Consider the following 56,228-nt stretch of genomic DNA (forward strand, 5'->3'; position numbering starts at 1 on the left):
CGTCCGGGCCTGATGATGGCGGCCATCTACCGCACCCTGCTCGACGAGATCGCACGCGACAACTTCCAGGTGCTGAACCAGCGTATTTCGCTGACGCCGCTGCGCAAGCTGTGGCTGGCGTGGAAGACCTATGTCCGCACCTGAGCGCGGCCGCCTTCGGGTGGCTGTCGCGGGTGGTGGTTGGGCGGGCTGTGCCGCAGCCGTCGAGCTGGCCGCCGGCGGCGCCGAGGTCACCCTGCTCGAAGCCTCGCGCTCGCTCGGCGGTCGGGCGCGCGGCGTGGAAGTGCAGGGAAAACTGCTCGACAACGGCCAGCACATCCTGCTGGGCGCCTATGGCGAGACCCTGCGCAAGCTTGAACAGGTCGGCATCGATCCCGCCACCGCCCTGCTGCGCCTGCCCGTACAGATGCGCTATCCGGAGGCCAGCGGCGGCATGGATTTCGTCGCCCCGCGCTGGCCGGCGCCCCTGCACCTGTTGGCCGCCCTCGTGCGTGCGAAGGGCCTGGCGCGCGCCGACAAGCTGGCCCTGGCGCGCTTCACCACCGCCGCCCGCTCGATGGGCTGGGTGCTCTATCAGGACTGCACGGTCGCCGAATTGCTGGCGCGTTTCGGCCAGACCCCGCGCCTGAACCGCCTGCTGTGGCACCCGCTGTGCATCGCCGCGCTGAACACGCCGCCAGCGCGCGCCTCGGCCAAGGTGTTCCTGGCCGTGCTGCGCGACAGCCTGGGCGCGAGGCGGCGGGCCGCGTCGGACATGCTGCTGCCGCGCATGGACATGGGCGCGCTGTTTCCCCAGGCCGCGGCGCGCTTCGTCGAGCGGCATGGCGGGCGGGTGCGCACCGGGGTCAAGCTCGGCGCTGCCAACCCGGCCGAAGGGGGCTGGCGCCTCGCCCTGAATGGTGAGGAAGCGGACTTCGACGCCCTGGTGCTGGCCACGCCCGCCACCCAGTCCGCCGCGCTGCTGGCGGCGCAGGCGCCGGAACTGGCCGCGCAGCTGGGCGCACTGGCTTACGAACCGATCGCCACCTGCTACCTGCAATACGCGCCTTCGGTACGCCTGCCCCTGCCCTTCTACGCCCTGCTCGACGATCCGGCGCAGGGCCGCTGGGGCCAGTTCGCCTTCGACCGCGGCCAGCTCGACGCCACCCAGCCTGGCCTGCTGGCAGTGGTGGTCAGCGCCGCCGGCGATGCGGCCGCGCTCGGCCAGGATGCCCTCGCCGGCCAGATCGCGTCCCAGCTGGCCCGGGACCTAAGACGGCCGGAACTGGCCGCGCCGCACTGGTCGCGGGTGATCACGGAGAAGCGCGCCACCTTTTCCTGCACCCCGGGCCTGCAACGGCCCGGCAACGAGACACCCCTGCCCGGCCTGGTGCTGGCGGGCGACTACACGGCCAGCGACTACCCGGCGACGCTGGAAGCCGCCGTACAGAGCGGCGTGGCGGCCGCCACGCTTATCCTCGCCTACGGCGCCCTGCCCCGCGAAAAGCGCAGACTGTCGCATGCCGGTAGCATGGATGCGCCCCCTTCCGTAAGCTAGCAGCATCGAAACATGTCTTACGGATTGAACAACAACATGAGCAACATGAACAAGTTCCAGCTCGGTTTGCGTACCCTGGCCCTCGTGGCGCTGGTGCTGTCCAGCACCGCCGTGCTGGTCCAGCCCGAACTCATCGGCGGCTCGTCGCCGGCCACGGCCCTTGCGATCGGTGCGATTCCGGTCGTCGGTCTTCATTAAAGCGCAACGCACATGGGCAAACTCGACTATCTCGACGCGCTGAAGCGGGCCCTGGCGGGTCTGCCGCCGGAAACCCAGGCCAAGACCCTGGCCTGGTACGAGCAGCGCTTCGTGGACGGCGTGGCCGCCGGGCGCAGCGAGGCGAGCATCGCCGAGGAACTCGGCGACCCGCGCAAGATCGCCGTGACGCTGCGCGCCAGCGCCCACATGGCGGCGTTCAACGAAAAAAAGTCGCCCGCCAACGCCGCGCGCATGATCGTGGCCGGCGCCGGCCTGCTGGTCTTCAACCTGTTCATGGCGATTCCGGCGGCCGTGGTCGCCTCGTTGCTGATCGCGGTCTATGGCACCGCGCTGGGTTTCTACGTGTCCGGCATCGCCATCACCGCCAGCGGCCTGGCCGGGGCCAATGAGCTGGTCCTGAACAATCCGCTGCACCGGGTCGAGATCATGGCGGACGGCGAGCGCCGCGAATCGCGTGAAAACGTACGGACCCGGGTCTTGATCGGCAAGCAGGGCATCCACATCAACGAAGACGAGGTGCCGGAACCGACGGCCGGCGACGACGACACGACCGGCGAGACCAGGTCCGCCATGGTGATCCGGCGCGCCGAGAAGGTGGCCGACGCCGGCATCCAGATCAGCACCGACATGGATGGCGAATCGCGCACCACCCAGACCGTCGTCGGCCTGTCCATGGTGATCGGCGGGATCGTCCTGTTCCTGCTGTCGCTGGTCATCACCAAGTACACGTTCATCGGCCTCAAGCGCTACCTCAAGATGAACCTGTCGCTGTTGAAGGGAGCCTGAGCATGCGGGCCTTGCTGAAAACCGGCTTCAGCCTGCTGCTGCTGGCCTTCGTCCTGATCGGCATGAGCTACGCCGCGCTGCGCGCCAACGGCGTCGCGTCGGCCAGCGAAGGCCGCCAGGTGGCGAGCGAGAAGCGCGACCTGCCGGCCGGCGTGAATGCCATCGACCTGGACGGACCGATCGACCTGACCGTCCGCTACGGCTCGGCACCGATGCTGGTGGTGCGCGGCGAAGCGCGCCTGCTGGACAACATCGACATCAGCAATGACGGCGCGGTGCTGCACATCGGCATCCGCGGCATGGTGCTGGGCCACCGTCGCCCGCTGCAGGTCGACCTGGTGCTCCCGAGCCTGGCCAGCGTGAAGATCGACGGCAGCGGCGACAGCACGGTCAACGGTTTCTCGGGCGAGCGCATCGAAGTGCGCATGGAAGGCTCGGGCAGCCTGCATTTCAACGGGCGCTTCCGCCAGGTCGACGCAGCGCTGAGCGGCAGCGGCGAACTGGACCTGAATGCGGGATCCGGCATCGAGCGCTTCGATGCGGTGCTCACCGGCTCGGGTCACATGACCATCGTCGGCACTACCCGCGAACTGCATGCGAACGCCAGCGGATCGGGCGAACTCGATGCGCGCCACCTGCGCGCCGAGAAAGTCGAGGTCGGCCAGACCGGTTCCGGCGAAAGCACCGTGCATGCGCGCCAGAGCGTCGCCGCGTCGATCTCGGGCAGCGGCGACATCGAAGTCATCGGCAACCCGGGCGAACGCAGTGTCAGCCGCACCGGCAGTGGTGCGGTGACATTTACCGACTAATCACCGCTGATAAAACGTCTCGACGGACGCAAAGATGCGGGGGGCGGCACGAGCAAAGGAGGCTTGGTGCAAGCTTACCTGATCTGGTCTTGCTCACTGAGCCCAAACGGAACGGGCTCTTGGATGCTCTGGCAACATCTGCCCGCATCGCATCCTGGAGGCGAGGCGTGCGGGTCATGCGGCTGCCAATCCCGCCAGGCCGGTGCACCCGAGGTCTGCCGGCTCTGAGCACGAACACAGTTTCGCCGCGGCCGCACCATCGCGGATGCGTCCGCCGTCCTCGGCGCTTGATGTTGGGCCGGAAGATGCGCTTCAATAAACGACCCGAGGTTTTCGCAGAGCCTGGTCAGGCTGCCAACGACCCAGAGCGGTCGGACGAGGCTTAGACTTTGTCGTGGGATCAACGGGCTAAATAATTTCATAGCTCGTAGAATCGTCCACGTTGTTGATAAACACTTTACGGCCATTTTCGAACTCAAAAACTATGTTTGCTCCACGTTCAGTAACCAACGTCTCATAGGATTTGAGCCGCACGCCAATCAAATCAGCAGCAAGCCCTACATTGACATGAGGATAGTTCAACCCTTCCCCTTCAACGGCCCAAGGCTCTGGCTCGGATGGCCATGTCCGCCAATGCACGACACCGATATCAAAGCATAGGTGGTGCCATATACCACCGAATTTTAGATATGTGACGCTTGCTGTATTCACCAGTTTTCCTTTGAATTCGAAACCTTGGCAGATCAGACCATCACATACCTTCCCTTCAATTGAAGGAGGCCTACCGTTAAACTCCAGTTCCATTGGGCTTCTCCTCCGTGATGTCGTAAAGCACACGATATCGAGAACAGACTCTCGGGCGAATGACTGCGCGGCCGATTGCAGTCATTCGGAATGGCTCAGTATACGGCGTCGCTGTCAGGACAAGCTGAGGAGCTTTCCAGGTGCCCTCAGTGACTGTTCACGCGCCAACCACTCCAATGCAGCACGCCCGGCCGCGCGCCCGCTACCGAAGCAGGCAGTCAACAGGTAGCCGCCGGTCGGCGCCTCCCAGTCGATCATCTCTCCCGCCACGAACACGCCGGGCAGCGCCCGCAGCATGGCACCGCCCTCCAGCGCCTCGAAACGTACCCCGCCCGCGCTGCTGATGGCTTCGTCGATCGGACGCGGGCGCCGCAGGGTGAGCGGCAGCCCCTTGAGCGCGGCCGCCAGCTTGTCGGTGTCGGCATAGTCCTCCCTTGAAAGGCACTCGTGCAGCAGCCCGGCCTTGACGCCCTTGATGCCGAGCCGGCTTTGCAGGTGGCTGGACAGCGAGCGCGAGCCGCGCGGACGCGCCACCTCGAGCGCGACGCGCGCAGCATCGAGGTCCGGCAGCAGGTCGAGCCAGATGGTGGTGCTGCCCTGCTCCGCGATCTGGTCGCGCAGCAGCGCCGAGATGGCATACACCAGGCTGCCTTCGATGCCGCTATGCGTCACGACAAACTGGCCCTGGCGCTTTTCCAGCGCGCCGTCGCGGCCGCGCCAAGCGACCGCCACGGTGGTCAGGGGCGCCCCCGCGTGCCTGTCGGCGAAGTGGGCGCTCCAGTCGACATCGAAGCCGCAGTTGGCCGGGGCCAGCGGCGCCACCTCGACTCCACGCCCGGCCAGCAGCGGCACCCAGGCCCCGTCGGACCCGAGCCGCGCCCAGCTGGCGCCGCCCAGGGCCAGCACGACGGCGTCGGCCTCGACCAGGATGTCGCCCTCCGGCGTCGCCATGCGCAGCCGGCCCTCCTCCCATCCCATCCAGCGGTGCCGCATGTGGAAACGCACGCCGGCCTCGCGCAGCCGGTGCAGCCAGGCGCGCAGCAGCGGCGCGGCCTTCATCTCGAGCGGGAATACGCGGCCGGAACTACCCACGAAGGTATCGATGCCGAGCGCGTGGATCCAGTCGCGCAGCGCCTGCGGCGTGAAGTCCGCGATCCAGTGCGCCACCTCTTCCTCGCGCTCCCGATAACGACCCAGGAAGGCCGGCAAGGATTCGGAGTGGGTGATGTTCATGCCGCCCTTCCCCGCCAGCAGGAACTTGCGCCCCACGGAGGCCATGGCGTCGTACAAGTCGACCTGCGCGCCGCCGGCGGCCAGGGTTTCGGCGGCCATCAGGCCGGCGGGGCCGCCGCCGATCACGGCGACGCGTTTGCTTCGGTTGGGCTGCTGGCTCATCGGGATATCGGGGAGGCGAAGGAGCGGCATTGTAGTCGAGTTTGCGCCATGCATAAAATGACGGCGCCGATGTAAAGTAAGCTTGACATGTCAGGTTTGCTTGACTACGATGTCAAGCATACTTTACTTCACGGAGGATGTCATGCATGAAAAGCGGGTCGGGAAAATGTATATGCGCGAACTGGTGGCATCGCTGGCGCTGTACATGGTGCTGCTGTTCGCCGCCATTCGCTGGGGCCGGCCGATGGAGGACGGCGTCGCACGCACGCTGGTGCTGCTCTCGCCGATGATCGGCTTCGGCGCCGCGCTATGGGTGATCGCACGCCACTTCGGGCGCATCGACGAATACATGCGCATGCGCCTGCTGGAAAACGTGGCGCTGGGCGCGGCCATCACGGCCGGCCTGACCTTCAGCTACGGCTTCCTCGAGACGGCCGGTTATCCAAAGCTGTCGATGTTCACGGTCTGGTGCGTCCTGTGCGGGGCGGTCGTGCTGGTCCAAGTGCTGCGCAAGTTCCTTGACCGCTGAATAAGCGATGAACAACCATATCAGAGCGCTGCGCGCCGAGCGCGGCTGGAGCCAGGCTGCGCTGGCCGACATGCTTGACGTCTCGCGCCAGAGCGTGAACGCGATCGAGACCGGCCGCTACGACCCCAGCTTGCCACTGGCCTTCGCCATCGCCAAATTATTCCAGTTACCGATCGAATCGATCTTCATCCCAGACCAGGAGTCAGCATGAAAGCATCCCTGTTGTTCGCAGCCCTGCTCGGCCTCGCCGGCAGCGCAGTCCTTCCCTCGGCTGCCGCCCAGGCCCCGCTCGACGCACCGAACCGCTTCGCCGCGCAACCCGTCGCTGTCGAACGCTTCGAGATCAAGGGCATGCTGGTCGAGCGCCACGGCAGCGGTCCGCGCCCCCTGGTACTGATCCCCGGCCTGTCCAGCGGCGGCTGGGTCTGGGGGCAAACTGTGCGCGATCTCGCGCCCTCGCACACCGTCTACGTGGTGACCCTGCCCGGCTTCGACGGCCGGCCGGCGGTAAGCGGCGACCCGTTCAATAACGCCAGGGCGGCGCTGGCTGAACTGATCGCCTCGCGCAAGCTGGCCAAGCCGGTGCTGGTCGGCCACAGCATCGGCGCGACCCTGGCGCTGGCCCTGGCGCAGGATCTGCCGCAGGCGATCGGCGGCGTGGTGGCGATCGACGGCCTGCCGGTGTTCCCGCGCACCGAAGACATGCCGCTGGAAGCGCGCGCGGCGATGGCCGAAGGGATGCGCAAGCAAATGGCAGCCCTCAGCGGGCCGGCCTTCGTCGCGCAGCAGCACCAGTATATGCGCGGCATCGGCATGGTCGACATGGGCAAGGCCGACGATGCGGCGCGCTTGAGCTCGCGAAGCGATCCGGCTGCAGTGGCCGCCTACATGGCCGCGGTGCTGTCGCGCGACCTGCGCCCCGGCCTGGCCGGCATCAAGGCGCCGGTGTTGCTGCTGGTGCCCTACTACGCCCCGGATGCGGTGGTCCTGAATAACATCACCTTGGACGACAAGCTCGCGTATTATCGGGAGCTGATGTCGGGAACGCCGCAGTTGCAGGTCGAGGCCATCGACAAGGCGCGCCACTTCGCCATGATCGACCAGCCCGAGGCCGTGGCCGACGCGATCCGCCGTTTCATCAAATAAGGCCACATACAAAGGGAGAAAAGAGATGCAAAAGCTGATCTACTGGAGCGGGCAATACCTGCTGGCGGCGGGCTCGATGTTTGCCCTGCTGGTCGCCATCGACGTGCTCCTGCGCGGCGAGGCCTTCGAGACCGGCTGGCGTGAGTCGCTGGCCTGGTCGGTGCTGGCGTCGGCCATCTTCATCGGCTCGCGCTACTACCGCGCCGACCGCGGCGCCCAGTGCGCGATGTGCAGCCATCCGGACACGAAACGCTGATCCGACTTCCTTCAAGATGCATCAAGACGGACCGGGGGCGCCGACGCAAGAATGCTGCACTGCGTCGTGCCCCTGCGACTGCATGCATTTGTCATCGCTATAAGATTCCGCTTGACAATAGATGTAGCAGGAATATTCTTGTATCCGCTACAACGAACGATGGCGCCCGCTAAATACTTGGACGAGGTCAGCCACGATTCGGGAAAGCAGTCCGTTTCAACATCTTGGAGGATGTGTATGTCGGTAACAACAAGGGCAGCAATGTCCCGTAGGACAATGCTGGGCGCAATCGCGTCCAGTCCACTCTGGATGCAGTCCGCCTGGGCGCAGCCAAACAAGCTGAAGATCTCCCACCAGTTCCCGCGCGGCAGTATCGCCGAAGGCGATTTCCGTGACCGCTTGTGCCGCATGTTCGCGGCCGACGTCGAGCGGCGCACCCGTGGCGGATTGAAATTCTCGATCTATCCGGCCGCCAGCCTGATGGCCCCCAACGCCCAGATCGGCGCGCTGCGCAGCGGCGGCCTGGACATGGCACTGGTGCCGCTGTCCTATGCGGGCGCCGAGGCGCCGGAAGCCAATATCGGCCTGATGCCCGGCCTGGTCACCTCGTACGAGCAAGGCTATGCCTGGAAGAATGCGCCGGTCGGGCGCGAGCTGACCCGCATCCTGAACGAACAGGGCCTGGTGGTGATCAGCTGGATCTGGCAGGCCGGCGGCGTGGCCTCGCGCGGCAAGCCGATCCTGCATCCGGAAGACGTGGCCGGCCTGAAGGTACGCGGCGGCTCGCACGAGATGGACCGCTTGCTGCTCGACGCCGGCGCGACGATCGTCAACCTGCCGTCCAACGAGATCCCGGCCGCCATGCGCGACGGCAGGCTCGACGCGGCGCTGACCTCCTCGACCTCGCTGATCTCGTTCAAGCTGCAGGAATCGAGCCGTGCCCTGACCACCGCACGCGGCGGCGCCTACTGGTTCATGTTCGAGCCCTTGATGATGTCGCGCACCGTGTTCGACCGCCTCACCAAGGAGCAGCAGGCCGCGGTGATGGCCGTGGGCGCCGGGCTGGAAAGCTTCGCACTCAAGGCCGCGCGCGCCGACGACGCGCGGGTGGCGACGGTGTACCGGTCTTCGGGGGCGCACGTGGTGGACATGGATGCGGAAGCGCTGCGCAAGTGGCAGGCGGTCGCACGCACCAACGCATGGCGCGAATTCGGCGAGCGCAGTGCCAACTGCGCCAAGCTGCTGGAACTGGCCGAGCAGTCTATCGCGATGATTTGAGCCGTGACGTGGTCGGCTTTGCCGACCACCTTATCTGGCCACCTCATCCGCCTGTCACCGGCGGAAAAAAGGCCACCTCGGCGCCATCGGCCACCGCAGTGTCGGGCCCGCACATCACCTGGTTGTACGCCATCCGCACGGCACGGTCCGGGCCGAGCGCCTCGGCCCATACGCCGCCACGCGACACCAGCGCCTCGCGCACCCCGCCCACCGTCGTTGCGCTTCCTGGCAACTCCAGGCGTTCATTGGCCATGCCGAGCGTCTCGCGCACCGACGCAAAATACCGCAATGTGATGTCCATGTGATCCTTAATGCTGCACTCAGTGCTGTAATTCCGCGAACGGGATGAAGCGCACCAGGTCGCCTTCCAGGATCGCCTGGCCCGGCGGATTGTCCACCAACCCGTCGCCCCAGACCGTGGAGGTCAGCACGCCCGAGCCCTGGTTCGGGAACAGGTCGAGCCCGCCGGCCGCATTTACGCGCACGCGCAGGAATTCGTTGCGGCGATCGCCCTTCGGCAGTGCGAAGTCGGCGCGCACGAAATAGCCGCGCGGCTCCACCGGGCCGCACACGCCCTGCAGGCGCAGCAGGAACGGCCGCACGAACAGCAGGAAGGTAATGAAGCTCGACACCGGATTACCCGGCAGGCCGATGAAGTACGAAAAACCGCCTTCCCGGCGCACTTCGCCGAAGGCCAGCGGCTTGCCGGGCTTGACCGCGATCTGCCACATGTTCAGCTGACCCTCGGCCTCGACCGCGGGCTTGATGTGGTCTTCTTCGCCCACCGACACGCCGCCCGAGGTGATGATCAGGTCGTGCTGCCGGGCCGCCTCGTGCAGGGTGGCGCGGGTGGCCTCCAGCGAGTCGGGCACGATGCCGTAGTCGGTGAAGTCGCAGCCGAAGTTCTCCAGCAGGGCGCGCAGCGTGAAACGGTTGGAATTGTAGATCGCGCCCGGCTGCAGGGGCTCACCCGGCATCGCCAGCTCGTCGCCGGTGAAGAACACCGCGACGCGTACGCGCCGCAGCACCGGCAGTTCGGCCAGGCCCACCGAGGCGGCCAGGCCCAGTTCCTGGCTACGCAGGCGGGTGCCGGCCGGCAGGATGACCGAGCCGGCGGCCACGTCCTCGCCGGTGCGGCGAATCCATTCGCCCGCGCGCGGCGCGTGGCGCACGGTGACACTGTCGCCCACCGCCTCGCACTGCTCCTGCATCACGACGGCATCGGCGCCGGGCGGAATCAGGGCGCCCGTGAAGATGCGCGCTGCGGTGCCCGGCTCGAGCGGCTGGCCGACACTGCCGGCGGGAATGCGCTGGGCAACGCGCAGGGTGGCGCTGCCGCTCGCGCAATCCGCCGCGCGCACCGCATAGCCGTCCATCTGGGTATTGTCGTGCGAGGGCACGTTGATGGTGGCGTGCCGGTCTTCGGCCAGCACGCGGCCGTTCGCATTTAGGGTTGGCACAGTCTCGGTGTCAAGCACCGGACGCGCCGCGTCGAGCAGCTGGCCCAAGGCCTCGCGCACGGACTGCATTGGGGGCTTCATTCTACAGCCCCGTGTGCTGCGCGATGTAGGCCTTCATGGCATCCACGTCGGTGCCCATCACGACGAAGCGCTGCGGCAGCGCCTCGATATCCTCGAAGCCGGCTGGGCGATCGGCATCCGTGCCCAGCGCTTCCAGGATGGTCTCGTTGAATTTCGCGGCTAGCGCGGTTTCCAGCACGATCATCGGTACGCCCGGCTGCATGTGCTCGCGTGCGACCTTGATGCCGTCCGCGGTGTGGGTGTCGATGGTGATGCCGTAGTCGTCGGCCACGTCGCGGATGGTCGCGAGGCGATCGAGGTGGGTCGATTTGCCGGAAGCGAAGCCGTACTGGCCAACCAGCTTCCACTCGTCGCCATCGCTGCCGGGCGCGCCCGACAGGTCGAAGCCGCCATGGGTGTCGACCTTGCGGAACAGCAGATGGGTGCGCTCCGCATCGCGGCCCACCAGTTCGTACACGAAACGCTCGAAGTTCGAGGCCTTCGAGATGTCCATCGACGGGCTGCTGGTGTGGTAGGTCTCGCTCGGCTTGCGCACGCGGTACACGCCGGTGCGGAAGAACTCGTCGAGCACGTCGTTCTCGTTGGTGGCCGCCACCAGCTGGTCGATCGGCAGGCCCATCATGCGGGCGATGTGGCCGGCGCAGATGTTGCCGAAGTTCCCCGACGGGACGGTGAACGAGACCTTCTGGTCGTTACTCGTGGTCGCGGCCAGGTAGCCGCGGAAGTAGTACACCACCTGGGCCACGACGCGCGCCCAGTTGATCGAGTTGACGGTGCCGATCTTGTGGCGGGCCTTGAACGACAGGTCGTTGGACACCGCCTTGACCATGTCCTGGCAGTCGTCGAACACGCCCTCGACCGCGATATTGTAGATGTTCGGGTCCTGCAGGCTGAACATCTGCGCGGTCTGGAAGGCGCTCATCTTCTGGTGCGGGGACAGCATGAACACGCGCACGCCGCGCTTGCCGCGCATCGCGTATTCGGCCGCGCTGCCGGTGTCGCCGGAGGTGGCCCCAAAAATGTTCAGTTCGTCGTTGTTCTTGTCCAACGCATATTCGAACAGGTTGCCGAGCAGTTGCATGGCCATGTCCTTGAAGGCCAGGGTCGGGCCGTTCGACAGCGCCTGCAACACAAGCTTGCCCTGCGCGCCGTCTTCGAGCACGCGCAGCGGAGTAATGTCGGCGGCGGATTCGCCTTCACGCGCGTTGCGGTAGACATCGGCGGTATAGGTCTTGGCGGTCAATGCGCGCAGGTCGGCATCGGGGATGTCGGTGGCGAATTTGCGCAGGATCTCGTAGGCGAGATCGGCATAGGACAGTCGGCGCCAGGCGTCGAGTTCCGCGCCCGTTACCTGCGGATACTCTTCGGGAAGGTACAAGCCGCCGTCCGGGGCCAGGCCCGCTAGCAGGATGTCGGAAAAACGCTGGGGATTGCGTGCTGCGGACGCGCTGGTCGCGCGGGTGGAGACGTAATGCATACGGTAGGAGATCCGGTTGGGGCCAAAGTTGAACTTTTATTATAGCGCCCGAATGGATCGTATGCTGTGGTGCAAAAAAAGTGAGTGGCTGCGGAGCGGAATTGGGTTCCCGCTGCGCGGGAACCCAACTTGAACTTGGCTCAGCAAGCCGCGTGATTCACCGTCACCACGTGCACCGCCAGTCCGCCCAGCGAAGTCTCCTTGTACTTTACCTGCATGTCCGCCCCGGTCTGGCGCATGGTCTCGATCACGTTGTCCAGGCTGACGAAGTGGGTGCCGTCGCCCTTGATCGCCAGGGAGGCGGCCGTGATGGCCTTGATCGCGCCCATGCCGTTGCGCTCGATACAGGGAATCTGCACCAGGCCGCCGATCGGGTCGCAGGTCATGCCGAGGTGGTGTTCGATGCCGATTTCGGCAGCGTTCTCGATACGCTCGTTGGAGCCGCCGAGCGCCGCCACCAGGCCGGCCGCCGCCATGGCGCAGGCCACCCCGACCTCGCCCTGGCACCCGACTTCGGCGCCCGAGATCGAGGCGTTCTTCTTGCACAGCATGCCGATCGCGCTCGCTGTGAGCAGGAACTCGCGGATGCCCTTGGCCGCATCGCTCGGACGGCAATCCTCGGCGTAGTAGCGCAGCACCGCCGGGATGATGCCGGCCGCGCCGTTGGTGGGCGCCGTCACCACCCGGCCGCCGGCGGCGTTTTCTTCGTTCACGGCCATCGCGTACAGCGTCACGTGGTGCGTCGCATCATGCGGCAGCTCGTTAACGCGCTTGCCCTCGACGCAGTGGGCCTGCTGCCACAGCCTGGCCGCACGGCGCTTGACGTTCAGGCCGCCCGGCAGCTGGCCTTCGGTGACCAGTCCGTGGGCGATACAGTCGCGCATGGTCTCCCAGATCCGGTCCAGGCCCGCATCCAGCTCGGCCTCGGTCATGCGCGCCAGCTCGTTTGCGCGCAGCATGTGCGGGATCGACAAGCCGTGCTCTTTGCCCAGCGCCAGCAAATCGCTCATGGTGCTGAAGGGGTAAGGCACCTGGACTGCCGAGGCGTCAGGGGCGCGGTTCTGGCTCTCGCCCGCGGCGTTGATGAAGCCGCCGCCGACAGAGTAATAGATGCGTTCGATGATGCTGCCATCAAGCAGCTGCAGCACGAACTTCATGCCGTTCGGGTGCTCCGGCAGGGTCGACTGCTTGTGCCATACGAGACCGGTACGGTACTGGAACGGCACTTCCTTCTCGCCGAGCAGCCGCAGCACGCCGTCCATCTCGGCTTCGGCCAGCTTGTCCTCGACCGACTCCGGATCGACGCCCTGCGGGGTCTCGCCCATCAGGCCCAGGATCACGGCCTTGTCGGTGGCGTGGCCGACGCCGGTCAGCGCAAGCGACCCGTACAGGTGGGCCTCGACGCCTACCGCGTTGTCCAGCGACCCGCACTCCAGCAAGAAGCGGCGCGCGGCCACCATCGGCCCCACCGTGTGGGAGCTCGACGGCCCGATACCGATCTTGAACAGATCAAAAACGCTCATATCCATCGTTGTCTCGACTCTTCAGTTTTTTATTATTGCGTTGATGCAGTGAAGTTAAGCGGTAAGCTCAAGCAGTGACGCCGACGTCGACGTTCTTCAGCATGCTGGCCACCATCTCGTCCACGCCGATGCGTACCTTCCATCCCCAGTCGCTGGTGGCGCGGCTGTCGTCCAGGCTCTTCGGCCAGGAATCGGCGATTTGCTGGCGGCTGTCCGGCTTGTAGGCGATCTCGAATTCCGGCAGCGCTTTCTTGATGGCGGCAGCCAGCTCGCGCGGGTTGAAGGACACGCCGGCCACGTTGTACGAGGAACGGATCACGACCTTCTCGGCTGGCGCGTCCATCAGCTCGATGGTGGCGCGGATCGCGTCCGGCATGTAGATCATCGGCAGCGTGGTTTCCGGACCCAGGAAGCATTCGTAGGTCTCGCCCTTGAGTGCGCTGTGGAAGATGGCGATCGCGTAATCGGTGGTGCCGCCGCCCGGAGGCGACTTGTAGCTGATGATGCCCGGGTAGCGGATCGAGCGCACATCGACGCCGTACTTGCTATGGTAGTACTCGCACAGGCGCTCGCCGGCCAGCTTGCTGATGCCGTAGATCGAGGTCGGGTCCATCACCGCGTACTGCGGGGTCGACTCCGCCGGCGTGTTCGGACCGAAGGCGGCGATCGACGAAGGCCAGAACAGCTTCAGCGGCTTGGCGGCCGGGTCTTCCGATTGACTACGCTCGCGCGCCACTTCGAGGATGTTGAGCAGGCCGTCCATGTTCAGCGTCCACGCCTTGAGCGGCGCCTTCTCGCCCGTGGCCGACAGCAGCGCCGCCAGCTGGTAGACCTGGGTGATGTTTTCGTTATCGATCAGCGCGGCCAGGGCGTCCTTGTCCAGCACGTCGAGACGGGTGTAGCGCGCCGCGCCGTAGACGTTGTCCGCACCGATGTCCGAAGCGATCACGTTGTTCGGACCGTGCTGTTCGGCCAGGGCGCTGACCAGTTCACTGCCGATCTGGCCATTGGCGCCGATGATGAGGATGCGTTCCATTGTTCTGTTCCGATCTTATTGATTCTTGAGGATGCCCAGCTCTTTGCCGGCTTGTTCGAAGGCCTTGAGCACGGTGTCGAGCTGTTCGCGGGTGTGCGCAGCCGACAGTTGCACGCGCACGCGCGCCTGGCCCATCGGCACCACCGGATAGAAGAAGCCCGACAGCAGCACGCCCAGTTCGAACATGCGGGCGGCGAATTTCTGTGCGACCGGCGCTTCGAACAGCATCACCGGCACCACCGGGTGCGTGCCCGGCTTGATGGTGAAGCCGATGCGCTCGATCTCCTTGCGGAAGTATGCGGTGTTCTCGTGCAGGCGGTCGCGCAGTTCGGTCGACTTCGAGATGCGGTCCAGCACCGAGATCGACGCGCCGGCAATCATCGGCGCCAGGGTGTTCGAGAACAGGTAGGGACGCGACTTCTGGCGCAGGGTTTCGATGACTTCCTTGCGGCCGGAGGTAAAACCGCCCATCGCGCCGCCCAGGGCCTTGCCCAGGGTGCCGGTGATGATGTCGATCTTGCCGATGACGCCGCAGTGTTCGTGGGTGCCGCGCCCGGTCTTGCCCATGAAGCCCGAGGCGTGCGATTCGTCGATCATGGTCAGGGCGCCGTATTGCTCGGCCAGCGCGACGATCCTGTCCAGCTGGGCGATGGTGCCGTCCATCGAGAACACGCCGTCGGTGACGATGATCTTGTGGCGCTTGCCCGCTTCGGTCGCGGCCTGCAGCTGCTTTTCCAGGTCGGCCATGTCGTTGTTGGCGTAGCGGTAGCGCGCCGCCTTGCACAGGCGCACGCCGTCGATGATCGATGCGTGGTTCAGGGCGTCCGAGATGATCGCGTCGTTCTCGTCGAACAGCGGCTCGAACACGCCGCCGTTGGCGTCGAACGCGGCCGCGTACAGGATGGTGTCTTCGGTGCCGAGGAATTCGGACAGCTTCTGCTCCAGTTCCTTGTGCACGGTCTGGGTGCCGCAGATGAAGCGCACCGAGGACAGGCCGTAGCCGTATTTTTCCAGCGCCGCGGCCGCCGCCTCGGAAGTTTGTTCGTCGCCGGACAGGCCCAGGTAGTTGTTGGCGCACATATTGATGAGCGTGCGGCCGTCTTGCGCGACCACCTCAGAACCCTGGCGCGAAGCGATCACGCGCTCCGGCTTGAACAGGCCGTCGCTGCGCAGCGTCTCGAGTTTCGATTGCAGGCCGCTATAGAATGCTTGGTCGCTCATGGTTCCCACTCCCTGGTTGTCTGGTTGGCCAGCTGCGGCTTGACCGGCGGCTGGCGAATGTCGTATCGTTGGACTCGTTCGGTTCATGGAACCGAGTTCTGTATGTCGAACAAAAATTCAATATATCGAATCTTACCCCCAGCCAATGAACTTGGCAAGCCAAAGGCAATGACAAAGACTCTAACAAATAACGCCCCGCCGGAAGTTGGCGCCACGCTACAGCGCCTGCGATTGGCACGCGGATTGACCCTGGAAGACCTGTCGCGGATCGCCGGGGTATCCAAGTCGATGCTGTCGCAGATCGAGCGCGAAAAGGCCAATCCCACCATCGCCATCACCTGGCGCCTGGCCAATGCCCTGGGGGTGGAGATCGGCGAGCTGCTGTCGTCCGAGGTGCGGGCGGTCGACCTGATCCGGGTGGTCGATGCCCACGAGACGCCCACCCTGCCCGGCGCCCATGCCGGTTATTCGCTGCGCATCCTGGGGCCGATGGACCTGGCCGGCAAGTACGAGTGGTACGAGCTGACCCTGGCGCCGGGCGGCGAAATGGCTTCGCAGGCCCACGATCCGGGCACCAAGGAGCACCTGACCGTGATCAGCGGGACGATCGAGCTGGAAGTGGGGGCGGAAAAGAAGAAGATCAAGCATGGGGGGACGGCGCGCTACCCGGCCGACCATGACCATGTGATTCGGAATGCGGGGAAGACCGAGGCCAAGGCGCTGTTGGTCGTCGTACAACGGTAGCGTGGGCAGGTGACCTGCCCACCCTACGAAAGCCAACGGTCAAACAGCTTACTTGCTGCCGCCAACCGCCTGGGCCGAGGCCTCACCCATCTTCAGCTCGCGCGCCAAAAAGCCCCAGCGATCGGCCACTTCCTCGATCTGCTTGGTGGTCGGCTTGCCCGCGCCATGGCCCGCCTTGGTGTCGATGCGGATCAGGACCGGCGCGGCTCCTGCCTGCGCAGCCTGGGCCGCCGCGGCGTACTTGAAGCTGTGCGCCGGGACCACGCGGTCGTCGTGGTCGGCGGTGGTCACCATGGTCGCCGGATAGCAGGTGCCCGGTTTCAGGTTGTGCAGCGGCGAGTACTTGACCAGGGCCTTGAACTCCTCCGGGTTCTCCGACGAGCCGTAGTCCGATGTCCAGGCCCAGCCGATGGTGAACTTGTGGAAGCGCAGCATGTCCATCACGCCCACGGCCGGAATCGCCGCGCCGAACAGTTCCGGACGCTGGGTCATGGCCGCGCCCACCAGCAGGCCGCCGTTGGAGCCGCCGCCGATGGCCAGCTTGGAAGGCGACGTCACCTTGTTGGCGACCAGCCACTCGGCCGCGCCGATGAAATCGTCGAACACGTTCTGCTTCTGCAGCTTGGTGCCGGCCTGGTGCCAGGCTTCGCCGTATTCGCCGCCGCCGCGCAGGTTGGCCACCACGTAGACGCCGCCCATCTCCATCCAGGCCAGGTTGGCCGGGGAGAAGCCAGGTGTCATCGAGATGTTGAAGCCGCCGTAGCCGTACAGGTAGGTCGGGTTCGCGCCATCCATCTTGAGGCCCTTCTTCGACACGATGAACATCGGGACCCTGGTGCCGTCCTTGCTGCTATAGAACTGCTGGCGGGTCTCGTAGTCCGCCGGATTGAAGTCGACCTTCGGCTGGCGGAACACGGTGCTCTGGCCGGTTTTCAGGTTCAGGCGGTAGATCGTGGTCGGGGTGGTGAAGCCGGCGAACGAGTAGAAGGTCTCGGTCTCGCCCCGCTTGCCCGACAGGCCGCCGACGGTGCCGATGCCCGGCAGCTTGACTTCGCGGACCAGCTTGCCGTCCAGGGCGTGGACGCGCACGACGCTGCGCGCATCCTTCAGGTATTCCAGCACCAGCTGGTTGTTGATGATGTCGGCGCCGGCCAGGGTGTCGGCGCTTTCCGCGACGATCTCTTTCCAGTTGCCTTCCTGCGGCTTGTTCACGTCGATCGCCACGATGCGCTTCTTCGGCGCGTTGCGGTCGGTGCTGAAGTAGAACACGCTGCCGATGTTGTCGATGAAGTCGTAGCCGGCGTCGAAGTTGTCGACCAGGTCGACCACCTTCGAATCGGGCTTGGACAGGTCCTTGTAGGACACGCGGTATTTCGGCGCGGTGCCCTTGGTAGTGGTGATGACAAGATAGCGGCCGTCATCGGTGGTGCTGCCGCCGAAGCCCCACTCCTTCTGGTCCGGGCGGTCGTAGACCAGGGTGTCGGCGCTTTGCGGGGTGCCGATGCGGTGGAAGTACAGCTTCTGGAAATAGTTGACGTCGGCCAGCTTGGTCGCCTCTTTCGGCTCGTCGTAGCGGCTGTAGAAGAAGCCCTTGCCGTCCTTGGTCCAGGCGGTGCTCGAGAACTTGACGAACCTGACGTGGTCGGCGAGGTCCTTGCCCGTCTCGATGTCGCGCACGCGGATCTCGTTCCAGTCCGAACCCGAGGCGGCGGTGCTGTAGGCCAGCAGCTTGCCGTCCGGGCTGACGGCGGCGCCGGCCAGGGCGACGGTGCCGTCGCTCGACATGGTGTTCGGGTCGAGCAGCACGCGCGGCGTATCGGTCAGGCTCTTCTGGGTGTACAGGACCGACTGGTTCTGCAGGCCGTCGTTGCGCGAATAGAAGTAGCGGCCGCCTTCCTTGCCCGGCACGCTGTAACGCTCGTAGTTCCACAGTTTGGTCAGGCGCTCGCGGATCGCCGCGCGCTGCGGGATCTGCGCCAGGTAGGCCTGGGTCACCTCGTTCTGGGCGGTCACCCATTCCTTGGTCTCGGCGCTGTTCGCGTCCTCGAGCCAGCGGTAGGGATCGGCCACCGTGGTGCCGTGGTAGTTGTCGGACTGGTCGACCTTCTTGGTGACCGGGTAGGTCAAGGAGGGGCCAGCTGCGGATGCGCCGGCCGGGCAGCTTTGTGCCAGCGCCGTATTGGCGCTGAAGGCTGCCGCGAGCAGGGTGACGAGCGTTGCGTGTCTCAGGGTCATGTCGATCTCGTTCGAGTTATTCATGGGGTCGGCTTGCGCCGACGGCCATCATAACGCGAATTGCCGGGCTCGCAAATGCGGCGCCGCCTGACAATACTGAGGGGTCGCCGTCCTTACGAGGCCTGACGGGGTGACGCGCCGCGGCGCGCCGCACGCACGCGGGTGGCCAGGGCGCGCGCCCAGGGTCCGCCGTTCGCCCCCAGGCGCGCGGCGACGCCACTGCGCGCGTGGCGGTCTTCCTCGCTGCCAGGGCGGCCGTCCTGGCTGTTAGGGCGGCCGTCCTGGCTGCCAGGGCGGCCGTCCTGGCCGCCACTGGCGGCCAGGACCATCCACATGTAGGCGCGCAGCGGATCGCGCTCGGCGCCACGGCCGCTGTTGACCATGCCGCCCAGGTTGTACTGGGCGAGGGCGTGGCCCTGCTCGGCGGCCTGCCGGTACCAGTAGGTGGCGAGGGTGTCGTCGTGCGGCACGCCCAGGCCGCTGGAATACAGGACGCCGAGGTTGTTCTGGGCGCTGGCGTCGCCCTGCTGGGCCGCGCGACGGTACCATTCGGCGGCCAGCGCGTCGTCGCGCGGCACGCCCTCGCCCTTGGCATACATGACGCCGAGGCTGAACTGGGCGTTGGCCGCGCCCTGCTCGGCGGCGCGCAGGTAGTATTCGAGCGCCCGTGCCGGGTCGCGCCGCGCGCCGCGCCCGTTGGCAAACATGACTCCGGCCCAGTACTGGGCCTGCACGTGCCCGCGCGCCGCGGCGCGCAGGAAGCATTCGAGCGCCCGCTCGTCGCCCCCAGGCCCCTTGCCGGACGCCAGCAGCGTGCCGAGACCATACTGGGCCTCGGCGTCGTCTTGCGCGGCGGCCCGCTCGAGCCAGGCGATGGCGCGCGCCGTGTCGAGCGGAACGCCCTGGCCTTTGGCGTAGGCCAGGCCGAGGAAGCGCTGTGCCGTCGGGATGCCGCCTGCCGCCGCCTCGCGGAACCAGCACACCGCCTGCGCGTCGTCGGCGTCGACGCCGTCGCCGCGGCGGTACATCAGTGCGAGGTTGAGCTGGGCCGGCCCGTGCCCCTGGCGCGCGGCCTTGCGGAACCAGGCCATCGCCAGCGGCTGGCTCACCGGCGCACCGAGCCCCTGGAGGTAGCATTCGCCGAGCAGATTCTGGGCACTGGCGAGCCCCTGTTCGGCGGCGCGGTAGAACCAGCCGAAGGCGATCTCGTTCGACTGCGGCACGCCGCGGCCCTTGCGGTAGAGCTGACCGAGGTTCTGCTGGGCGGAGGGATCGCCCTGGGCCGCGGCGCGGACGAACCAGCGCACGGCGAGTTCATCGCTGCGCGGGGCGCCGCGGCCGTTGCAGTACATGGCGCCGAGATGGTTCTGGGCGGCCGCCAGGCCCTGCCGGGCGGCGCGCTGCATCCACTCGAGCGCGCGGACGTCGTCGCGCTCGACCGCGTCGCCATGCTTGTACAGCAGGCCGAGGTTGAACTGGGCGTACGGGTTGCCGCGCTCGGCGGCGGGAAGGAACCACTGGAAGACTTCGTGCCCCTCTCGGGCAGCGTTCTGGCGATGCATTCCTACCCCCTTGCGCCCGTCGGCGGCATCAACACAGGCGGGTTGGAGAATCTCCCGCCGTTGTTAAAATTTTAAGGACGGCGCCCTGCTTGCGGTTTGCGTCTGCACAATCGCACAGCCGCGACACGCATGCAAAGACGTGGTAGCAGGAAGATAAAAGGGGCTCAGTCGCGGTTCAGGCCGCTGCCCTGCGCTCGCGTTCCAGGCTCGCGAACTTGTCCAGGAAGACCGGCACCTTGGCGGCGGCCAGTTTATTCACCGAGACCAGCAGGTCCGGCGCCACCTGGGGCAGCCCGTGGGTCGTGCCAAGCTGGCGCGCCGCGTGCAGCAGCACCTCGGCGGCGACTTCGGCGTCGGCCTCGGCCCGGTGGGCGGTGCCGCGGAACTGGATACCGAGGCGGTTCGACAAGTTGCCGAGCTTGTAGCTGGGCAGGCCCGGGAACAGCCGGCGCGACAGTTTCAGCGAACAGACCAGGCCGCAGTGCCCGGTCGGACGGCCGATGCGCCAGCCTTCGGCCTTCAGGAACTTCTCGTCGAAACTGGCGTTATGGGCCGACAGCATGTCGCCGCCGATGAAGTCGAGCAGTTCCGCCACCACGCGCTGGCTCGGGGGTGCGCTGTCGACCATCTGCTGGGTGATGCCGGTCAGCTGGGTAATGAAGGACGGCACACGCACGCCGCAGTTCACCAGCGAGACGTAGCGCTCGCGGATCTCGCCGCCGACGATGCGCAAGGCGGCCACTTCGGTGATGCGGTCGCCCATCTCGGGCGACAGGCCGGTGGTCTCGAAGTCGAGCATCACGATCGGGCGTTCAAACACACTCATATCAGTTCCCGGTATACGCACATAACAATCCCGCCATGGCGGGAATTGTTATGTGCTTTGATCATTATCCAAACTTGCGCAGTGCGTCCAGCGCCAGGCCGGCGCCGATGCTGCCGAACAGGTCGCCCTCGACCTTGCGCGCGCGCGGCACCAGCGCCGCGATCCGGTCGCGCAGCAGCGCCACCCCGCTCGAGCCGCCGGTAAAGAATACCGTATCCACCGCATCCGGCTCCACCCCGGCCTCGGAAAACAGGCGCTGCACGGTGGCCCCGACACTGTCGATCAGTTGCGCGATCGCCGCTTCGAAGCCTTCACGCGTCACCACCAGTGACTCGGGCGGCGACAAACGGTCGAGCTCCATGCTGACCGCGGGGCTGGCCGACAGGCCGATCTTGGCCGCCTCGACCTGGATCGCCAGCCAGTGGCCGGCACGCTCGTCGATCAGCTTTTGCAGGCGTACCAGCTTGCCCGGCTCGGCGCAATCGCGCACCAGGTCGGCCAGCTGGGCGATGCTCTTGCGGGTGTAGGCCTGGTTGATCGTATGCCAGGTGGCCAGGTTGAAGTAGTAGCTGGACGGGATCGCGGCGCCCGACAGCATGCTGCTGCCGTAGCCGAGCAGCGGCATCACGCTCGCCAGGCTCAGGTACTTGTCGAAGTCGGTGCCGCCGATGTGCACGCCGCCGTTGGCCAGGATGTCGTCGCGCCGCTCCACCCGCCCGGCGCGCTCCGGGCCGAGACGCACCAGCGAGAAATCCGAGGTGCCGCCGCCGATGTCGGCGATCAGGACCAGTTCCTCGCGGTCGATCTGCGACTCGTAGTCGAAGGCGGCGGCGATCGGCTCGTACTGGAAGGAGATGTCACGGAAGCCGCTCGCCTTGGCGACCTCTTCCAGCGTGTCCTGGGCGCGGCGGTCGGCGTCCACATCGTCGTCGATGAAGAACACCGGGCGGCCGAACACGGCGCTGCCAAATTCGCGCCCGGCCTGGCGTTCGGCACGGCGCTTGAGCTCGCTAATGAACTGGCCCAGCAGGGACTTGAAAGGCAACGCGCGTCCCGCGACCTCGGTCTGGCCGTCGATCAGGCTGGTGCCGAGCAGGCTTTTCAGGGAGCGCATCAGGCGGCCCTCGTAGCCTTCGAGATAGTCGGCGAGCGCGGCGCGGCCATAGCTCACCTGTTCGTCGTCGGCGTTGAAGAACACGACCGAGGGCAGGGTCGCCTTGCCGTCTTCGAGGGCCAGCAGCGCGCTGGCGCCTGCCTGCGCGGCGTTGCCGGACAGCCAGCCGACGGTGGAATTGGACGTGCCGAAATCGAGGCCGCATGCGAGCGCCATAGGAACCTTGTCGATGGAGGTGCGTTTGGGGGCCGACATGGTAACAGATAACGGGGGGCGTGAAACACGCCGGCGTTGCCTTTCTCCAGGCTGTGGCAAACTTGACCACATGGTATTGACAGCGACCACAGACTCCACGCCACGCGAGTGGCTCATGAAGCGCAACTGCTCGATGACGCCGCGCCAGGCGCTGCTCGTCTATGCGCTGCTGTGCGCCGCCACGCTCGGCATCGCCCTGGTCTTCACCTGGCGCGGTGCCTGGATGGTGCTGGCCTTTGCCCTGGTCGAGACCGGCGCAGTCGGTGCCGCCCTGCTCCACTATTGCCGCCATGCGCTCGACCATGAGCGCATCGTGCTGGCCGGCGGCTGCCTGCTGGTCGAACGTGCGGACGGCGCGCACCGCTCCAGGATCCAGCTCGATCCGGGCCACGCCCGGATCAGCCTGCCGGATGCCGGCATACGTACCCTGGTCGTGATCGAGGCACGCGGCGCGCGTGTCGAGATTGGGCGTTTTCTGACACCCTCCGCACGCCTGGAGCTGGTACGCGCCCTGCGCAGCGCCTTGCGAGGCGCCTCCCTCCTGTACGGCGGACCCGGGTGCTCCCTGTAAGCAACTTCTTACACAAGCACGGCAACTGTACCGATGTGGTGCGCGCACACCCGTGCCCATAATGACGGTCTTGACTGCGTGACAATATTGCCACGCATTTTGCAGTGCACAACAACAGGATCACGAACCACATGAACAAGCCACAACAGGCCGGCGCCGTTGTCGTCCACGGCGGCGCAGGCGCCCCGGTCGAGAACGAAGACGGCTGCGTGCTGGCCGCGCGCCGCGCGCTGGCGCAGCTGGAAGCCAACGGCGACGCGCTCGACGCCGCCATCATTGCCGTCACCACCTTCGAGGACGACGGCCGCTTCAACGCCGGCAGCGGCTCGACCCTTTGCCTGGATGGCGAAACCATCGAGATGGACGCCTCGATCATGGATACCCGCGGCCGCCTCGGCGCCGTTGCCTGCGTGCGCGACGTCAGGAATCCCGTCAAGCTGGCGCGCGCCATTGCCGACACCCCGCACGTGATGCTGGCCGGCGAAGGCGCGCAGCGCTTCGCGCGCTCGATCGGCATGCCCGGCAGCGCCCCGATCGCGGAGCGCCAGCGCGCCGACCACCGCAAGCTGATGCAGGAGCTGGCCGGCTCGGTGCCGCTGATGCCGGGTATCGACAAGCGCCTGTTCGACCGTTTCTGGAACTACAAGACCCCGCTGCAGCTACCCAAGTCGAGCGCCTGCGACACGGTGGGTGCGGTGGTGCGCGGCGCCGACGGTCACTTCGCGGTGGCCTGCTCCACCGGCGGCTCGGCCCCGAGCCTGCTGGGCCGGGTGGGCGACAGCCCGATCATCGGCAGCGGATTCTACGCCGGGCCGCACGGCGCGGTGGCCGCCACCGGCATTGGCGAGCACATCGTGCGTCACCTGCTGGCGCGCACCGTCTATGGCTGGATCGAGGACGGGATGCCGCTCGAACGGGCACTCGAGCGTGGGCTCGACCTGTTCGACAAGGAGGTCGTCGTCGGCCTGATCGCGGTCAGCCGCACCGAGTCAAGCGCCTTGTGCCGCCACGGCATGCCCCAGGCAAGGATGACCCAGCGATGAGCGAACAGGGAAACGACGGCCATCTCGTGGTCATCGGCGGCCACGAGGACCGCACGCACGACATGGCGATCCTCAGGCGCTTCGTCGAACTGTCGGGCGGCGCCAACGCCAACATCCTGGTGATCACCGCGGCCAGCACCATCGCCGAGGAGATGTGGAGCATCTACGACGACGCCTTCGGCAGCCTGGGCGTGCAGAACCGCAGCCACCTGGAGGTGACCAGCCGCCAGGACGCCAACAGCGAGGAATTCGTGCGCCAGGTCGACCAGGCCACCGGCATCTTCATGACCGGAGGCGACCAGAAGCGCCTGCTGGCCCTGATCGGCGGCAGCGCCCTGGACGCCGCGATGCACGTGGCGCTGAAGCGGCGCGGCGCGACCATCGGCGGCACCAGCGCCGGGGCCTCGGCCATGTCCGGCCACATGCTGGCCCAGGGCCGCGCAGAAATCCTGCCCGAGAAAGGCTCGGTGAGCCTGGGGGCCGGCCTGGGCTTCCTGCACCGTGTCGTCATCGACCAGCACTTCTCTGAGCGCCAGCGCCTCTCGCGCCTGCTCAGCGTGGTGGCGCAGAACCCCTATTTGCAAGGCATCGGCATCGACGAAGACACCGCGCTGGTGGTCGGCATCGGCGCCGGCATCGAAGTGCTGGGCCAGGGTGCCGTCACCATCGTCGACGGGCGCACCATGATTACCAACGTGGCTTTCATCAAGGACCGCGACACCCCGGAACTGATCGACGTCCGCCTGCACCTGCTCCCCGCCGGCAGCAGCTACCAGCTGCCACGTGGTGCGACCGACCCCGGCAAGGGCCTGCCGCCGCCACTGCTCGATTTTTTAGAAAATGTAACGAAACGGAACCCGATTTCATGAAGATCAAGGAAAAACGTGTGCTGCGCGGCCCCAACCTGTATGCCGCCACCCCCTGCCTGATGGCGGTCATCGAGGATGGCGCCGAAGGCAAAGCCAATGCGGCGCCCGGATTCGCCGCGCGCCTGTTCGCCGTTTTGCCGGACTTGCCGCCGGACGCCGCCGTGCGCCTGGCCGACGACGCCCTGCTGGTCGACGCGGTCGAGCCGGTCGCGATGGAGTTGCAGCGCCTGGCCGGCGCCCCCGGCGAGGCCCGGGCCACCCTGGCCGTGGCCGGCGCGCCGCGCAGCCGCCGCGTCGTCTGCGGCTACACCATCGAACAGGTGGCCGGCGCCGCACTGTGCACCGCACTCGAGCTGGTCCACGCCGCCGCGCAGGACCGCGCCTATGACCTGGACGCCGCGCTGGCCAGCCTGCGCGAGACCGCCCAGGACCATGCCATCGGCACCAGCACCAATGCCGTGGTCCAGGCCGCGCTGCGGCGCGGCATCCCGGCGCTGCGCCTCACCGAAGAGGCCAACCTGTTCCAGCTCGGCTGGGGCAGCCGCCAGAAACGGCTGCAGGCGACCATCACCGGCGCCACCAACTCGATCGCGGTCGGCATCGCCAGCGACAAGCAGCTGACCAAGGCGCTGCTCGAGGTGGCCGGCGTGCCGGTCCCGGCGGGCAGCACCGTGAGGACCGAAGAAGAAGCGCTGCGCGCCGCGCGCCGCCTGAACGGACCGGCCACGGTCAAGCCGCTCGACGGCAATCAGGGCAAGGGCGTGACCACCAACTGCGCCACCCTTGACGAAGTGGCGCGCGCCTTCGCCCATGCGCGCAAGCATGGCCGCCAGGTGATCGTCGAAGAGCACCTGGAGGGGCGCGACTACCGCGTGCTGGTCACCGGCCGCAAGGTGGCTGCCGCCTCCTGGCGCCGCCCACCCTGCGTGACGGGCGACGGCCGCTCGACCATCCGCGAACTGGCCGAGATCGAGAACCGCAATCCGGCGCGCGGCGAAGGCCACACCAACATCCTCACCAAAATCGCGATGGATGCGCTGGCCCTCGAGGCACTGGCCAAGCAGGGCCATGATTTCGACACCGTGCTTGCCAGCGGCGTCTGCGCCGAGCTGCGCGGCAATGCCAACCTGTCCACCGGCGGCACCGCCGAAGACGTGACCGACCTGCTGCCGGAGGAAACCCGCGAGATCTGCATCCGCGCCGCCCGCACCGTCGGGCTGGACATCGCCGGCATCGACATCGTGTGCCAGGACATCGCACTGCCGCTGCGCGAGCAGCGCGGAGGCATCATCGAAGTCAACGCCGCGCCCGGCATCCGCATGCACCATTATCCGAGCCGCGGCACGCCACGCGACGCGGGCGCCGCCATCGTCGACGCACTGTTCGGCGAGTGCGACGGCCGCATCCCGACGGTGGCCGTCACCGGCACCAACGGCAAGACCACCACCTCGCTGCTGATCGCACATGCGGCGCGCCAGGCCGGCCTGCATACGGGCGTGACCACCACCGAGGGCGTGTACGTGGACGGCGTGCTCACCACGAAGGGAGACTGCACCGGTTACCGTTCGGCGCGCAGCGTCCTGGCCGCCCCTGGCGTGGACTTCGCGGTGCTGGAAACGGCGCGCGGCGGCATCCTCAAGCGCGGCCTGGCCTACGACCGGGTCGACGTGTCGGTGGTGCTGAACGTCTCCAGTGACCACCTGGGCCTGGACGGCATCGAAACCCTCGACGACCTGGCCAGGGTGAAGGCTGTGGTGGCCGGGCGCGCCTCGCGCGCGGTGGTGCTCAATGCCGAGGACGACTACTGCGTGGCGATGGCCAGGAACCTGCGCGACGGGGTGGAAGTGATCTTCTTCTCGCTCGACGCCGACAACCCGGTCCTGCTGCGCCACCTGGAGAACGGCGGACGTGCAGTCTACCTGCAGGACCAGACCGTGGTGCTGGCCGACGGCACGCGTCACGAGGCGCTGGTCGATGCGCGCCAGATGCCGGTCTCGCTGGGCGGCGCGGCGCGCTTCAACATCGCCAACGCACTGGCCGCGGCAGCCGCCCTCACCGCCCACGGCTTCGGTAACCCGGAGATCGCCGACGGCCTGCGCAGCTTCGTGTCCGACGCCAAAAACAACCCGATGCGTTCGAACCTGTTCGACGTCGACGGCGTCACCGTCATCGTCGATTACGCGCACAATTGCGCCGCCTATGCCGCGCTGGCCGAAAGCGCGCGCGCGTTGAGCGGCGGCCGCCTGGTCGGCGTGGTTGCCGCGCCGGGCGACCGCCGCGATGCCGATCTGATCGACATCGGCCGGGTCTGCGCGGCCGGCTTCGACGACCTGGTGGTGTTCGAGGCCGGGAATCGCGGACGTCCCGAGGGCGAGACCGCATCGCTGCTGGTGCGCGGCGCCAAACTGGCGAGGCTGGCCGACGACTCGCTGGCCGTGGTGCTGGAATCGCATCGCGCGATCCGTCACGGCCTGTCGCTGTGCCAGCCGGGCGACGTGCTGGTATTCGGCTGCGGTACCGCCTTGTCGGAACTGGCGGATGCGCTGCGTCCTGACAAGCCGGAACTGGCGCGCCGGATCGAAACGGAAGCCATCTAGGCACCCCTCCTCGCCACGCGAAACGCCCCTGCTTTGGGCGTTTTGCTTAAGTGTTACTTAAACGGATGACAAGGCGGTGATTTATTCGGCCAAGTCTTGCATTTCGTTACAATTTGGTATTTCCATGCCAGTCTTCAACTGTTACCTTGCTCATCCGTAACCCGGCTCGCTCCTCACGACAGCGGATCGGCTCGAGACATCGGAAGGAAAAGGTATGCAGAAAGTGTTGGCCGTTCTCGTCGCAGGCATGGCCTTCTGTGGCGCGGCCCAGGCTTACGAGCCGGCGAATGGCGCACCCCGGGCGCCCCAGGCCTATGCCGGCGTGGGCGTGTCCGGCGTCGACTACGTCGGCGCGGCGACCAAGGCCAGTCCGAAGGTATTCGGCGGCTACCAGTTCGGCAAGGGCCTGGCGCTCGAAGGCGGCGCGGTCGACCTGAAGAACGGCTATGGCATGTACATCGCCGTCAAACCGAGCCTGCCGCTGACCGAGAAGCTGTCGGTCTACGGCAAGGTGGGCGTGGCCCAGACCCGCCGTCCTGCCCTGCCCCCTCCGGCACCGACCGCGCTCGGCAAGAAATCCAGGACCGGCGCCTACGGCGCCTTCGGCCTGCAGTATTCGATCACGCCGAACACCGCCGTCACGGTCGAATACGAGCGCCTGCCCAGGGAGAAGCCGGATGTTCTCAAGCCGAACGTCTGGACGCTGGCGCTGCAGTTCTTCTTCTAAGAATCGTTTGAATACCGGGAATCGTAGGGTGGCCGGCTTGCCGGCCGCGCGTCCAGATCAATGATGCGCCGCCACAACGCATGCCGGAGTTGAACGCGCGGCCGGCGGAGCCGGCCACCCTACGGAATCACACTTGGGCCGCCACCAGGTCCGCGCTCTCCGGATCATTCACCCGCAAGGCATCCACGAACACCTGCAGCGACGATCCGCAGGCGAACACCAGCACGTCGCCGGGACGGCACAGATCGAGGCCGTGGCGGATCGCCTCGCCGACCTCGATCACGCGGTGCAGCGTGTCGCTGATGCCGGCCGCTTCCTCCGCGCCATCCAGGATCAGGTCGACCGCCTCCCCGACCTCGCGCCCGCGGCTCTGCGATTCATACACCACCAGTTCATCGAAACGCGCACCGCATACGCGCCCGACTTCGCGCAGGTCGTCGTCGCGGCGGTCACCTGGCGCCGTGACGATGCCCACCAGTTGCCCCGGCAGCAGCGCGCGCGCCATCTCGGCCATGGCCTTGTAGGCCGCCGGATTGTGCGCATAGTCGACGATCACGGTCACGCCGCGGATATCGAACATATTGGTGCGCAGGGGATTGGTGCGGCCGTTCGATACGAAGGTCGACAGGCCGGTGGCGATCTGCATATTGGTAAAGCCGGAGGCCATCAGGGCCGCCGCCGCCGCCAGGCTGTTGGCGATGTTGAAGCGCGCACGCCCGCCGAAAGCCACCGGCATGCTCTCGACCCGTACCAGTTCCTGGTGCAGGTTCTCGTCGGCGACCACCACCGCATTGTCCTGCAGGTAGACGCCGCGCCCGCCGTCTTCCAGGTGCTTCAGGAACACCGGGTTTTCCGGATCCATCGAGAAGTACACGATCTCGGCTTCCGGCTTGGCGCGCCGGCCCATGGCCACGCATAGCGGGTCCTCGGCGTTGAGCACCACCGCTTTCGAGGCGGAGGTCGCCACCACCGCCTTGACCTGGGCCAGGTCTTCCACCGTGTCCACGCCGTCCAGGCCGAGGTGGTCGGCCGCGATGTTCAGCACCACGCCGACGTCGCAGCGATCGAAAGCCAGGCCGCGTTTCAGGATGCCGCCGCGCGCCGTTTCCAGCACCGCGAAGTCGACGTCCGGCGAACCGAGCACGGTGCGCGCCGACCAGTAGCCGGTGCAGTCGCCCTTGGCCACCTGCTTGCCGTCGATGAACACGCCCTCGGTGGTCGTCACGCCGGCGACCTTGCCAGCCAGCCGGACGCTGTGCGCGATCAGGAGCGTCGTGGTGGTCTTGCCGTTGGTGCCGGTCACGGCGACGGTCGGGATGCGGCCGTCCGAGTCGCCCATCAGGCCCTGCACGATGGCGTCGCCTGCATCGCGCGGGGCGCCGCTGCTCGGGTACTGGTGCATGCGGATGCCGGGCGCGGCGTTCACTTCGATGACCGCGCCGCGCTGGGCGTCCAGCGGCAGCGCGATGTCGCGGCACACGATGTCGATACCGGCGACGTCCAGGCCGATCTTGGCGGCCGCGCGCACGCACAGCAGCCGGGTCGATTCCGGCAGCAGGTCGGTCACGTCTTCGGCGGTGCCGCCGGTGGACAGGTTGGCATTTCCGCGCAGCTCGGCGGCAACGCCCAGCGGCAGCACGCTGTCCGCCTCGAAGCCCTGCTTGCGCAGCATGTCTTCGGCATGCGCGTCGAGCGCGATCCTGGTGAGGATGTTGGTGTGGCCGGACCCGCGCGCCGGGTTTGCGTTCTCGCGCGCGACCAGTTCGCGGATGCTCGCAATGCCGTCGCCGACCACGTGGGCCGGACGGCGGTACGACGCCGCCGCAACCTGGCCGCCGGCCACCAGCACGCGGTAGTCGCGGCCTTCGACGAAGCGTTCGACGATGATGCGGCGGCCGTACTGGCGTGCGAACGCGAAGGCGCGCGCCACCTGTTCGTCATCGCGGCAGTCGACCGTGACGCCCTTGCCCTGGTTGCCGTCGAGCGGCTTGAGCGCCACCGGCGCCTTCATGCGCGCGGCGGCGCGCTGCGCCTCTTCCACCGAACTGACCACGACGCCTTCCGGCACCGGCACGCCGGCTTCCTTGAGCAGGGTCTTGGTCAGCTGCTTGTCGCTGGCGATCTTGACGGCGATGAAGCTGGTATCGCCGGTGGTGGTCGCCTGCAGGCGCTTCTGCTTCGCCCCCCAGCCCAGCAGGAACAGGTTGGCGTCCTCGGTGATGCGCTGGGTCGGAATGCCGCGCTCGTGCGCGGCGGCCAGTACTGCCGCGGTGCTGGTGCCGATCGCATGGCGCGCCGCGATCGCACCCAGCTCCTCCAGGCGCGAGGCCAGGTCGCCGTCTTCTCCATTGGCCAGGGCCGCGACCAGGTCCACCGCCAGCTGGAAGGCCGGCTGCGCCAGGCTTTCCGACTGGTAGGCGCACACCACGCGGAACACGCCCGGGCGGCCGGCGACCGGACGGGTGCGTCCGTAACTCGCCGGGGCGCCGGCCAGCGTCTGCAGTTCGAGCGTGACTTGTTCGATCACGCGCCCCAGGTAGGTACCTTCGCGCAGGCGCTGGGCGAAGCCGCCACGCTGCCCCGTCGGCAGCAGCTGCCCCTGCAGCGAAGGCAGCGCCTCCAGGAGCGCGTCGTTGAAACCGGGCAGGTCTTTTGAAGAGACCCCGTACAGGTTCTCCAGGTCGATCACACTCAGCAGACAGGGCGAATCGGCGTGGACGTTCGGTCCGCGCAGGAAGCGTTGTTCCAGGATTTGCACGAATATATCCTTGTAATAATCATTATCGGCGCACCAGGCAATGGCCAGGTGCGCAGTGGATCAGGCGTCGAACAGGCGCGTGTACATGCGGGTGGCCATCAGGCCCACCGCGGTGTGGTGGATGTCGGGCGACAGCAGGCCGCCCAGCAGGTCCATGGCTTCCTGCTTCCCGGCAGCTGCCGCCACCTGCTCCTCGAGCAGCCGCAGTTCGTTGTCCGGCGCCTCCAGGCGCGGGTGGCGGCGGATCAGGCCGCGCTCGGGGAAGCCGGCGCTGCGGTCGAGCTGCTGGCCCAGGTTGTCCAGGGTGCGCTGGCGTGCGCGCCAGGTCAGCATGCGCGGCCCCTCGGCGCGCTGGCCGCCGGGTGGCGACATGATCCAGTCGCGCAGCACCTGCTGCTCGTAGGCGTTGAAGACGCCGAACATCTCGGCCTTCTCGCCATGCACCAGGCGCCAGAAGCGGCTGTGCTCGACGTCCTCGCCGCGCTTGATCCAGCCGGCCCCCTCCAGCGCCGACAGGAAGTCGGGGATCTGCGACGGCGTGCCCAGCCAGTCGTTGACCGAGCGCCCGGCGACGCGGCAGTAGTCCGAGTGCATGTTCTTGCCGACGCTGCTCTTGGCGGCGAGGATGGCCACCAGCTCGGCCTGCAGGTCGAAGGCGGCGATGCAGGAGGTGGTGCTGGCGCCGATGTCGTTCAGGCGGTAGCCGTCCAGCACGCGGCGGTAGAAGGCGTCGCGGTCGCCCACGCGCGGCATCAGGTTCGTCAAGGCCTGCACCGCCTTCTGGGCGTGGCCGCTGGCGGCGTTGTCGACGGTGACGTGCAGCGTGAAGTAATACGGATCGACGCCGAACTCGTTCAGCTCGTACGAGGTGATGAGCAGGTGCAGGGGCAGCTGCTCGTAGCCGAGGTTGTAGCCGATGACTTCGGGCAGGAAGTGGTCGGTGTTATGGCCGAGCGCGAGCTGGATCGCGCCCTGCACGAAGTGCTCTTCGTCGAGCTGCTCCCAGCCTTCGCAACCGTGGGTTGCCAGCAGCTTGCGGTAGATGGTGACGTGGTTCTTGCTGGGCGCGCCCTCGCCCAGCTCTTCCAGGTAGGTCTTGATCAGTTCGTGGTAGGCCGGGTTGTCCCAGTGTTTCAGCAGGCCATACAGCCAGGCGCCGTCGACCAGTTTGGTCGGCGCGACGGTCTTGATGAAGTTCAGTGCGTGCGCGCGGCACGAGAAATAGCGGCGCGGGGCGCCGTTCTTGCGCGCGGCCAGGTAATCACGGTACTGCGCGCCGACGGCGTCGGTGCGTTCCTCGACCCAGGCCGGAAGTTCGTTGATCGTCGGCGGCAAGTCTGCCGGCAGGTCTTGGACGGCTGCAATCTGATCGGCGATATAGGCACGCGCTTGTTCCGTGTGCGCATGCGGATTGTCGTACAGCGAAAAGTACAGCGCTTTCGAACGTTCCCGGGTGGCGGCAACGCCTGTGACGGCGACGTTGGTGGCGTCTGCTAACAACATGGAGTTCATGGTCTCGATCGTATCGTTGGTCTGGTGGGACGATCGCAACATTATCCGGACTGAACTATTTATCGAGAAGAGGTACCCGCCCTGTGAGGATGTAAGAAAGGGATTACAAAATGACAAAAGCTGGACAGTTAAAATCCTGCCAAATCGTCAAGGATTCGACTGGACATCCATCCCCCGTCGCACATCGTGCGCCTCGCTATCCCCTTTTGCGATCGCCTCTTCGACTTGCTCGCGCTGCTTCTCGACGGTGTGCGGCGGCAGCGGCGGGATGTTCGGATCCACCACTACTTCGAGCACGAAGGGCCGGGCACTGGCCAGCGCCCGGTCCCAGGCGGCGCCCAGTTGCTCCGGGTCGTCGACCCGCTCGCCATCCAGACCGAGCATGCGGGCATAGTCCGCGTAGCGGAAATCGGGAAGCTGCTGCGAGGGCTGGTACTTCGGCTCGCCCTGCATGCCGCGCTGTTCCCAGGTGACGAAATTCAGGTCGCGGTTGTTCAGTACCAGCACCACGAAAGTTGGGTTGGACCAGGACCGAGCCTGCCAGTGCCACGCGACCGACATCAGGCCGTTGATGCCGTTCATCTGCATGGCGCCATCGCCGGCCAGCGCGATCACCGGGCGGTCGGGGTGCGCCAGCTTGGCTGCCAGCGCATACGGCACGGCCGAGCCCATGGTCGCCAGCGTGCCGGACAGCGAGGCCAGCATGCCGGGTCGGACCTGCAGGTGCAGCGCGTACCATGCCGCCACCGAACCGGAATCGCCGGCGAGAATGACGCCATCCGGCAGGCGCGGCGACAGTTCGGTGAAGACGCGCTGCGGGTTCACCGGCTCGGCCGGCGCCAGCGCCTTGTCGGCGAGCTGGCGGCGGCTGGCCAGCGTATCGCGCTCGATGCGCGCGCGCCAGCTGCGGTCCTGCTTGCGCTCGAGGCAGGGAATCAGGGCGGCCAGCGTGGCCCTGGCGTCGCCCATCAGCTTGGCCTCCATCGGATAGCGCAGGCTCAGCAGGCGGCCGTCGATGTCGATCTGCACGCCGCGCGCCTGCCCTTCCGGCGGCAGGAATTCGGCATAGGGGAAGCTCGAGCCCACCATCAGCAAGGTATCGCAATCCTGCAGCATGGCATTGCTGGCCTCGGTGCCGATGATGCCGCACGATCCGGTGACGAAAGGCAGCCCGTCCGCGAGCACCGCCTTGCCCAGCAGCGCCTTGGCCACGCCCGCGCCCAGTAGTTCGGCCACCTGGGTGAGCTCTTCGTGCGCGCCCTGGGCGCCGGCGCCGCACAGGATCGCCACCTTGCTCCCGGCATTCAGGATGGCGGCCGCTGCGCGCAGCGCGTCCTGCGGCGGGACCAGCGCGCGGCTGGCCGCCCCGATGCCGCTGAAGGTGTAGCCGTGCTCGCGCCGCGGCATCGGCACCGCCTCTTCTTCCTGCACATCGTTCGGCAGGATCACGCAGGTGACGCAGCGCTCGCTCTGGGCGATGCGCATCGCGCGGTCGACCAGGTGCCGCACCTGGTCGCTTGTGGCCGCCATGTGCACGTAGTCGCCGGCGACGTCCTTGAACAGGGCCATCAGGTCGACTTCCTGCTGGTAGTTTGCGCCGAGCGCGCTGCGCTTCTGCTGGCCGACGATGGCCACCACCGGCTGGTGGTCGAGCTTGGCGTCATACAGACCATTGAGCAGGTGGATCGCCCCCGGACCGGAGGTGGCCAGGCACACGCCCACCTCGCCGGTGAACTTGGCATGGCCGCAGGCCATGAAGGCCGCCATTTCCTCGTGCCGGGTCTGGATGAACTCGACGCCCTGCTGGCGCCCGAAGGCGGCCATGATGCCGTTGATGCCATCGCCCGGATAACCGAAGATGCGCCGCACGCCCCATCCGTGCAGGCGTTCGAGCAGGAAGTCGCCGACCGTTGCCATGCCATCTCCTCGTTAAAGACGGGCGCCGAGCGCCACGTCGCCGACCAGTTGGCCGGCGGACAGACGGACCGGCACCGCGCCCGCGGCCAGCATGCGGGCAATGGCGCGGTCGCCGTCCCCGGGCGCGACGTCGACCGCGCGGGTTGCCTCGAGCACCAGCAGCACCTCGAAGCCGGCGTCGATCCCGTCCAGCACCGTGTTCAGCACGCAGTAGTCGGTGGCCAGGCCGCAGATGGCCAGCCGGGTGATGCCGTCGGCGCGCATGGCGCGCGCCAGGCCGGTGCCGCTGAAGGCGGAATAGGCGTCCTCGGACGCGCTGAGCGCCTTGGAAATCACGATCGCTTCCTCGGGCAGGCGCAGGGCTTCGCTGAACAGCGCGCCTTCGGAGGCAGCCACGCAGTGCGGCGGCCACGGTCCGCCCTGGGCAGTGAATGAACAGTGGTCGTCCGGGTGCCAGTCGCGCGAGGCGTAGAGCGGCAAGCCGCGCCCGTGATACAGGTCGATCAGGGTGTTGACCGGTTCGACGACGAGGTCGCCGCCCGGCACCGCGAGGGCGCCGCCGGGCAGGAAGTCGTTCTGCATGTCGACGATCAGGAGGGCGTCGCCCTTGCCGAGCACGATGGCGCTCATGGAAGCATGCTCCTTGACGGCCGCTGCCCGGGATGGCCAGCGATCGACGCCAGACTACCACGGCGGCGGCATGGGCGCCGCCATGCAAAAACGCCCGGCCACTTGCGTGACCGGGCGTCCAGGGACGGTATTAACCCGCGGTTTGCCGCTACTTACTGCTGCTTGCCCAGCAGCGAGCGCTGGCGCGCGTACAGGAAGTACACCGCCAGGCCGAGCAGCAGCCAGATGCCGAAGGCCACCCAGGTGTGCCAGCTCAGGAAGGACATCAGGGCCAGGCAGAAGATGATGGCCAGCGCCGGGATCACCGGCACGCCAGGGCAGCGGAAGGCGCGCGGCAGGTCCGGGCGCTTCTTGCGCAGGATGATCACGGCCAGCGATACCAGCGTGAACGCGGCCAGGGTGCCGATGTTGACCAGCTCGGCCAGCACATTGAGCGGCACCACGGCGGCGATCAGGCCGAACACGATGCCGACCATCCAGGTGGCGAAGTACGGGGTGCCGTATTTCGGATGCACTTCCGATAGCTTGGCCGGCAGCAGGCCGTCACGCGACATCGCGAACAGGATGCGGGTCTGGCCGTAGGCCATCACCAGCATCACGGTGCTCATGCCCAGGATCGCGGCCAGGTCGACGAAGCCGGCGACCCAGTCCTGGCCGGCGTACTGCAGGGCCAGCGAGACCGGGTGGTCGACGCCCTTGAAGTTCATGAAGGGCACGATGCCGGTCATGATGGCGGCGACGATCACGTACAGCACGGTGCAGACCGCGAGCGAACCGATGATGCCGATCGGCAGGTCCTTGGACGGGTTCTTGACTTCCTCGGCGGCCGAGGTGACGGCGTCGAAGCCGATGAAGGCGAAGAACACCAGCGCCGCAGCGCTCATCACGCTGCCGAAGCCGAAGGGCATGAAGGGCTGCCAGTTTTCCGGCTTGACGTAGTTGACGCCGACCACGATGAACAGGATCACGACGCCGGTCTTGATGATCACCATGACGTTGTTCACGCGCGCCGATTCGCGCACGCCCATCGACAGGACCCAGGTCAGGAAGATCATGATCAGGAAGGCCGGCAGGTTGATCAGGGTGTCCACGCCCGGCTGTGCGCCCGGGGCCGCGCGCAGCGCTTCCGGCAGCACGAAGCCGAAGCCTCCCATCAGGGACTGGAAGTAGCCCGACCAGCCCACCGCGACGGTCGAGGTGGCGAGGCCGTATTCGAGCAGCAGGTCCCAGCCGATCATCCAGGCGACGATTTCGCCGAGGGTGAAGTAGCTATAGGTGTAGATCGAGCCGGCCACCGGCACACTCGAGGCGAATTCGGCATAACACAGCGCAGCGAAGCCGCAGGCCAGCGCGGCGATACAGAAGGAGAGCGTGAGGGCCGGACCCGCGGTGACGGCGCCGGTGCCGGTAAGGACGAAGATGCCGGTACCAATGATGGCGCCGATGCCCATCAGGACGAGGTCGAACGGGCCCAGCACTTTCTTGAGGCCGCCCGGCTTCTGCGCCGCTGCGACCATCGTGTCAAGATTCTTGGTTCTAAAAAGACTCACTACTTGTTCTCCAATCAAAAAATAGTATGGTTCCGCGTCTTGTGTATGCCGCTGCACTGTATGCCTAGCGCGCCGCCATCCGGCCGGTGGACCGGATGCCTGATTCGTGAACCGACTTCCGTCTTGTTTTGCTGCCTGTTGCTTACCCTTCTCAGACCGCCGATGCTCCGGCGGCCGCAGACCCGACATTATCACCAGATTGCTGGTCGGAATCAAAGTAAAGTAATGAAAAGCGAATAATTCTTTTATTTCAATCAAAAAACCACGGGCGTTGTGTATTCGCCGTGGCCGCTTTTCACTGCTTGATTTCCGCAAATCAACAGAAGATAATCGGGCGTCGCCGCATTCAGCGGTGACGAGCGCCCGGCCTCGACGCCGTGCACCCCACCTACGCGGCAGGCTGAGCACGATGACGACCCCACTGGCATCCCGCAAGGCGATGCAGGCCTGGCGCAGGGCCCTGCCGGCACTGCTGCTGGTGCTGGCGTCCGCCGCAGCGGCGCCAGCGGCGCTGGCCGCTCCAGGGCCGGTCGGCAGCGAACTGCGCCTGCGCGAACTGGCCCGGCTGGCGGAGCGCAGCAATCCCGACGCGCGCGCCCGCCTGCTCGGGGAAGCGCCCGCCTTCACCGAGGGCGCCCCCTACGCGCTGCATGTCGACTACCTGCGCCTGCTGCGCCGGATTCACGGCGACGCCGGACAGCTGGCCGACGCCTACGCGGTGGACGAACGCATCATCCGCCTGGCCGGCGAGCGGCAGGACGCCCTGCAGCTGGCCCTGGCCAGCCTCGGGCGGGTCCACCGGCGCCTCAACGACAACGATCCGGCTGCCGCGATGGCCCTGCTGGAAAGCCTGAACGCCCAGTATCGCGAGCTTCCCGGCACCGAGTTCGCGGCCAACGCCGAAGTCGCCTACGGCGCGATCTACAACACCACCGGCCAGCACGACCGCGCCCTCGCCCACTACCTGCGCGCGCTGGAACTGGTGCAGCGCACGCCCCAGCCATGGAGCCCGCGCGAAGCCGACGTGCGCCTCGCCCTGGCGCGCCTGTACGTCAACAGCGGCAATGCCGCCAAGGCGCTCGAGACCACCCGCGCCTACCGCGAGGCGCGCAGCGGCGGCAAGCACGGCAGCGCGGGCGCGGACGGCGCCATCCCGCCGCGGGTCCAGGCCTCGATGTACTTCCTGGACGGGCGCGCCTATGTGTCGCTGGCCCAGCTGCCGCAGGCGCACGCGGCCTTCGACCGGGCGCTGGCGCTGGCGCGCAAGAACGGCCTGCGCTGGATCGAAGCCAATGTGCTGGGCAACGTATCCGATGCCTTCCTGCGGGCGCAGCGCTACGTCGAGGCAGAAGGGGCCGCACGCGCCGCGGTAGCGCTGTCCGAGGCGGTGACCGACCAGAGCATCATCCAGATGGTCTACGCCAACCTCGGCTTCGCCCTGTTCGGCCAGGGCCGCATGGCCGAAGGCACGGTGTATATCGACCGCACCGCGCAGGAACTGCGCAAGGCCGGCGCCATGCTGGCGGTGTCGAATATCCTGGCCGAGAAAGGCGAAGCCCTGGAACGGGCCGGCCTGCACAAACAGGCGCTGCAGACTGTGCGCGAGCGCGAGAAGATCCAGGAATCGCTGGAACTGGAGCGCCGCAACAAGGCCTTCGCCGCCCTGCAGGAAGGCTTCAACGCCAAGCAGCGCGCCGCCCAGATCGAGCACCTGCGCCAGGAGAACGCCGTCAAGGACGCCGAGATCGATAACCGCAACCTGCGCCTGGCGCTGGCCTCGCTCGGGGCGGCGATCGCCATGGTGGTGTCGGGCTTCGTCACCATGCTGTACCGGAAATCGCAGCGCAACTCGCGCCGCCTCGCAGAACTCAACGCCGAGCTGGCCTACCACTCGGCGCACGACCCGCTAACCGGCCTGTTCAACCGCCGATCCTTCGTCGACCGCATGCACGCCCAGCAGGCGGCCCCGGACGACTGTTTCACCCTGCTCGACATCGACCACTTCAAGCGCATCAACGACCAGCACGGCCACGCCGCCGGCGACGCGGTGCTGGTCGAGGTCGGGCGCCGCCTGAACGGGGTTGTGCGCGAGTCGGACATGGTGCTGCGTTGGGGCGGCGAGGAATTCCTGGTGTATTCGCGGGGCGTGAGCGAGGCCCGGCGCCCGCTGCTGGTGCAGCGCATCCTGAACGCGATCGCCGGCGCCCCGGTGGTGCTGGAAGACGGCAGCGCACTGCAGGTGAGCGCCACCGCCGGCGCGGTCTCGCTGCCGCTCGGTACCGTCGACAAGCGCGACGACGCATTCGGCTGGGAACAGGCGATCGCGCTGGCCGACCGTGCGCTCTACCAAGGGAAGGAGGCGGGCCGCAACCGCGGCTTTATCGTCGAAGGGATCCAGGGCGCCGGGGCTTCAGCCCGGGGCCAGGAGCGCAAGCTCCAGCTGAACCTGGTGCTGCCGGACATGGACTGGAAACCCTCACTGTAGGGTGGGCGGCTTGCGACCTGGTCCACTGGACCAGATCACCCCACGCGTCCAACCAGCCGGACCATTTTCGCGAAGCACGCTGCAGCTATCACCGCGTGGGCGGGAGACCCGCCCACCCTACGCCGTGCGGCTGAGCGCCCCACGCCCGGCCATCGCCACCACGACCTGCAGCAGCACCGACGGACGCAGCGGCTTGGCCATGTATTCGTCGTAGCCGGCTTCCAGTGCGCGCTGCTGGTCTTCGCGGCGCGAGAACGCCGTCAGCGCGATCGCCGGCAAGGCGGCCAGGGTGCGGTCGTGCCCGCTGCGAATACGGCGGATCAGCTCGAAGCCATCCATCAGTGGCATGCCGATGTCGCTGATCAAGAGGTCGGGCAACTCGTCCGCCGCCACGCGCAGGGCCTCGGCGGCACCCGTGGCAGTAAGGATCCGGGCGCCGGTCTCGGCCAGCACCTGCTGCACCAGCTCCAGCGAATCGGGCTCGTCGTCCACCACCAGCACCGTCACGCCCGCCAGGCCGCCGGCGCCGGCGGCCGCGCAGGGTGCCGGAGCGTCGCCCCCCGAGCCGGCCGCCGGCGCCGCGGCCGGCTCGGCCACCGGGGCGTCCTGGTGGATCGGCAGGTGCAAGGTGAAGGTGGCGCCACGCCCCACCCCGCTGCTCGCAACCGTGATGGCGCCGCCCTGCAGTTCGACCAGCTGGCGCGCGATCGACAGGCCCAGCCCAAGGCCGCCATGGCGCCGCGCGGACGAGGAATCGGCCTGGCGGAAGCGGTCGAATACAAACGGCAGGAACGCGGGATCGATGCCGATGCCGGAGTCGGCGACGTCGATCGCCACTTCCCCGCCTTCGCGCCGTACACGCACGGCCACGCGTCCGCCCGGCTCGGTGAACTTGATCGCGTTCGATACCAGGTTCGACATCACCTGCTGCATCCGGCCCGGATCACCCAGCACCGGACCGGCGTCGTAGTCGACCTCGGCCACCAGGTGGATCTGCTTGCCGACCGCCGCCGGGCCCGCGGTCTCGAGCGCGGCGTTGACGAATTCGGACGGTGTCACGACACGGGCTTCCACTCTTATTTTGCCGGCGATCAGCCGGCTCATGTCGAGCATGTCTTCGATCAGCTGCGACTGGGCGCGCGCATTGCGTTCGATGGTTTCCAGGCCGCGGCGCAGCATCGCTTCGTCGCGCGCTCCCTGCAGCAGCAACTGCGACCAGCCCAGCATCGCATTGAGCGGGGTGCGCAGTTCGTGCGACAGCGTGGCCAGGAACTCGTCCTTCTGCTGGCTCAGTTGCTCGGCCTCGACCCGCGCCTTCTGTTCGCGCAGGTACAGCTCCTGGCGCTCGGCCGCGGTTTCCAGCGAGGCCGCCAGGGTGCGGTTGCGCGACTCGAGGCGGGTGTCGAAGACCGCGGCCAGCAGCGCGATGCTGAGCACAGCGAAGGCCGCCACCGCGACCAGGATCGCCAGGTGGTCCTGGTTGACGCCGTTGCCGGCGGCGCGGCAGACGCTGGCCGCGTCGAAGTGGGCCGCGGCCATGCCGGTGTAGTGCATGCCGGCGATCGCGCCGCCCATGAGGATGGCGGCGCCCAGTTGGACCAGGCGCGGGTGTCTGACGCTTTCATTGAGCTTGAAACCGATCCACAGCGCGCCTGCGGAAGCGCCGATGGCGATCGCCACCGAGGCCAGGAACAGCCAGGGATCGTAGGTGATGGCGGGGTCCATGCGCATGCCGGCCATGCCGGTGTAGTGCATGGCGTTGATGCCGAGCCCCATGAGCACTGCACCCCAGGCCAGGTGGCGCCCGCCCAGCTCGCGGTGGCGCAGCTGCCACAGCGCCATGCCGGAAACGACCACCGGCAGCAGCCAGGAGATGAAGGTGATGACCGGATCGTAGGCCAGCGGCATCGGCAGGCGGAAGGCCAGCATGCCGATGAAGTGCATGGCCCAGATGCCGCTGCCCATGGCGAAGGCCCCGCCGGCCATCCAGGCGTGCGGCGCGTAGCCGTGCGACTGCTTGACCCGCATCGCGAGGCTCAGTGCCGTATAGGACGCAAAGATCGCCGCCAGGATCGAGAGCAGCACCAGGGATGGTTCGTAATGGCCGATCAGCATAGGAGGCAGATGAAATCCCTTCATGTCCGCACCGGCGCGGCGCCTAGCGGGCATGTCGAGTGTACACGACGCGGGCCGGCCCAGGCGCTATCGAATTTGATGGGCGTCGCCGTCGGCCACCACGCAATTACGCCCGCCCCGCTTGGCGGCGTACAAGGCCTTGTCGGCCGCCTCGATCAGCTGCGCCGGCTCGTCCAGGCGCCCGGCCTCGACCGCGGCCACCCCGATGCTCATGGTCACCCAGGGCCGCATGGCCGCCGGCGCATGCGGCAGCTGCAGCCCCGCCACGTGTTCGCGGATCGCATTCGCATGGGCGCGCGCCTGCTCGAGCGTGGTGTCGGGCAGGATCGCCGCGAACTCCTCGCCGCCGTAGCGCGCCGCGACGTCGGCCGGGCGCTTGCACATGAAGGCCAGGGCCTGCGCCACCGCCGTGAGGCAGCCATCGCCCTCCTGGTGGCCGAAGTGGTCGTTATAGGCCTTGAACGAATCGATATCCATCAGCAGCAGCGACAGCGCCCCGCCGTTGCGCTGGGCGCGGCGCAGCTCGCGGTCGAGGGCGACGTCGAAGTGGCGCCGGTTGGCGATGCCGGTCAGGCCGTCGACGTAGGAACGGGCGCGCAGCGACTCCGCATGGTCGAGCAGGCGCCGCTCGCGGTCGACGGCGCCGCTGACGTCGCGGATCTCGACCAGGCAGAAGCGCTCGCCGCCTTCGCTGAAGGGTGTCACGCTCACCGCCTGCTCGATGCGCGCACCATCGAAGCTGCCCGCCTCGCGCAGCGGGAACGGGGAGCGGCCACTGGATGCCGGCACCATGGTGGCGGTGTCTTCGGTGAGGGCCGCCAGCACCGCCGACTCGACCCGCGAGCCGCGCAGTTCCGGAAACACGTCGAACAGCGAACGGTCGCGCACCCGCGCCGCCGCGTAGCCCGAGCGCGGCACCATCCAGCCGTTCCACAGCACGATGTCGTGGCCGGCGTCGAGCACGACCAGGCCACAGTCGACGAGGTTGAGGGCGCGCGCGGCGAAGCTGTTCGCGGCGGCGCCGGCGGGTTCGGTCTTGTTGTTCATCGCCGGTAAGTCGGATAAAGAATCAGGTGGATCGAATGATGCTAAAAAGCAATTAACAGATGATACCCGAGTTTGGGCCGGTGCAGCCTGGCACTGCGGGGCCATTTCTAAGTCAAAAGTTCTATTTACAAAAAATGTTCCCTCGTGATTTTTCGTGAGCCTTGAGCCCCCTCTTTCCGGCTACGATCAAGTCTTTGGTGCGGTCCACAAGACCGCAAGCGAGATCTCACATGGGTGGACGGAAGGAACAATCAATGGCTGACAAAATGGGTGACGAATTCGGTGTGGACACCGCTGGTATCGAGCTGGCCGCGGATGCTGCGCCGCACAACGCGCCCTGGCCCGCCGCGCCACACGAACTGCGCCGCCTGCGCATCCGCAAGCGCGAGAGCCAGGAAAAGTTCTGGAGCCGCTTCGGCGTCACCCAGTCCAGCGGCAGCCGCTTCGAGACCGGCGTCATGATCCCGCCCCCGGTCGCCATCCTGCTGCGCCTGTACGTCAACGGCTTGCTCAAGGACGACGACCTGCACGGCTGATTTCCGTTCCGCCGCCGCCGTCGCTGCGTCCCGGCCTCGCCATCCTCTCCCGGCCTTACTTCAGTTTTACTGAAGTAAGGTTTCTGATTTCTTCGCTTTTCCCGGACCAGCCCGGTGGGTTATCCTTATGCATGAGCAACGTGGCCGTCATGTCTGCCGCCTTTGCCGCTCGCCGCTATCGATCAACGCACACCGGAACCATGGAACGCATCGCCCTTCCCCCAGCCATCATCTGCGATACCCTGCCCGGCAGCCAGCCGTCGTGCGAAGCGCGCGGCCTTGCATTGCGCGCCCCGCGGCACGCCTGATACTCACTACAAAGGACCGGGCCAGGATGCGCTATTCGTCACTCGTGCTGCCAACACTGTTTGCAATCGCGCTGGGGCTGCTGCTGCAGCACTTCCTGGGCTCGCTGGCCTGGGCCGGCCTGCTCGCGGTCATCACCTGGCCCCTGCATGAACGCCTGCAGGCGCGCGGCATGCCGCGCCTGGCCAGCGCCAGTATCCTGCTCGCACTGCTGGTGGTGGGCTTCTTCGGTCCATCGCTGCTCCTGATCAAGGCGCTCGGCAACGAGCTGGTTGGCATCCAGCGCCTGCTGGCCAGGCTCAACGAGGTCGGGCTCCCGGCCCCGGTGTGGCTGGCCGACATCCCGGTGGTCGCCGAACGCGTGCTGGCATGGTGGAACGAGCACCTGGCGGTGCCGGGCGGCCTGAATGCGCTGATCCAGTCCACGCTCGGCGGCGTCATGCCGCACCTGACGGGCGCGGCCCGCTTCTGGGGCTCGGTGATCCTGGCGAATGCGCTGTACCTGTTCCTCACCCTGCTGACCCTGTTCATCCTCTACCTGCACGGCCCGGCCGTGGTGCGCTACGTCGACGGCGCAGGCAGCCGCCTGCTGCCAGACCACTATGGCAACCTGCGCCGCATCCTGCCGCTGTCGGTACGCGGCACCGCGCTCGGCCTGTGCTCGATCGCAGTGCTGGAGGGGATCGTGCTGGGCATCGCCTACTACATCGCCGGCGCGCCGGCCCCGGCCCTGCTGGGCGTACTCACCGGCTACCTGGCGCTGATCCCCGGCGGGGCGCCGCTCTCGTTCACCCTGGTCTCGCTGCTGCTGCTTGGCCAGGGCAATGCCGGCGCCGCGCTCGGCCTGTTCACCTGGGGCGCGGTGGAACTGTTCATGGTCGACAAATTCATCCGGCCGAAACTGATCGGCCACCGCGTCAACCTGCCCTTCCTGGCTGTGCTGTTCGGCCTGCTCGGCGGCGTGTCGACGATGGGCGTGATCGGCCTGTTCGTCGGCCCCTTCATGATGGCGGTGCTGTTCAGCTGGCTGCGCGCGGAGCAGGCGCAGCCCTAGCAAGCAGCAAGCAAAAAGGCCCGCAACGTTGCCGTTGCGGGCCTTTTTTTCATCCTGGTGGGAAGTGCAAGTTTCGAACTTGCGACCCCTGCAGTGTGAATGCAGTGCTCTACCCCTGAGCTAACCTCCCGAGTGCGCTTATTATGCCCTAACTATTGAGATTCATCAATATCTACAGGTCTCAACGATCGTTCTCGGCTTTCGGCGGCTGCGCCAGCACCCACATGAAATACAGGGCCTTGGCCGCCTTCGCCCGGGTGACCGGCGCCTTCGGCTCCAGCAGCACCCCATTGCGCATGCGGCCGCGCTCGATGCCCGCTTCCGAGCGGATCAGTCCGAGCTCGTACGCCTCTTTCAGCTTGGCGGCATACTGCGCCGACATCTCACCCGTATCGCGCAGGCGCGCCCATCCAACTAGCGGATAGTACATCGCGCCTTGGGCGCCGCTGTCGAGGTTGGGGTCATAGCCCGGCGCACCCGGCAACACGGTCTTGCCATTGTAATCAAGCATGTAGGCCGGCTTGCGGGCGAACCGGGCATGGTAGGCATCGCGCAGGATCGCCCCCATGGCTTCACGCAGCAAGGGGCCCTCGAGGTAATGCGCCAGCGCGTCCGCCGGCAGATCCATCACCTTGCCCAGCGCCGCAGTGAATTCGCGCGTGCCCATCGCCTGCTGCGGATTGAAGTTGCCCCGGACATCCTTGCGCAAGGCGCCCAGCTGGAGCAGCTTCTCGATCTGGTCGCGGTAGTACGCATCCTCCCCGGCCACGATGTCATGCGAGATCTCGGGATGGAGCGCCGACCAGTCGCCGGCGTCGATCGCGGCCCGCACCTCGCTCCTGAGCAGGGTGGCGATGCCGGACGCGAGCCTGTCGCCCTGCCCGCCCAGCCGCGCCAGCTCGGTGGCGACGATCCGTGCGTACTGCTTCGACAGCGATTCGCGGAAATGGGTGCCATCAATCTTGTTGGCGGGATGGCCGTTGGCATAGCTGCCGTCATTGGTCTTGCCGGGCGTTTCGCCGGCTTCGATCGCCATGACCGTCGGCGTGAGCGCGGCGGCGCCGGTCCGGTTGTAATAGTCGACGCTGAGGGCGTTCAGGTCGACCACCGTGACGCCGTGCGCGGCGCCCAGCTTCTTCAACAGATCGGGAAAGCGGCGCTTGCTGAAGGAATTCACGTAGACGTCGCCGGGACGCGCATTGCCGTTTACGCGCGACATCGGGGTCACGAATACCGGCAGCATGCCGCGCGCGCGGATTGCCGGCAGGTAGAAATCGGTGACCAGGGTTTCCACCATGGCCTCGGTCGAGCCGCGTCCGAAACGGCGCGCCTCGTCCAGGCTTTCGTCGTTGTGGCCGAACTGGATCATCACGATGTCGCCGATACGACCGTCCAGCAACAGGTCGTTGAGCCGCCCCTCGGCGTAGGCGTTGCGGAAAGAGCGTCCGCCCATCGAATAATTCAGCACCCTCACCTGCGTCGGGTCGAACAGCTTGTCGAACACCTGGCCCCAGCCGCTCATCGGCGCTTCGTCGAAGGTGTAGGATTTAACGGTCGAATCGCCCAGCGTGTAGATGGTGGGGAGCCGGCCCGCCTCCCTGGCTTGCGCTGCGACCGGCGCGATGGCGATCTCCTCGACCCCGACCGGCACGCCCGGGCGCTTCGGTTCGATTTCGATATCGATGAAGCCGCGCCCGTTGACGTAGCGGTAGGACCACTCCCTGCCCTGTACCCCGACGGCCGTCTTGTTGGGCAGCAGGCTGGCGGCGTCCCAGAACACGCCCAGGTTCAGGCGGCTGGTCTGCATGCCGGTGACCGAGACGATGCCGTCGTCGGCACTGCCGGTAGTCCGGACCCGGATCGCGTAGGCGCCCGGTGCGGCCTTGATGCGAAAGGCCATGCCGAAATGGTTGTAGTGATCCTTCTCGAAGCCCTTCTCGGCCTCGAACACCGGCTCGCTGATGATGAAGCCCTTGCCGTCGCTGCGGATGCCATCCGTATGCACGGGGCGCGCGGGCAAGGCGCCGGTGCGATCGACGAAGCCGAAGCCGGTGGCGGCGTCGTATAGCGGCACGCCGCTGCGCGCATCCCACCTGACCTGGACCGCGCCAGGCGCCGGCTGGCTGCTGAAGCTGAAGCGCTGCGGGTGCGCCGGAGGCTGTGCCGCGGCGAGCACGGGCAGGCAGGTCGCCAGGATAAGCAGTACACTGCGCAGCCCCGTGCTGCGATCGATTCTGAAATTCATGGGTGCTGTCATTTGCTAGTCTTCGGCGCCGGCGCCGGGCAGCGGCGCACCGGGTCCGGCAGGCATGGCGCCGACGCGCTGAATGCGCAAGGCCATGTAGGGCTTGCCGGGCAGCGCGACCGCGCGCCCTAGTTTGTCGGCGACGCGGTAGCGCACCAGCTCGCCGATCTCGAAGGTGTGCGGCACCGGGGTGACCGTCATGTTCCAGGTGTCGATGACGTCCACCTTGAAGCGCATGCCCGCCTTCAGCTCACCCACCGGCAGCACGAAAGGCCATTCGCGCGGACGCTCGTCGCCAAAATAATATAAATAGTATTCACCCGCCTTGCCGGCGGCGTTCATCACGAACAGCTGGTCGATCGGCTTGAGCCCTTCCCTGGGGCCGGCCTCGACGATCCGGCGCAGAAAGGCGATGCGCTCGGGACTGGTGCCGGCCAAGTGGCCGCCGCCGCCGATCCAGCCGTTCTCGAGGATCTCGCCATGCGTCGCGTAGGCCCCACCAGTCAGGGCGATCCAGAAGCGCCGGGTCAGTTCTTCGCCGCTGAGCTGGCCCCATCGGCTGGTGGAATTACCCTCGTAATTGATCTCGTCATGCACGATGGGCTTGCGGTAGATGTCGCGCAGCAGCGGCGACACGCCGAACACTTTGACCGCGTTGTAGTACTGCAGGCTGACGTGGGTCACCCAGGGCTTGTTGTAGTCGTAGATGCGGTCGGCATTGTGGATCGAGCGCAGGTGCCCGTAGGGGTCGTATTGCTGGACGATCTGGAAGTAGCGGTCGAAGTCCTCGTCGCTCAGGTGCTTGATGTAGCTGTTCTCGTTGGCCAGGCTCCACCAGATGTTCTGGAAGGCCGCGAAGCGCGCGACCATGGTGCGGATGAAGCGCTGGTTGACGGCGTCGCTGGTGGTGTCGAAACCCCACTGCCCCTTGTCGTAGGGGCGGAACAGGATCAGGTCGACCTGGATGCCGAGGCTTGATAAGCGCTTGACGTCGCGTTCCAGGTTCTGGAAGTAGACCGGATTGAAGCGCGAGAAGTCGAAGTCGGCGCGCGAACTGCCCACGAACGGGAAGTCGGTGAGCTTGCCGGGGCCACTGAGATAGTTTGCCTTGTAGGGCGGAACCGCCAGCATGCGCGCCTTGTTGAATGGGCTCTTGCGCAGCGTGGCCAGGGTTTGCAGCTTTTTCGCTTCGGGCTGGAAGGCCCATTCGTAGATGGTGGTGCCGAAGGGGAAATAGCGGGTGCCGTCCGCATGGGCGAAGTGGTGGACGTCGGCCACCCGTACCGGGCCCTTGTTGCCGCTCTCGACGCTCAGGAAGGCGCCCTTCTTTCCATTGAGGTCGGGATGGTTGCTGCGGGTGACCCAGGTCCATTCACCCACGCTGGGCGGCATGAAGCGGATCCGGTAGGTGCCCTTGCCGTCGTAGAAGCCCTCCGGCGTGTAGCGCTCGGCGCCGCGGGTGAAGGTGGCGCTGAGTTCGAGATCGATGAACGGGTTGCCGGCGTCCTGCCCCTTCAGGACCACTTCATAGACGCCATACCTGTCGACGCGTTCCTGGGCAAGGGAATTGGCGGAACCGCAGATGAGGAACAGCAGCACAAGCAGGTATTTCATGTCGCTTCCGGCAAGGTTGTACGATGACTTATCGCAAGAACATAGCAGAGCGCGCTCAGGAACTCAAGCTTCATGGGGAAAATCGCTCCCGCCAAGCGCTAAGTCATCATACATCTACGGAGGACCGCGACATGGCGCAAGCAGCCAGGCGCCTGGCCGGTCAGAAAATCGGATAGGCTTGCGGATGTCGATCGCTCACCCAGGAGCTCCCTCGTGTCCGACCAGCTTCCCTCCTTGCCCAATGAGGCCGCAAGCGCGCCGGCTTCGCCAATGCGCCGCAGGCTGGCCCACGGTACGGTCGCCCTGGCTGGCGCTTCGCTGGCGCCGGCGCTGTTGCTGCCGCTGCACGCCGCGGCTGTGCGGCTGCCGGTCGTGCCCTACGTATCCACGCCGCCGGATGTGGTGCGGCGCATGCTGGCGCTGGGCCGGGTTGGCCGCGGCGACACCGTCTACGACCTGGGCTGTGGCGACGGTCGCATCGTGATCGAGGCGGCGCGGCGCCATGGCGCGCGTGGCGTCGGCATCGACCTCGATCCGGTGCGCATCCGCGAGGCGCGCGACAATGCGCGCCGTGCGGGCGTGGAGCGGCGGGTGCGTTTTCAGCAGGCCGACCTGTTCGCGACCGATCTCAGTCCGGCCACGGTGGTCATGCTGTACCTGCTGTACGAGGTGAACCTGAAGCTGATTCCGCAACTATGGCGCCAGCTGCGCCCGGGCAGCCGCGTGGTGTCGCACGACTTCCACATGGGCGGGCAGTGGCCGCCCGAGCAGATCGTGCGGGTCGGCGACAAGACGCTGTACGCCTGGACCATTACGCCCGACCTCAGGGCGTACGCGACGGGACGGGTTTGAGAACAAAAAAAAAGACGCCGAACGCTACGGCGGTCGACGTCTTTTTCTTGATGCGAATTCTTGGTGGGAAGTGCAAGTTTCGAACTTGCGACCCCTGCAGTGTGAATGCAGTGCTCTACCCCTGAGCTAACCTCCCGAAGCGAGGCGTATTATGCCACAGGATCACTCGGCCGTCACCCCCGCGGGCGAATAATTCCGCCACACGCAGCTGCCTTTCACATTCTTGTCCAGCCCGGCGAGCACGTCGTCGTGCGCGGCGAGTTCGTCGCCGCTGGCCGCCAGCACGATGATCTCGCCGAGCGGGCCGGCATCGATCAGTTCGCCACCCGAGCTTGCCTCGACCGCCACGTCCATGGTCAGCGAGTTCTGGCCGCGCGTCATCGCGAGGTAAACGTCGGCCAGCAGTTCCGAGTCGAGCAGCGCGCCGTGCAGCTTGCGGTGCGCGTTCGAGATGTCGTAGCGGTCGCACAGCGCATCGAGCGAGTTGCGCTTGCCGGGATGGAGTTCCTTGGCCTGCACCAGGGTATCGATCACGCCGGCACAGTGGCTCGTAAACGACGGCAGGCCGAGGCGCTGGAATTCGTGGTTCAGGAAGCCCAGGTCGAAGGGCGCGTTGTGGATGATGACTTCGGCGCCCGCTACGTACGCGCGCAGGTCCTCGACAATCTCGTGGAACTTCGGTTTGTCGCTCAGGAATTCGGTGGTGAGGCCGTGCACCGCCAGCGCCGCCTCGTCGGAGTCGCGTTCCGGATTGATGTAACGGTGAAAATTATTCCCGGTCAGCTTGCGGTTGAAAATCTCGACGCAGCCGACCTCGATGACGCGGTCGCCCGTGCGGGGATTCAGGCCGGTGGTTTCGGTATCGAGGACAATCTGGCGCATGGCGTGGTCTTGCTGTTGAGTTGGAGCGAGCCGGAGTATAACAAACCGCGGCCCGCGCCAGGAGGCTTATCGGCGTACCGACGCTGCCCCGCGATTGGCAAGCACGTCGGCGCGCTCGTTCCCAGGGTGGCCGTTGTGCCCGCGCACCCAGCGCCACTCGACCGCGTGCTGCTGCTGCGCCAGGTCGAGCGCCTTCCACAGGTCCTCGTTCTTCACCGGCTCCCGGGTTGAGGTTTTCCAGCCGCGCGCCTTCCAGCCGTGGATCCATTCGGAGATGCCTTTCTGGACATACTGGCTGTCGGTATGCAGCACGACTTCGCACGGACGGTTCAGCACGCCCAGCGCCTCGATCACGGCGCGCAACTCCATGCGGTTGTTGGTGGTGTTCGGCTCCCCGCCGAAGATTTCTTTTTCGTGGCCGCCCGAGACCAGCAGCGCGCCCCAGCCCCCCGTGCCCGGATTGCCCTTGCAGGCGCCGTCGGTATAGATCTCGACCTTGCTCGAGTTGGTGTCTTGTTCGCTCATTCTCTATTCGCCGCCGGCACTGCTGCCGGCCGCTTGCTCGTTTTCTTGTTCCATGCAGGTCCGATGATGTGCATGCCCTTGACCCGCTTGATGGCGTGGACGACGTACACGGCGCCCAGGTAGGGCCACCAGCGCTGGCCGGCCGACTCCATCATCGCGAACCGGCTCAGCCAATGGGCCGTCCGGCACGGCGGCGCATAGCAGCCGAAATGGCTGCGCGTCGCGCCGAGATTCAGCAATTTTAACCAGTCCTTCAGGCGCGGCATAGAGATGAACTCGCCGGACGCCGGCAGATAGTCGTTGCGGGTGACCTTGCCCACGCCCTGGCGCATACCCCACAGGCTGGCCGGGTTGAAGCCGCAGATGATCACCTGTCCTTCCGGGATCAGGACGCGCTCGACCTCGCGCAGCACCTGGTGCGGTTCTTCAGCGAACTCGAGCACGTGCGGCAGCACCACCAGGTCGATGCTGTGCGAGGCGAACGGCAGCTCGGCGAAATCCAGCGCCACCGCGATCTGCCTGCCGCTCGCCGCGAAGGCGAGCTCGTCTTCGGTCGAGGTACGGGTGGCGGCCTGCCACTTGTTGGGCATGCGGTTGGCCGCCAGCGCGTCCAGCTGGGGCACACCGATCTGCAGCGCATTGAAGCCGAAGATGTCGGCGGTGAGCTCGTCGAGACAGGCCTGCTCGAACGCGCGCACGTAGGCGCCCGCCGGCGATTGCAGCCAGTGGTCGAGCGCTATAATGGATTTTTCCGATGCCGCGCTGTCCATGCCAGCCATCCAGCCTTTCTGTATTTACCTCTTGCATCTACCATGACGAGCTTACCGCGCCAGGACCTGTCGGTCCTCACCGTTCCCGCCTTCAACGACAACTACCTGTGGGTGATCCATGACGGCGTGCACGCGGCGGTGGTCGACCCGGGCGATGCCGGCCCAGTCCGCGAGGCACTGGACGCGCACCGTCTCACCCTGACTGCCATTTTACTCACCCATCACCATGCTGACCATATCGGTGGCGTGCCGTCCCTGTTATCGCAAGGAAGTGTGCCGGTATTCGGGCCGCGCAACGATGGCATCGAGGGTATCACGCAGTCGCTCGGCGAAGGCGAGCGCGTCAACGTGCCGGGGCTAGCGCTGGAACTCGATGTGCTCGACGTGCCGGGCCATACCCTGGGGCACATTGCCTACGTGCGGCGCACGCCGGGCGCGCACTGGCTGTTCTGCGGCGACACCCTGTTTGCCGGCGGCTGCGGCCGCCTGTTCGAAGGCACGCCGAGGCAGATGGCCGACTCGCTGGCCAAGCTGGCGGCGCTGCCGGACGATACGCTGGTCTATTGCGCGCACGAATACACGGTGTCGAACCTGCGCTTCGCCCAGGCGGTCGAACCGGAAAACCAGGGGCTGGCATTGCGCATGAAAGATGCCACCGTGCGGCGCGGGAGGCGGCTGCCGACCGTGCCGTCGACGATCGGGCTGGAGCGGGGGACGAATCCCTTCCTGCGGTACACGGAACCGGGGATTGTGAAGAGCCTGGTCGAAGCTGGCAGACTCAAGGAAGGGGCGTCGCCGGTCGAGGCGTTTGCGGCGTTACGCGAGTGGAAAAACGTGTTTTGATGGAGACGATGCATACCGCGATATCGTAGGGTGGTCGGCTCTGCCGACCGCGCGTTCAAGCGGCCTCAAGGAACCAGGGCGCGTCAACATCGATATGATTTGAACACGCGGACGGCGAAGCCGTCCACCCTACGAACAGCATCAGATTTCTTCGTACAAGGGCAAAGTCAGGAACTCTGCAAACGTCTCCGACGTCGACATCTGCTCGAAAATCTCGGCCGCCCGCGCATAGCTCGGGTTGTCGCCGTTCGGCGCGTCGCCCTTCACCTTCTGCAGTTCTTCCGGGATCATCGCGCGCACCATCTCGGCACTCACCTTGCGCCCGTCTTCCAGCACGCCTTTCGAGGAGCGGATCCACTGCCACACCTGCGAGCGGCTGATCTCGGCGGTGGCGGCATCTTCCATCAGGTTGTGGATCGGCACGCAGCCATTGCCGGCCAGCCAGGCGCCCAGGTAGTGGATGCCGACATTGATGTTGTAGCGCAGGCCTGCTTCCGTGATCGGCGCTTCCGGCTTGAAGTCGAGCAGGTCGCGCGCGCTGACCTGGACATCCGGACGCTGCTTGTCGATCTGGTTCGGCTTGTCGCCCAGCACCTTGGTGAACTCGGTCATCGCGAGTTCGACCAGGCCCGGATGCGCGACCCAGCCGCCGTCGTAGCCGTCGGTAGCGTCGCGCGCCTTGTCGTTGCGCACGCCGCCCATGGCGGTCTCGTTCTTTTGCGGATCGTTCTTGATCGGAATCAGGGCCGCCATGCCGCCGATCGCCGGTGCACCGCGCCGGTGGCAGGTCTTGAGCAGCAGCAGCGCGTAGGCGCGCATGAAGGGCGCCGTCATCGTCACCTTGGCGCGGTCGGCCAGGCAGAAGTCCTTGTCCAGCTTGAACTTCTTGATGCACGAGAAGATGTAGTCCCAGCGGCCCGCGTTCAGGCCGGCGCTGTGCTCGCGCAGTTCGTACAGGATTTCGTCCATCTCGAAGGCGGCCAGGATGGTCTCGATCAGCACGGTCGCCTTGATGGTTCCGCGCGGAAGGCCGAGTTCTTCCTGGGTCATCAAGAAGATGTCGTTCCACAGGCGCGCCTCGAGGTGCGATTCCATCTTCGGCAGGTAGAAGTAGGGGCCGGCGCCGCGCGCCAGCAATTCTTTCGCGTTATGGAACATGAACAGGGCAAAGTCGAAGATACCGCCCGACACCCGCTTGCCGTCCACCAGCACGTGCTTTTCATCCAGGTGCCAGCCGCGCGGACGCACCACCAGCGTGGCCACCTTGTCGTTCAGCTTGTACGACTTGCCGCCCTGCTCGAGCGCGATGGTGCCGCGCACCGCATCGATCATGTTCAGCTGGCCGGTAATCTGGTTGTCCCAGTTCGGGGTATTCGAATCCTCGAAGTCGGTCATGTAGCTGTCGGCGCCCGAGTTCAGCGCGTTGATGACCATCTTGCGTTCGACCGGTCCGGTGATCTCGACGCGGCGGCATTCGAGCGCCTTGGGGATCGGCGCGATCTTCCAGTCGCCGTCACGGATGTGGGCGGTCTCGGGCAGGAAATCCGGACGTTCGCCGGCGTCCAGGCGGGCGGCCCGTTCGGCGCGCGCCGCCAGGAGTTGCTGGCGGCGCGGCTCGAAGGCGCGTGTCAGCTTCGCGACCAGCGCTAGGGCGTCTGGCGTCAGGATCCGTTCGTAACCGGGTTCGATGGCGGCCGTGATCTGCATGCCGGCGGGGGTGGCGATCGTCATTGCGCAAACTCCTGTAAGTGGGAAACCTCAGCTGGCCCGGCGCCACGTTCTGCTGGAGGCGCCTTGGCGTTTTATCTTAGCATCAAGTATATTCACTTCCAGATAGCTAAACGATACATTTACTCACTACATCTGTGCGTTTTTGTATCAAATGGAGGTCCAGTGGACAAGTTCAGGCAGATCTCGACCTTTGTCGAAGTGGTCGCGCGCGGCAGTCTGTCGGCGGCCGCGCGCGCCGAGGGCATCGCGCCGGCGATGATCGGTCGGCGCCTCGATGCGCTGGAAGCGCGCCTCGGCGTCAAGCTGCTGGCCCGGACCACGCGCCGCCTGGTGCTCACCGACGAGGGCGCCGCCTTCCTGGAAGACTGCGAGCGCATCCTGGCCGAGCTCGAAGAAGCCGAATCCGCCGCCGCCGAGCGCAGCGCGCGGGCCACCGGCCATCTGTTGGTATCGGCCCCGGCCGGCTTCGGGCGCCAGCACGTGGCGCCGCTGCTGCCCTCTTTCCTGGCCGAGCACCGCGAACTGACGGTCAACCTGAACCTTACCGACCGCCTGGTCGATGTCGTCGGTGAAGGCGTCGACGTGGCGATCCGCATCGCCAGCCTGACCGACTCCAACCTGGTAGGCACCAAGCTGGCGGACAACCATCGGGTGGTGGTCGGCTCGCCGGCCTACCTGAAGCGGCACGGCAGTCCACGCGTGTTGGCGGATCTAGCCAAACACAATTGTTTGGCGATCAGCAGCGAAGGCAGCCAGCGCGGCTGGACCTTCCTCGACAAGGGCAAGCCGGTCACCCTCAAGGTGGGCGGCAAGATGGTATGCAATGACGGCGCGGTGCTGCACGCTTGGGCACTGGCCGGCAAGGGACTGGCCTGGCGATCGATGTGGGAAGTGGGCGCCCAGATCGCGGCGGGCGAACTGTGCACGGTGCTGGATGAGTTTGCGGCGCCGGGGAACGACATTCATGCCGTCTTCGCCCAGCGCCAGCACCTGCCCTTGCGGATCCGCGCCTTCGTGGACTTTCTGAGGCGGAGCTACGCCCAGCCGGAATACTGGCGAATCTAGGCAAAAAAAAATCCCCGGCTACCCGGGGATTTTTTGCCATCGCTGGAGAGCGATTACAGCGGCTGGATGTTCGCGGCCTGCTTGCCCTTAGGGCCAGTGGTCACATCGAACGAAACGCGCTGGTTCTCTTGCAGCGATTTGAAGCCGTTGCTTTGGATCGCCGAGAAGTGAGCGAACAGATCTTCGCCGCCTTCGTCAGGGGTGATGAAGCCAAAACCCTTCGAATCATTGAACCATTTTACGATGCCAGTTGCCATTACAATTTCCTATTTCAGTTAAGTGGGCTTGCGCCCGTTTAAGATCGTTTGAAGAAGCAAGAAAGGAATGACAGACTAACTGCACTACTACCTACAACCCAACGATCCCGTATTATACCGAATAAAAACGGCGACACACGCTTTTTGCGAAATAAAAAAGCGGGTATCGACAACTATTCCTATAAAAATTCCTATGTTCAACTTTTATGGGCGCGTTTTTAAAACGGCAGTAAGCAAAATATAGGGCATCGAGAGGCGAGAAATTTGCGCGGCATCAAACGATTCCGCAATGATTTATTGCGCTATAACACCATTCGATCGCGGCCGAGCAGCTAGTGCCCTGTAGCAGACCTCAGGCAAGCCCGCGCGGGTCGCGTCGCGCCGCGTTCACGAAGGCGTCGAGCTCGGCGAGCCAGGCAGCCCAGTCGCTGGCGGCGACCACCTCGAACGTGGTCAACACGCGCAGGCGCTGCTCCAGCAGGCGCGCATGCTGCCCCAGGCCGCGGTAGCCGAAGGTGACGGCCGAGCCGGCCAGCGTGTGCAGCATTGCCTGCAGTTCGGCGGCGCTGGCCATGGGAGCCAGCGGGTCGAGCTGGGCGCCGAGCGCGCCGAGGCGCGCGAGGATCGCCGGCAACCGGCTGTCGAAGCTGGCATTCGCCGAGGCCAGGCGCGAGAAAAACTGCCGGTCCGCCGCGTGCATGCTCACCCTCTCCCCTTTTTCCTGATCCTCGTCGGCGTCGCTCATTGGCGTGGATTACTTGGTGCCGAAGATGCGGTCGCCCGCGTCGCCCAGGCCCGGGATGATGTAGGCGTGTTCGTTCAGGTGCGAGTCGAGCGAAGCGACGTAGACCTTCACGTCCGGATGCGCCTTCTGGAACACCTCGATGCCTTCGGGCGCGGCCACCAGGGCCAGGAACAGGATGTGCTCGCTCGGCACGCCGCGCTTCTTCAGCACGTCGACCGCGTGCACCGCCGAGTTGCCGGTCGCGACCATCGGGTCGCACAGGATGAACGTGCGCTCGTTGGTGTCCGGCAGGCGCACCAGGTATTCGACCGGTTCGTGGGTGTCGGGATCGCGGAACACGCCGATGTGACCGACACGCGCCGACGGCACCAGCTCCAGCAGGCCGTCGCTCATGCCGATGCCGGCGCGCAGGATCGGCACGATCGCCAGCTTCTTGCCGGCGATGACGGGGGCCTCGATCGTCACCAGCGGGGTCTGCACGGTGCGGGTGGTCAGCGGCAGGTCGCGCGTGATCTCGTACCCCATCAAGAGCGTGATCTCGCGCAGCAGCTCGCGGAAGGTGCGCGTGGACGTGTCGTGCTCGCGCATGTGCGACAGCTTGTGCTGGATGAGCGGATGGTTCAGGATGAAGAGATTGGGGAAGCGCGGGTCTTGTTTCATGGTCGGGT

The 56,228-nt window shown here is 66.5% G+C and carries 50 protein-coding genes and 2 tRNA genes (1 of these 52 running past the window's edge); 22 read left to right on the plus strand and 30 right to left on the minus strand.

Annotation, left to right across the window (positions count from 1 at the left end; all coding sequences use genetic code 11):
- The 5 genes in view from hpnD to AC56LU_RS03000 are tightly spaced (at most 36 nt apart) and all read left to right on the plus strand, a layout consistent with a single transcriptional unit that may run on beyond the window.
- Nucleotides 1-144: the end of a presqualene diphosphate synthase HpnD gene (hpnD, locus tag AC56LU_RS02980; protein ID WP_497174104.1), read on the plus strand. It extends 690 nt beyond the left edge of the window; the window shows 144 of its 834 coding nt (coding positions 691-834); the start codon falls outside the window, past its left edge; it ends in the stop codon at nt 142-144.
- Nucleotides 131-1,537 (plus strand): hydroxysqualene dehydroxylase HpnE, encoded by a 1,407-nt coding sequence (gene hpnE, locus AC56LU_RS02985; RefSeq protein ID WP_497174105.1) that lies wholly within the window; start codon nt 131-133, stop codon nt 1,535-1,537. Before hpnD ends, hpnE begins: the two co-directional genes overlap by 14 nt.
- A gap of 36 nt (nt 1,538-1,573) precedes the next feature.
- The gene (locus AC56LU_RS02990) at nt 1,574-1,735 is read left to right on the plus strand and encodes a hypothetical protein (RefSeq protein ID WP_497174106.1); all 162 of its coding nucleotides are present in this window, start codon (nt 1,574-1,576) and stop codon (nt 1,733-1,735) included.
- Nucleotides 1,736-1,747: 12 nt separating this feature from the next.
- Nucleotides 1,748-2,542, plus strand: a complete 795-nt coding sequence (locus tag AC56LU_RS02995; RefSeq protein WP_497174107.1) for a DUF1700 domain-containing protein — start codon at nt 1,748-1,750, stop codon at nt 2,540-2,542.
- 2 nt (nt 2,543-2,544) lie between these two features.
- The gene (locus AC56LU_RS03000) at nt 2,545-3,351 is read left to right on the plus strand and encodes a head GIN domain-containing protein (RefSeq protein ID WP_497174108.1); all 807 of its coding nucleotides are present in this window, start codon (nt 2,545-2,547) and stop codon (nt 3,349-3,351) included.
- 408 nt (nt 3,352-3,759) lie between these two features.
- On the opposite strand, the gene AC56LU_RS03005 is transcribed toward AC56LU_RS03000, so the two are convergent.
- Complete coding sequence (locus AC56LU_RS03005) at nt 3,760-4,155, minus strand: hypothetical protein (RefSeq protein WP_497174109.1); 396 nt, start codon at nt 4,153-4,155, stop codon at nt 3,760-3,762.
- A gap of 114 nt (nt 4,156-4,269) precedes the next feature.
- On the minus strand, nt 4,270-5,550 hold the full coding sequence (locus AC56LU_RS03010) for a TIGR03862 family flavoprotein (RefSeq protein WP_497174110.1): 1,281 nt from the start codon (nt 5,548-5,550) through the stop codon (nt 4,270-4,272).
- Nucleotides 5,551-5,722: 172 nt separating this feature from the next.
- Here AC56LU_RS03010 and AC56LU_RS03015 point away from each other — a divergent pair, with 172 nt between their 5' ends.
- The 5 genes from AC56LU_RS03015 (at nt 5,723) to dctP (ending at nt 8,759) form a co-directional block, all read left to right on the plus strand.
- Nucleotides 5,723-6,079 (plus strand): hypothetical protein, encoded by a 357-nt coding sequence (locus tag AC56LU_RS03015; RefSeq protein WP_497174111.1) that lies wholly within the window; start codon nt 5,723-5,725, stop codon nt 6,077-6,079.
- A gap of 7 nt (nt 6,080-6,086) precedes the next feature.
- Nucleotides 6,087-6,290, plus strand: a complete 204-nt coding sequence (locus AC56LU_RS03020; RefSeq protein WP_497174112.1) for a helix-turn-helix transcriptional regulator — start codon at nt 6,087-6,089, stop codon at nt 6,288-6,290.
- On the plus strand, nt 6,287-7,225 hold the full coding sequence (locus AC56LU_RS03025; protein ID WP_497174113.1) for an alpha/beta fold hydrolase: 939 nt from the start codon (nt 6,287-6,289) through the stop codon (nt 7,223-7,225). Before AC56LU_RS03020 ends, AC56LU_RS03025 begins: the two co-directional genes overlap by 4 nt.
- A 25-nt stretch (nt 7,226-7,250) precedes the next feature.
- A complete protein-coding gene (locus AC56LU_RS03030; protein WP_497174114.1) occupies nt 7,251-7,481 on the plus strand; it encodes a hypothetical protein in 231 nt (76 codons plus the stop codon).
- Nucleotides 7,482-7,742: 261 nt separating this feature from the next.
- Nucleotides 7,743-8,759 (plus strand): TRAP transporter substrate-binding protein DctP, encoded by a 1,017-nt coding sequence (gene dctP, locus AC56LU_RS03035; protein WP_497174115.1) that lies wholly within the window; start codon nt 7,743-7,745, stop codon nt 8,757-8,759.
- 43 nt (nt 8,760-8,802) lie between these two features.
- Here the strand turns inward: dctP and moaD are convergent, their stop codons facing one another.
- The 6 genes from moaD to AC56LU_RS03065 form a co-directional block, all read right to left on the minus strand.
- Nucleotides 8,803-9,060: a molybdopterin converting factor subunit 1 gene (gene moaD, locus AC56LU_RS03040; protein ID WP_497174116.1), complete on the minus strand. Its 258-nt coding sequence runs from the start codon at nt 9,058-9,060 to the stop codon at nt 8,803-8,805.
- Between the two features lie 19 nt (nt 9,061-9,079).
- On the minus strand, nt 9,080-10,288 hold the full coding sequence (locus tag AC56LU_RS03045; RefSeq protein ID WP_497174209.1) for a molybdopterin molybdotransferase MoeA: 1,209 nt from the start codon (nt 10,286-10,288) through the stop codon (nt 9,080-9,082).
- 13 nt (nt 10,289-10,301) lie between these two features.
- On the minus strand, nt 10,302-11,777 hold the full coding sequence (gene thrC, locus AC56LU_RS03050) for a threonine synthase (protein WP_497174117.1): 1,476 nt from the start codon (nt 11,775-11,777) through the stop codon (nt 10,302-10,304).
- A gap of 140 nt (nt 11,778-11,917) precedes the next feature.
- On the minus strand, nt 11,918-13,306 hold the full coding sequence (locus AC56LU_RS03055) for an L-serine ammonia-lyase (RefSeq protein WP_497174118.1): 1,389 nt from the start codon (nt 13,304-13,306) through the stop codon (nt 11,918-11,920).
- 61 nt (nt 13,307-13,367) lie between these two features.
- A complete protein-coding gene (locus tag AC56LU_RS03060) occupies nt 13,368-14,336 on the minus strand; it encodes an NAD-dependent epimerase/dehydratase family protein (RefSeq protein ID WP_497174119.1) in 969 nt (322 codons plus the stop codon).
- A 15-nt stretch (nt 14,337-14,351) separates the two neighbouring features.
- Nucleotides 14,352-15,557 carry a glycine C-acetyltransferase gene (locus AC56LU_RS03065; RefSeq protein WP_497174120.1) on the minus strand — a complete coding sequence of 402 codons (1,206 nt, stop codon included), beginning with the start codon at nt 15,555-15,557 and terminating at the stop codon, nt 14,352-14,354.
- A 168-nt stretch (nt 15,558-15,725) separates the two neighbouring features.
- Here AC56LU_RS03065 and AC56LU_RS03070 point away from each other — a divergent pair, with 168 nt between their 5' ends.
- Nucleotides 15,726-16,301, plus strand: coding sequence for a helix-turn-helix domain-containing protein (locus tag AC56LU_RS03070; protein ID WP_227811449.1), 576 nt, complete (start codon nt 15,726-15,728; stop codon nt 16,299-16,301).
- A gap of 48 nt (nt 16,302-16,349) precedes the next feature.
- On the opposite strand, the gene AC56LU_RS03075 is transcribed toward AC56LU_RS03070, so the two are convergent.
- The 4 genes from AC56LU_RS03075 to AC56LU_RS03090 all read right to left on the minus strand — a co-directional run bounded on the left by AC56LU_RS03075 (nt 16,350) and on the right by AC56LU_RS03090 (nt 22,254).
- Nucleotides 16,350-18,536, minus strand: coding sequence for a prolyl oligopeptidase family serine peptidase (locus tag AC56LU_RS03075; protein WP_497174210.1), 2,187 nt, complete (start codon nt 18,534-18,536; stop codon nt 16,350-16,352).
- Between the two features lie 113 nt (nt 18,537-18,649).
- Nucleotides 18,650-20,098: an SEL1-like repeat protein gene (locus AC56LU_RS03080; protein ID WP_497174121.1), complete on the minus strand. Its 1,449-nt coding sequence runs from the start codon at nt 20,096-20,098 to the stop codon at nt 18,650-18,652.
- A 175-nt stretch (nt 20,099-20,273) separates the two neighbouring features.
- Complete coding sequence (locus AC56LU_RS03085) at nt 20,274-20,924, minus strand: 3'-5' exonuclease (RefSeq protein ID WP_497174122.1); 651 nt, start codon at nt 20,922-20,924, stop codon at nt 20,274-20,276.
- A gap of 64 nt (nt 20,925-20,988) precedes the next feature.
- Nucleotides 20,989-22,254, minus strand: coding sequence for an Hsp70 family protein (locus AC56LU_RS03090; RefSeq protein ID WP_497174123.1), 1,266 nt, complete (start codon nt 22,252-22,254; stop codon nt 20,989-20,991).
- Between the two features lie 154 nt (nt 22,255-22,408).
- Here AC56LU_RS03090 and AC56LU_RS03095 point away from each other — a divergent pair, with 154 nt between their 5' ends.
- The 5 genes from AC56LU_RS03095 to AC56LU_RS03115 all read left to right on the plus strand — a co-directional run bounded on the left by AC56LU_RS03095 (nt 22,409) and on the right by AC56LU_RS03115 (nt 28,100).
- Entirely contained in the window at nt 22,409-22,864 is a 456-nt protein-coding gene (locus tag AC56LU_RS03095) for a DUF2244 domain-containing protein (protein WP_497174124.1), read from the plus strand.
- Nucleotides 22,865-22,995: 131 nt separating this feature from the next.
- A complete protein-coding gene (locus AC56LU_RS03100) occupies nt 22,996-23,907 on the plus strand; it encodes an isoaspartyl peptidase/L-asparaginase (protein WP_497174125.1) in 912 nt (303 codons plus the stop codon).
- Complete coding sequence (locus AC56LU_RS03105) at nt 23,904-24,776, plus strand: cyanophycinase (protein ID WP_497174126.1); 873 nt, start codon at nt 23,904-23,906, stop codon at nt 24,774-24,776. The genes AC56LU_RS03100 and AC56LU_RS03105 overlap by 4 nt, the downstream gene beginning before the upstream one ends.
- Nucleotides 24,773-27,373, plus strand: a complete 2,601-nt coding sequence (cphA, locus tag AC56LU_RS03110) for a cyanophycin synthetase (RefSeq protein WP_497174127.1) — start codon at nt 24,773-24,775, stop codon at nt 27,371-27,373. The genes AC56LU_RS03105 and cphA (AC56LU_RS03110) overlap by 4 nt, the downstream gene beginning before the upstream one ends.
- Nucleotides 27,374-27,587: 214 nt before the next feature.
- A complete protein-coding gene (locus AC56LU_RS03115) occupies nt 27,588-28,100 on the plus strand; it encodes an outer membrane beta-barrel protein (protein ID WP_497174128.1) in 513 nt (170 codons plus the stop codon).
- Nucleotides 28,101-28,227: 127 nt separating this feature from the next.
- Here the strand turns inward: AC56LU_RS03115 and cphA (AC56LU_RS03120) are convergent, their stop codons facing one another.
- The 5 genes from cphA (AC56LU_RS03120) to bcaP form a co-directional block, all read right to left on the minus strand.
- The gene (cphA, locus tag AC56LU_RS03120) at nt 28,228-30,858 is read right to left on the minus strand and encodes a cyanophycin synthetase (protein ID WP_497174129.1); all 2,631 of its coding nucleotides are present in this window, start codon (nt 30,856-30,858) and stop codon (nt 28,228-28,230) included.
- Between the two features lie 60 nt (nt 30,859-30,918).
- On the minus strand, nt 30,919-32,412 hold the full coding sequence (locus tag AC56LU_RS03125; RefSeq protein WP_497174130.1) for an iron-containing redox enzyme family protein: 1,494 nt from the start codon (nt 32,410-32,412) through the stop codon (nt 30,919-30,921).
- Between the two features lie 105 nt (nt 32,413-32,517).
- Entirely contained in the window at nt 32,518-34,287 is a 1,770-nt protein-coding gene (locus tag AC56LU_RS03130; RefSeq protein ID WP_497174131.1) for a thiamine pyrophosphate-requiring protein, read from the minus strand.
- A 12-nt stretch (nt 34,288-34,299) separates the two neighbouring features.
- Complete coding sequence (locus AC56LU_RS03135; RefSeq protein ID WP_497174132.1) at nt 34,300-34,917, minus strand: isochorismatase family protein; 618 nt, start codon at nt 34,915-34,917, stop codon at nt 34,300-34,302.
- Nucleotides 34,918-35,069: 152 nt separating this feature from the next.
- Nucleotides 35,070-36,467 (minus strand): branched-chain amino acid transporter BcaP, encoded by a 1,398-nt coding sequence (gene bcaP / locus AC56LU_RS03140; RefSeq protein ID WP_497174133.1) that lies wholly within the window; start codon nt 36,465-36,467, stop codon nt 35,070-35,072.
- A gap of 409 nt (nt 36,468-36,876) precedes the next feature.
- Between bcaP and AC56LU_RS03145 the strand changes: the two genes are divergently transcribed.
- A complete protein-coding gene (locus tag AC56LU_RS03145; protein WP_497174134.1) occupies nt 36,877-38,952 on the plus strand; it encodes a diguanylate cyclase in 2,076 nt (691 codons plus the stop codon).
- Nucleotides 38,953-39,069: 117 nt separating this feature from the next.
- Here AC56LU_RS03145 and AC56LU_RS03150 read toward each other — a convergent pair whose 3' ends face one another.
- Both AC56LU_RS03150 and AC56LU_RS03155 read right to left on the minus strand, forming a co-directional pair.
- A complete protein-coding gene (locus AC56LU_RS03150) occupies nt 39,070-41,091 on the minus strand; it encodes an MHYT domain-containing protein (RefSeq protein WP_497174135.1) in 2,022 nt (673 codons plus the stop codon).
- A 63-nt stretch (nt 41,092-41,154) separates the two neighbouring features.
- On the minus strand, nt 41,155-42,135 hold the full coding sequence (locus AC56LU_RS03155; RefSeq protein WP_497174136.1) for a diguanylate cyclase: 981 nt from the start codon (nt 42,133-42,135) through the stop codon (nt 41,155-41,157).
- A 254-nt stretch (nt 42,136-42,389) separates the two neighbouring features.
- On the opposite strand from AC56LU_RS03155, the gene AC56LU_RS03160 reads away from it, so the two are divergent.
- Together AC56LU_RS03160 and AC56LU_RS03165 are read left to right on the plus strand one after the other, a co-directional pair.
- Entirely contained in the window at nt 42,390-42,671 is a 282-nt protein-coding gene (locus tag AC56LU_RS03160) for a helix-turn-helix domain-containing protein (RefSeq protein WP_497174137.1), read from the plus strand.
- A gap of 334 nt (nt 42,672-43,005) precedes the next feature.
- Nucleotides 43,006-44,031: an AI-2E family transporter gene (locus AC56LU_RS03165; RefSeq protein ID WP_497174138.1), complete on the plus strand. Its 1,026-nt coding sequence runs from the start codon at nt 43,006-43,008 to the stop codon at nt 44,029-44,031.
- 55 nt (nt 44,032-44,086) lie between these two features.
- On the opposite strand, the gene AC56LU_RS03170 is transcribed toward AC56LU_RS03165, so the two are convergent.
- From AC56LU_RS03170 to AC56LU_RS03180, 3 genes are all read right to left on the minus strand, one after another.
- A tRNA-Val gene (locus AC56LU_RS03170) sits at nt 44,087-44,161 on the minus strand.
- Nucleotides 44,162-44,212: 51 nt separating this feature from the next.
- Entirely contained in the window at nt 44,213-46,276 is a 2,064-nt protein-coding gene (locus tag AC56LU_RS03175) for a GDSL-type esterase/lipase family protein (protein ID WP_497174139.1), read from the minus strand.
- 15 nt (nt 46,277-46,291) lie between these two features.
- Nucleotides 46,292-47,890: a DUF5605 domain-containing protein gene (locus AC56LU_RS03180; protein ID WP_497174140.1), complete on the minus strand. Its 1,599-nt coding sequence runs from the start codon at nt 47,888-47,890 to the stop codon at nt 46,292-46,294.
- Nucleotides 47,891-48,103: 213 nt separating this feature from the next.
- Here AC56LU_RS03180 and AC56LU_RS03185 point away from each other — a divergent pair, with 213 nt between their 5' ends.
- Nucleotides 48,104-48,742 (plus strand): class I SAM-dependent methyltransferase, encoded by a 639-nt coding sequence (locus AC56LU_RS03185; RefSeq protein ID WP_497174141.1) that lies wholly within the window; start codon nt 48,104-48,106, stop codon nt 48,740-48,742.
- 61 nt (nt 48,743-48,803) lie between these two features.
- On the opposite strand, the gene AC56LU_RS03190 is transcribed toward AC56LU_RS03185, so the two are convergent.
- From AC56LU_RS03190 to AC56LU_RS03205, 4 genes are all read right to left on the minus strand, one after another.
- Nucleotides 48,804-48,878, minus strand: a tRNA-Val gene (locus tag AC56LU_RS03190).
- 26 nt (nt 48,879-48,904) lie between these two features.
- Nucleotides 48,905-49,624 carry a DNA polymerase III subunit epsilon gene (gene dnaQ / locus AC56LU_RS03195; protein ID WP_497174142.1) on the minus strand — a complete coding sequence of 240 codons (720 nt, stop codon included), beginning with the start codon at nt 49,622-49,624 and terminating at the stop codon, nt 48,905-48,907.
- A 66-nt stretch (nt 49,625-49,690) separates the two neighbouring features.
- Nucleotides 49,691-50,149 (minus strand): ribonuclease HI, encoded by a 459-nt coding sequence (rnhA, locus tag AC56LU_RS03200; protein WP_497174143.1) that lies wholly within the window; start codon nt 50,147-50,149, stop codon nt 49,691-49,693.
- Nucleotides 50,146-50,919, minus strand: coding sequence for a class I SAM-dependent methyltransferase (locus AC56LU_RS03205; protein ID WP_497174144.1), 774 nt, complete (start codon nt 50,917-50,919; stop codon nt 50,146-50,148). The genes rnhA and AC56LU_RS03205 overlap by 4 nt, the downstream gene beginning before the upstream one ends.
- Before the next feature lie 42 nt (nt 50,920-50,961).
- Between AC56LU_RS03205 and gloB the strand changes: the two genes are divergently transcribed.
- On the plus strand, nt 50,962-51,762 hold the full coding sequence (gene gloB / locus AC56LU_RS03210) for a hydroxyacylglutathione hydrolase (RefSeq protein ID WP_497174145.1): 801 nt from the start codon (nt 50,962-50,964) through the stop codon (nt 51,760-51,762).
- A 141-nt stretch (nt 51,763-51,903) separates the two neighbouring features.
- Here gloB and aceB read toward each other — a convergent pair whose 3' ends face one another.
- Nucleotides 51,904-53,493: a malate synthase A gene (gene aceB / locus AC56LU_RS03215; RefSeq protein ID WP_497174146.1), complete on the minus strand. Its 1,590-nt coding sequence runs from the start codon at nt 53,491-53,493 to the stop codon at nt 51,904-51,906.
- A 162-nt stretch (nt 53,494-53,655) separates the two neighbouring features.
- Between aceB and AC56LU_RS03220 the strand changes: the two genes are divergently transcribed.
- The gene (locus AC56LU_RS03220; protein ID WP_497174147.1) at nt 53,656-54,558 is read left to right on the plus strand and encodes a LysR family transcriptional regulator; all 903 of its coding nucleotides are present in this window, start codon (nt 53,656-53,658) and stop codon (nt 54,556-54,558) included.
- Between the two features lie 53 nt (nt 54,559-54,611).
- On the opposite strand, the gene AC56LU_RS03225 is transcribed toward AC56LU_RS03220, so the two are convergent.
- From AC56LU_RS03225 to upp, 3 genes are all read right to left on the minus strand, one after another.
- Entirely contained in the window at nt 54,612-54,815 is a 204-nt protein-coding gene (locus AC56LU_RS03225) for a cold-shock protein (protein ID WP_027867533.1), read from the minus strand.
- Nucleotides 54,816-55,167: 352 nt separating this feature from the next.
- Nucleotides 55,168-55,515 (minus strand): Hpt domain-containing protein, encoded by a 348-nt coding sequence (locus AC56LU_RS03230; RefSeq protein WP_497174148.1) that lies wholly within the window; start codon nt 55,513-55,515, stop codon nt 55,168-55,170.
- Nucleotides 55,516-55,569: 54 nt separating this feature from the next.
- A complete protein-coding gene (gene upp, locus AC56LU_RS03235) occupies nt 55,570-56,220 on the minus strand; it encodes a uracil phosphoribosyltransferase (protein WP_497174149.1) in 651 nt (216 codons plus the stop codon).
- Nucleotides 56,221-56,228 lie beyond the last annotated feature (8 nt).

It is taken from the genome of Telluria sp. PB2R4 (genome assembly GCF_059685695.1).

Excerpts from the sequence above, each read along its gene's own strand:
- hpnE (WP_497174105.1), top strand. The coding sequence starts at position 131 with ATGTCCGCACCTGAGCGCGGCCGCCTTCGGGTGGCTGTCGCGGGTGGT.
- AC56LU_RS02990 (WP_497174106.1), top strand. The coding sequence starts at position 1,574 with ATGAGCAACATGAACAAGTTCCAGCTCGGTTTGCGTACCCTGGCCCTC.
- AC56LU_RS02995 (WP_497174107.1), top strand. The coding sequence starts at position 1,748 with ATGGGCAAACTCGACTATCTCGACGCGCTGAAGCGGGCCCTGGCGGGT.
- AC56LU_RS03000 (WP_497174108.1), top strand. The coding sequence starts at position 2,545 with ATGCGGGCCTTGCTGAAAACCGGCTTCAGCCTGCTGCTGCTGGCCTTC.
- AC56LU_RS03005 (WP_497174109.1), bottom strand. The coding sequence starts at position 4,155 with ATGGAACTGGAGTTTAACGGTAGGCCTCCTTCAATTGAAGGGAAGGTA.
- AC56LU_RS03010 (WP_497174110.1), bottom strand. The coding sequence starts at position 5,550 with ATGAGCCAGCAGCCCAACCGAAGCAAACGCGTCGCCGTGATCGGCGGC.
- AC56LU_RS03015 (WP_497174111.1), top strand. The coding sequence starts at position 5,723 with ATGCGCGAACTGGTGGCATCGCTGGCGCTGTACATGGTGCTGCTGTTC.
- AC56LU_RS03020 (WP_497174112.1), top strand. The coding sequence starts at position 6,087 with ATGAACAACCATATCAGAGCGCTGCGCGCCGAGCGCGGCTGGAGCCAG.
- AC56LU_RS03025 (WP_497174113.1), top strand. The coding sequence starts at position 6,287 with ATGAAAGCATCCCTGTTGTTCGCAGCCCTGCTCGGCCTCGCCGGCAGC.
- AC56LU_RS03030 (WP_497174114.1), top strand. The coding sequence starts at position 7,251 with ATGCAAAAGCTGATCTACTGGAGCGGGCAATACCTGCTGGCGGCGGGC.
- dctP (WP_497174115.1), top strand. The coding sequence starts at position 7,743 with ATGTCCCGTAGGACAATGCTGGGCGCAATCGCGTCCAGTCCACTCTGG.
- moaD (WP_497174116.1), bottom strand. The coding sequence starts at position 9,060 with ATGGACATCACATTGCGGTATTTTGCGTCGGTGCGCGAGACGCTCGGC.
- AC56LU_RS03045 (WP_497174209.1), bottom strand. The coding sequence starts at position 10,288 with ATGCAGTCCGTGCGCGAGGCCTTGGGCCAGCTGCTCGACGCGGCGCGT.
- thrC (WP_497174117.1), bottom strand. The coding sequence starts at position 11,777 with ATGCATTACGTCTCCACCCGCGCGACCAGCGCGTCCGCAGCACGCAAT.
- AC56LU_RS03055 (WP_497174118.1), bottom strand. The coding sequence starts at position 13,306 with ATGGATATGAGCGTTTTTGATCTGTTCAAGATCGGTATCGGGCCGTCG.
- AC56LU_RS03060 (WP_497174119.1), bottom strand. The coding sequence starts at position 14,336 with ATGGAACGCATCCTCATCATCGGCGCCAATGGCCAGATCGGCAGTGAA.
- AC56LU_RS03065 (WP_497174120.1), bottom strand. The coding sequence starts at position 15,557 with ATGAGCGACCAAGCATTCTATAGCGGCCTGCAATCGAAACTCGAGACG.
- AC56LU_RS03070 (WP_227811449.1), top strand. The coding sequence starts at position 15,726 with ATGACAAAGACTCTAACAAATAACGCCCCGCCGGAAGTTGGCGCCACG.
- AC56LU_RS03075 (WP_497174210.1), bottom strand. The coding sequence starts at position 18,536 with ATGACCCTGAGACACGCAACGCTCGTCACCCTGCTCGCGGCAGCCTTC.
- AC56LU_RS03080 (WP_497174121.1), bottom strand. The coding sequence starts at position 20,098 with ATGCATCGCCAGAACGCTGCCCGAGAGGGGCACGAAGTCTTCCAGTGG.
- AC56LU_RS03085 (WP_497174122.1), bottom strand. The coding sequence starts at position 20,924 with ATGAGTGTGTTTGAACGCCCGATCGTGATGCTCGACTTCGAGACCACC.
- AC56LU_RS03090 (WP_497174123.1), bottom strand. The coding sequence starts at position 22,254 with ATGGCGCTCGCATGCGGCCTCGATTTCGGCACGTCCAATTCCACCGTC.
- AC56LU_RS03095 (WP_497174124.1), top strand. The coding sequence starts at position 22,409 with ATGAAGCGCAACTGCTCGATGACGCCGCGCCAGGCGCTGCTCGTCTAT.
- AC56LU_RS03100 (WP_497174125.1), top strand. The coding sequence starts at position 22,996 with ATGAACAAGCCACAACAGGCCGGCGCCGTTGTCGTCCACGGCGGCGCA.
- AC56LU_RS03105 (WP_497174126.1), top strand. The coding sequence starts at position 23,904 with ATGAGCGAACAGGGAAACGACGGCCATCTCGTGGTCATCGGCGGCCAC.
- cphA (WP_497174127.1), top strand. The coding sequence starts at position 24,773 with ATGAAGATCAAGGAAAAACGTGTGCTGCGCGGCCCCAACCTGTATGCC.
- AC56LU_RS03115 (WP_497174128.1), top strand. The coding sequence starts at position 27,588 with ATGCAGAAAGTGTTGGCCGTTCTCGTCGCAGGCATGGCCTTCTGTGGC.
- AC56LU_RS03125 (WP_497174130.1), bottom strand. The coding sequence starts at position 32,412 with ATGTTGCGATCGTCCCACCAGACCAACGATACGATCGAGACCATGAAC.
- AC56LU_RS03130 (WP_497174131.1), bottom strand. The coding sequence starts at position 34,287 with ATGGCAACGGTCGGCGACTTCCTGCTCGAACGCCTGCACGGATGGGGC.
- AC56LU_RS03135 (WP_497174132.1), bottom strand. The coding sequence starts at position 34,917 with ATGAGCGCCATCGTGCTCGGCAAGGGCGACGCCCTCCTGATCGTCGAC.
- AC56LU_RS03145 (WP_497174134.1), top strand. The coding sequence starts at position 36,877 with ATGACGACCCCACTGGCATCCCGCAAGGCGATGCAGGCCTGGCGCAGG.
- AC56LU_RS03150 (WP_497174135.1), bottom strand. The coding sequence starts at position 41,091 with ATGAAGGGATTTCATCTGCCTCCTATGCTGATCGGCCATTACGAACCA.
- AC56LU_RS03155 (WP_497174136.1), bottom strand. The coding sequence starts at position 42,135 with ATGAACAACAAGACCGAACCCGCCGGCGCCGCCGCGAACAGCTTCGCC.
- AC56LU_RS03160 (WP_497174137.1), top strand. The coding sequence starts at position 42,390 with ATGGCTGACAAAATGGGTGACGAATTCGGTGTGGACACCGCTGGTATC.
- AC56LU_RS03165 (WP_497174138.1), top strand. The coding sequence starts at position 43,006 with ATGCGCTATTCGTCACTCGTGCTGCCAACACTGTTTGCAATCGCGCTG.
- AC56LU_RS03175 (WP_497174139.1), bottom strand. The coding sequence starts at position 46,276 with ATGAATTTCAGAATCGATCGCAGCACGGGGCTGCGCAGTGTACTGCTT.
- AC56LU_RS03180 (WP_497174140.1), bottom strand. The coding sequence starts at position 47,890 with ATGAAATACCTGCTTGTGCTGCTGTTCCTCATCTGCGGTTCCGCCAAT.
- dnaQ (WP_497174142.1), bottom strand. The coding sequence starts at position 49,624 with ATGCGCCAGATTGTCCTCGATACCGAAACCACCGGCCTGAATCCCCGC.
- rnhA (WP_497174143.1), bottom strand. The coding sequence starts at position 50,149 with ATGAGCGAACAAGACACCAACTCGAGCAAGGTCGAGATCTATACCGAC.
- AC56LU_RS03205 (WP_497174144.1), bottom strand. The coding sequence starts at position 50,919 with ATGGACAGCGCGGCATCGGAAAAATCCATTATAGCGCTCGACCACTGG.
- gloB (WP_497174145.1), top strand. The coding sequence starts at position 50,962 with ATGACGAGCTTACCGCGCCAGGACCTGTCGGTCCTCACCGTTCCCGCC.
- aceB (WP_497174146.1), bottom strand. The coding sequence starts at position 53,493 with ATGACGATCGCCACCCCCGCCGGCATGCAGATCACGGCCGCCATCGAA.
- AC56LU_RS03225 (WP_027867533.1), bottom strand. The coding sequence starts at position 54,815 with ATGGCAACTGGCATCGTAAAATGGTTCAATGATTCGAAGGGTTTTGGC.
- AC56LU_RS03230 (WP_497174148.1), bottom strand. The coding sequence starts at position 55,515 with ATGCACGCGGCGGACCGGCAGTTTTTCTCGCGCCTGGCCTCGGCGAAT.
- upp (WP_497174149.1), bottom strand. The coding sequence starts at position 56,220 with ATGAAACAAGACCCGCGCTTCCCCAATCTCTTCATCCTGAACCATCCG.